At 54.7% G+C, this 57,671-nt stretch carries 52 protein-coding genes (1 of these 52 running past the window's edge); 31 read left to right on the top strand and 21 right to left on the bottom strand.

All coding sequences use genetic code 11. From position 1 onward, the window contains the following. From JJQ72_RS17920 to JJQ72_RS17945, 6 genes are all read right to left on the bottom strand, one after another. Positions 1-2,205 (bottom strand): ATP-dependent helicase (locus tag JJQ72_RS17920; RefSeq protein WP_208204495.1); only part of this gene is annotated, 2,205 nt, incomplete at its 3' end. Between the two features lie 204 nt (positions 2,206-2,409). Continuing rightward, entirely contained in the window at positions 2,410-3,384 is a 975-nt protein-coding gene (locus tag JJQ72_RS17925; protein WP_138224264.1) for an aldo/keto reductase, read from the bottom strand. A gap of 117 nt (positions 3,385-3,501) precedes the next feature. Continuing rightward, positions 3,502-4,647: an ArnT family glycosyltransferase gene (locus JJQ72_RS17930; protein ID WP_208204496.1), complete on the bottom strand. Its 1,146-nt coding sequence runs from the start codon at positions 4,645-4,647 to the stop codon at positions 3,502-3,504. A 223-nt stretch (positions 4,648-4,870) separates the two neighbouring features. Further along, positions 4,871-5,101 carry a hypothetical protein gene (locus JJQ72_RS17935; RefSeq protein ID WP_138224265.1) on the bottom strand — a complete coding sequence of 77 codons (231 nt, stop codon included), beginning with the start codon at positions 5,099-5,101 and terminating at the stop codon, positions 4,871-4,873. An 85-nt stretch (positions 5,102-5,186) separates the two neighbouring features. Beyond that, positions 5,187-7,040, bottom strand: coding sequence for a bifunctional diguanylate cyclase/phosphohydrolase (locus JJQ72_RS17940; protein WP_138224266.1), 1,854 nt, complete (start codon positions 7,038-7,040; stop codon positions 5,187-5,189). 282 nt (positions 7,041-7,322) lie between these two features. Next, the gene (locus JJQ72_RS17945) at positions 7,323-7,922 is read right to left on the bottom strand and encodes a DUF5317 domain-containing protein (RefSeq protein WP_138224267.1); all 600 of its coding nucleotides are present in this window, start codon (positions 7,920-7,922) and stop codon (positions 7,323-7,325) included. 311 nt (positions 7,923-8,233) lie between these two features. Between JJQ72_RS17945 and JJQ72_RS17950 the strand changes: the two genes are divergently transcribed. The 3 genes from JJQ72_RS17950 to JJQ72_RS17960 are packed head-to-tail and all read left to right on the top strand — an operon-like array spanning position 8,234 to position 10,056. After that, positions 8,234-8,443: a cation transporter gene (locus tag JJQ72_RS17950; protein ID WP_208204497.1), complete on the top strand. Its 210-nt coding sequence runs from the start codon at positions 8,234-8,236 to the stop codon at positions 8,441-8,443. A 30-nt stretch (positions 8,444-8,473) separates the two neighbouring features. After that, on the top strand, positions 8,474-9,220 hold the full coding sequence (gene nfsA / locus JJQ72_RS17955) for an oxygen-insensitive NADPH nitroreductase (protein WP_208204498.1): 747 nt from the start codon (positions 8,474-8,476) through the stop codon (positions 9,218-9,220). 59 nt (positions 9,221-9,279) lie between these two features. Beyond that, positions 9,280-10,056: an exodeoxyribonuclease III gene (locus tag JJQ72_RS17960; protein WP_208204499.1), complete on the top strand. Its 777-nt coding sequence runs from the start codon at positions 9,280-9,282 to the stop codon at positions 10,054-10,056. Here the strand turns inward: JJQ72_RS17960 and JJQ72_RS17965 are convergent. The 6 genes from JJQ72_RS17965 to JJQ72_RS17990 all read right to left on the bottom strand — a co-directional run bounded on the left by JJQ72_RS17965 (position 10,045) and on the right by JJQ72_RS17990 (position 14,584). Next, on the bottom strand, positions 10,045-10,863 hold the full coding sequence (locus tag JJQ72_RS17965; protein ID WP_208204500.1) for a TatD family hydrolase: 819 nt from the start codon (positions 10,861-10,863) through the stop codon (positions 10,045-10,047). The two genes, JJQ72_RS17960 and JJQ72_RS17965, sit on opposite strands and share 12 nt — an antisense overlap. Before the next feature lie 52 nt (positions 10,864-10,915). Then, on the bottom strand, positions 10,916-11,731 hold the full coding sequence (locus tag JJQ72_RS17970) for an ABC transporter ATP-binding protein (protein ID WP_138224272.1): 816 nt from the start codon (positions 11,729-11,731) through the stop codon (positions 10,916-10,918). Further along, entirely contained in the window at positions 11,728-12,525 is a 798-nt protein-coding gene (locus JJQ72_RS17975; protein WP_138224273.1) for an ABC transporter permease, read from the bottom strand. The genes JJQ72_RS17970 and JJQ72_RS17975 overlap by 4 nt, the downstream gene beginning before the upstream one ends. After that, positions 12,522-12,815 (bottom strand): thiamine-binding protein, encoded by a 294-nt coding sequence (locus tag JJQ72_RS17980; RefSeq protein ID WP_138224274.1) that lies wholly within the window; start codon positions 12,813-12,815, stop codon positions 12,522-12,524. Before JJQ72_RS17980 ends, JJQ72_RS17975 begins: the two co-directional genes overlap by 4 nt. 41 nt (positions 12,816-12,856) lie before the next feature. Then, complete coding sequence (locus tag JJQ72_RS17985) at positions 12,857-13,879, bottom strand: ABC transporter substrate-binding protein (protein WP_243896202.1); 1,023 nt, start codon at positions 13,877-13,879, stop codon at positions 12,857-12,859. 321 nt (positions 13,880-14,200) lie between these two features. After that, positions 14,201-14,584, bottom strand: a complete 384-nt coding sequence (locus tag JJQ72_RS17990; RefSeq protein ID WP_208204501.1) for a VOC family protein — start codon at positions 14,582-14,584, stop codon at positions 14,201-14,203. 135 nt (positions 14,585-14,719) lie between these two features. On the opposite strand from JJQ72_RS17990, the gene JJQ72_RS17995 reads away from it, so the two are divergent. From JJQ72_RS17995 to JJQ72_RS18005, 3 genes are all read left to right on the top strand, one after another. Then, positions 14,720-15,136 carry a pyridoxamine 5'-phosphate oxidase family protein gene (locus JJQ72_RS17995; protein WP_138227582.1) on the top strand — a complete coding sequence of 139 codons (417 nt, stop codon included), beginning with the start codon at positions 14,720-14,722 and terminating at the stop codon, positions 15,134-15,136. Positions 15,137-15,349: 213 nt separating this feature from the next. Next, positions 15,350-16,396 carry an EAL domain-containing protein gene (locus tag JJQ72_RS18000; RefSeq protein WP_208204502.1) on the top strand — a complete coding sequence of 349 codons (1,047 nt, stop codon included), beginning with the start codon at positions 15,350-15,352 and terminating at the stop codon, positions 16,394-16,396. A 2-nt stretch (positions 16,397-16,398) separates the two neighbouring features. After that, complete coding sequence (locus JJQ72_RS18005) at positions 16,399-16,608, top strand: hypothetical protein (RefSeq protein WP_208204503.1); 210 nt, start codon at positions 16,399-16,401, stop codon at positions 16,606-16,608. Between the two features lie 55 nt (positions 16,609-16,663). Here the strand turns inward: JJQ72_RS18005 and JJQ72_RS18010 are convergent, their stop codons facing one another. The 3 genes from JJQ72_RS18010 to JJQ72_RS18020 all read right to left on the bottom strand — a co-directional run bounded on the left by JJQ72_RS18010 (position 16,664) and on the right by JJQ72_RS18020 (position 21,004). Then, positions 16,664-18,985, bottom strand: a complete 2,322-nt coding sequence (locus tag JJQ72_RS18010; protein WP_208204504.1) for a glycoside hydrolase family 65 protein — start codon at positions 18,983-18,985, stop codon at positions 16,664-16,666. A gap of 109 nt (positions 18,986-19,094) precedes the next feature. After that, a complete protein-coding gene (gene pgmB / locus JJQ72_RS18015) occupies positions 19,095-19,766 on the bottom strand; it encodes a beta-phosphoglucomutase (RefSeq protein ID WP_208204505.1) in 672 nt (223 codons plus the stop codon). Between the two features lie 200 nt (positions 19,767-19,966). Continuing rightward, complete coding sequence (locus JJQ72_RS18020; protein WP_208204506.1) at positions 19,967-21,004, bottom strand: LacI family DNA-binding transcriptional regulator; 1,038 nt, start codon at positions 21,002-21,004, stop codon at positions 19,967-19,969. A gap of 517 nt (positions 21,005-21,521) precedes the next feature. Here JJQ72_RS18020 and JJQ72_RS18025 point away from each other — a divergent pair. From JJQ72_RS18025 to JJQ72_RS18060, 8 genes are all read left to right on the top strand, one after another. Then, on the top strand, positions 21,522-23,255 hold the full coding sequence (locus JJQ72_RS18025) for an alpha-amylase family glycosyl hydrolase (RefSeq protein ID WP_208204507.1): 1,734 nt from the start codon (positions 21,522-21,524) through the stop codon (positions 23,253-23,255). A 143-nt stretch (positions 23,256-23,398) separates the two neighbouring features. Continuing rightward, positions 23,399-24,073 (top strand): response regulator transcription factor, encoded by a 675-nt coding sequence (locus tag JJQ72_RS18030; RefSeq protein WP_208204508.1) that lies wholly within the window; start codon positions 23,399-23,401, stop codon positions 24,071-24,073. Beyond that, positions 24,070-25,494, top strand: coding sequence for a HAMP domain-containing sensor histidine kinase (locus tag JJQ72_RS18035; RefSeq protein ID WP_208204509.1), 1,425 nt, complete (start codon positions 24,070-24,072; stop codon positions 25,492-25,494). Before JJQ72_RS18030 ends, JJQ72_RS18035 begins: the two co-directional genes overlap by 4 nt. Positions 25,495-25,558: 64 nt before the next feature. Further along, positions 25,559-26,479 (top strand): ABC transporter ATP-binding protein, encoded by a 921-nt coding sequence (locus tag JJQ72_RS18040; RefSeq protein ID WP_243896204.1) that lies wholly within the window; start codon positions 25,559-25,561, stop codon positions 26,477-26,479. Further along, positions 26,476-27,192, top strand: a complete 717-nt coding sequence (locus JJQ72_RS18045; RefSeq protein ID WP_138224282.1) for an ABC transporter permease — start codon at positions 26,476-26,478, stop codon at positions 27,190-27,192. The genes JJQ72_RS18040 and JJQ72_RS18045 overlap by 4 nt, the downstream gene beginning before the upstream one ends. Before the next feature lie 2 nt (positions 27,193-27,194). Then, complete coding sequence (locus JJQ72_RS18050) at positions 27,195-27,932, top strand: ABC transporter permease (RefSeq protein WP_175415153.1); 738 nt, start codon at positions 27,195-27,197, stop codon at positions 27,930-27,932. Positions 27,933-28,047: 115 nt separating this feature from the next. Beyond that, on the top strand, positions 28,048-30,240 hold the full coding sequence (locus tag JJQ72_RS18055) for an alpha-galactosidase (protein WP_138224283.1): 2,193 nt from the start codon (positions 28,048-28,050) through the stop codon (positions 30,238-30,240). 93 nt (positions 30,241-30,333) lie between these two features. After that, positions 30,334-31,224 (top strand): hypothetical protein, encoded by an 891-nt coding sequence (locus JJQ72_RS18060; RefSeq protein ID WP_208204510.1) that lies wholly within the window; start codon positions 30,334-30,336, stop codon positions 31,222-31,224. A 55-nt stretch (positions 31,225-31,279) separates the two neighbouring features. Here JJQ72_RS18060 and JJQ72_RS18065 read toward each other — a convergent pair whose 3' ends face one another. Further along, positions 31,280-33,028, bottom strand: coding sequence for an alpha-glycosidase (locus JJQ72_RS18065; RefSeq protein WP_208204527.1), 1,749 nt, complete (start codon positions 33,026-33,028; stop codon positions 31,280-31,282). A 309-nt stretch (positions 33,029-33,337) separates the two neighbouring features. On the opposite strand from JJQ72_RS18065, the gene JJQ72_RS18070 reads away from it, so the two are divergent. The 11 genes from JJQ72_RS18070 to JJQ72_RS18120 all read left to right on the top strand — a co-directional run bounded on the left by JJQ72_RS18070 (position 33,338) and on the right by JJQ72_RS18120 (position 47,756). Beyond that, the gene (locus JJQ72_RS18070) at positions 33,338-36,487 is read left to right on the top strand and encodes a hybrid sensor histidine kinase/response regulator (RefSeq protein WP_347880773.1); all 3,150 of its coding nucleotides are present in this window, start codon (positions 33,338-33,340) and stop codon (positions 36,485-36,487) included. Beyond that, complete coding sequence (locus JJQ72_RS18075; RefSeq protein ID WP_208204512.1) at positions 36,465-37,601, top strand: response regulator; 1,137 nt, start codon at positions 36,465-36,467, stop codon at positions 37,599-37,601. Before JJQ72_RS18070 ends, JJQ72_RS18075 begins: the two co-directional genes overlap by 23 nt. Before the next feature lie 142 nt (positions 37,602-37,743). Continuing rightward, the gene (locus JJQ72_RS18080) at positions 37,744-39,309 is read left to right on the top strand and encodes a methyl-accepting chemotaxis protein (protein ID WP_208204513.1); all 1,566 of its coding nucleotides are present in this window, start codon (positions 37,744-37,746) and stop codon (positions 39,307-39,309) included. A gap of 3 nt (positions 39,310-39,312) precedes the next feature. Beyond that, a complete protein-coding gene (locus tag JJQ72_RS18085) occupies positions 39,313-41,760 on the top strand; it encodes an EAL domain-containing protein (RefSeq protein ID WP_347880771.1) in 2,448 nt (815 codons plus the stop codon). A gap of 218 nt (positions 41,761-41,978) precedes the next feature. After that, a complete protein-coding gene (locus JJQ72_RS18090; RefSeq protein WP_138224288.1) occupies positions 41,979-42,239 on the top strand; it encodes a metal-sensitive transcriptional regulator in 261 nt (86 codons plus the stop codon). A gap of 123 nt (positions 42,240-42,362) precedes the next feature. Next, a complete protein-coding gene (locus JJQ72_RS18095; protein WP_138224289.1) occupies positions 42,363-42,593 on the top strand; it encodes a sulfurtransferase TusA family protein in 231 nt (76 codons plus the stop codon). A 94-nt stretch (positions 42,594-42,687) separates the two neighbouring features. Further along, entirely contained in the window at positions 42,688-43,173 is a 486-nt protein-coding gene (locus JJQ72_RS18100) for a DsrE/DsrF/DrsH-like family protein (protein ID WP_208204514.1), read from the top strand. 82 nt (positions 43,174-43,255) lie between these two features. After that, complete coding sequence (locus JJQ72_RS18105) at positions 43,256-43,825, top strand: sulfurtransferase TusA family protein (protein ID WP_208204515.1); 570 nt, start codon at positions 43,256-43,258, stop codon at positions 43,823-43,825. A 58-nt stretch (positions 43,826-43,883) separates the two neighbouring features. Beyond that, positions 43,884-45,014 carry an MBL fold metallo-hydrolase gene (locus tag JJQ72_RS18110; protein ID WP_208204516.1) on the top strand — a complete coding sequence of 377 codons (1,131 nt, stop codon included), beginning with the start codon at positions 43,884-43,886 and terminating at the stop codon, positions 45,012-45,014. Between the two features lie 128 nt (positions 45,015-45,142). Next, a complete protein-coding gene (locus JJQ72_RS18115) occupies positions 45,143-46,159 on the top strand; it encodes an NADP-dependent oxidoreductase (protein ID WP_208204517.1) in 1,017 nt (338 codons plus the stop codon). A 130-nt stretch (positions 46,160-46,289) separates the two neighbouring features. Next, entirely contained in the window at positions 46,290-47,756 is a 1,467-nt protein-coding gene (locus tag JJQ72_RS18120) for an MASE4 domain-containing protein (protein ID WP_208204518.1), read from the top strand. Positions 47,757-47,896: 140 nt separating this feature from the next. Here the strand turns inward: JJQ72_RS18120 and JJQ72_RS18125 are convergent, their stop codons facing one another. Together JJQ72_RS18125 and JJQ72_RS18130 are read right to left on the bottom strand one after the other, a co-directional pair. Continuing rightward, positions 47,897-48,394: a CcdC family protein gene (locus tag JJQ72_RS18125; protein WP_347880772.1), complete on the bottom strand. Its 498-nt coding sequence runs from the start codon at positions 48,392-48,394 to the stop codon at positions 47,897-47,899. Positions 48,395-48,494: 100 nt separating this feature from the next. Then, the gene (locus JJQ72_RS18130) at positions 48,495-49,208 is read right to left on the bottom strand and encodes an MBL fold metallo-hydrolase (protein WP_481856868.1); all 714 of its coding nucleotides are present in this window, start codon (positions 49,206-49,208) and stop codon (positions 48,495-48,497) included. A gap of 215 nt (positions 49,209-49,423) precedes the next feature. On the opposite strand from JJQ72_RS18130, the gene JJQ72_RS18135 reads away from it, so the two are divergent. The 3 genes from JJQ72_RS18135 (at position 49,424) to JJQ72_RS18145 (ending at position 51,627) form a co-directional block, all read left to right on the top strand. Then, entirely contained in the window at positions 49,424-49,618 is a 195-nt protein-coding gene (locus JJQ72_RS18135; RefSeq protein ID WP_208204519.1) for a hypothetical protein, read from the top strand. Between the two features lie 85 nt (positions 49,619-49,703). After that, positions 49,704-50,237 carry a sigma-70 family RNA polymerase sigma factor gene (locus JJQ72_RS18140; RefSeq protein ID WP_208204520.1) on the top strand — a complete coding sequence of 178 codons (534 nt, stop codon included), beginning with the start codon at positions 49,704-49,706 and terminating at the stop codon, positions 50,235-50,237. Next, positions 50,230-51,627, top strand: a complete 1,398-nt coding sequence (locus tag JJQ72_RS18145; RefSeq protein ID WP_208204521.1) for a hypothetical protein — start codon at positions 50,230-50,232, stop codon at positions 51,625-51,627. The genes JJQ72_RS18140 and JJQ72_RS18145 overlap by 8 nt, the downstream gene beginning before the upstream one ends. Positions 51,628-51,709: 82 nt before the next feature. Here JJQ72_RS18145 and JJQ72_RS18150 read toward each other — a convergent pair whose 3' ends face one another. Both JJQ72_RS18150 and JJQ72_RS18155 read right to left on the bottom strand, forming a co-directional pair. Next, entirely contained in the window at positions 51,710-52,141 is a 432-nt protein-coding gene (locus tag JJQ72_RS18150) for a hypothetical protein (RefSeq protein WP_138224298.1), read from the bottom strand. A gap of 147 nt (positions 52,142-52,288) precedes the next feature. Further along, positions 52,289-53,455 carry a copper amine oxidase N-terminal domain-containing protein gene (locus JJQ72_RS18155; protein WP_208204522.1) on the bottom strand — a complete coding sequence of 389 codons (1,167 nt, stop codon included), beginning with the start codon at positions 53,453-53,455 and terminating at the stop codon, positions 52,289-52,291. A 210-nt stretch (positions 53,456-53,665) separates the two neighbouring features. On the opposite strand from JJQ72_RS18155, the gene JJQ72_RS18160 reads away from it, so the two are divergent. Beyond that, positions 53,666-54,730, top strand: a complete 1,065-nt coding sequence (locus JJQ72_RS18160; RefSeq protein WP_138224300.1) for a lactonase family protein — start codon at positions 53,666-53,668, stop codon at positions 54,728-54,730. 213 nt (positions 54,731-54,943) lie between these two features. Here JJQ72_RS18160 and JJQ72_RS18165 read toward each other — a convergent pair whose 3' ends face one another. Next, the gene (locus JJQ72_RS18165) at positions 54,944-55,885 is read right to left on the bottom strand and encodes a hypothetical protein (RefSeq protein ID WP_175415156.1); all 942 of its coding nucleotides are present in this window, start codon (positions 55,883-55,885) and stop codon (positions 54,944-54,946) included. A 951-nt stretch (positions 55,886-56,836) separates the two neighbouring features. Here JJQ72_RS18165 and JJQ72_RS18170 point away from each other — a divergent pair. Next, positions 56,837-57,469, top strand: coding sequence for an NAD(P)-dependent oxidoreductase (locus JJQ72_RS18170; protein WP_138224301.1), 633 nt, complete (start codon positions 56,837-56,839; stop codon positions 57,467-57,469). Positions 57,470-57,512: 43 nt separating this feature from the next. Further along, positions 57,513-57,671, top strand: the beginning of a protein-coding gene (locus JJQ72_RS18175) for an NAD(P)H-hydrate dehydratase (protein ID WP_208204523.1). The gene runs 1,665 nt beyond the window's last position; 159 of the gene's 1,824 nt are visible here — the first part of the coding sequence; its start codon is at positions 57,513-57,515; the stop codon falls past the right edge of the window.

Consider the following 57,671-nt stretch of genomic DNA (forward strand, 5'->3'; position numbering starts at 1 on the left):
CTGCGCCGCGCCGCGGCCTGCCGGCTTCGCACCGCGCCGCCCGGCAGCGGGGGCCGCGGCGTCCGTGCGCTGCAGCGCCCAGCGCCTGCCCGCACCGTCGCTGGCAGCCGGGCCGCCGCTGCCAGTGCGTCCATCCCCGCTCTCCGGCTGCGCCTTGATGTGGAAGACGCTCTGAAGAAAGCGCGATACCTCCATCTTCCGTCCCCGGTAGTAGCCCGGCGAGCTGATGATCAGCTCATCACGGGCGCGGGTGACGGCAACATAAGCAAGCCGCCGCTCCTCTTCCAGCGCCTCGTCGCCCTTCTGCTCCCGGGCCGTGAGCGGGCGGCTGTCGTCGCGCTGTGCAGCCTGCAGGGCGGAGGTGTGCGGCAGAATGCCGTCAGACGCGCCGATCAGGCAGACCACCGGAAACTCCAGCCCCTTGGACTTGTGAATGGTCATGAGCTTGATGGCGTCGGCATGCTCATCCTTTTTGCGGTGCATCATGTCCCCGTGAACCTCAATCAATGCATCGACGAAGGCAAGGAAGGAGGGAATATCCTTGAACCGCTTGGCGGACGCCTCCAGCTCATCCAGTCCCTCCTGGATGAATTCCTTATGCAGCGTCAGATCCTTGCCCCGGTCGGCTTCCATAAATTTGTCGTAGAACCGCACCCGGATCTCCCGAATCGCTTCTGCCGGCTCCATGAGCTTCAGAGATTTAATCAGCTTCGACCGCTCCCGAACCTGCTCTATCTGAAAATCCTTCAAGCCGGGGAAGGTGAGCAGATGGGAGAGGGGACCTTTTTTGGGGCGGGGGGTGTCCTGCTGCAGGATATGCTCCATCCCTCTCTCCCGGTTGATATACAGCGTTGGCAAAATCCCGCCCAGCGCCTGGAAATTGCGACGATCGAGCGACAGCCTCAGATGCTCCATCACTGGCTTCACCATCCACTGCTCATAGAACAGATCGTTCTGCTCATAGTGGATAAACGGAAGTCCCGCCAGCACCAGCTGCTCGAATATGGCCCGGCTGTTATGCGAGGTCCGGTACAGGATACAGTAATCCCCGTATGGTCTGCGGTTCTCATTTACGGCCTCCTGGATCGAGCTCAGCAGGAGCGAGGCCTCCTCATCCGGATCATTGGGGCGGAGGTAGAGCGGGACCTGATCGCTTTTTCGGGTGGATTGCAGTGTTTTGGGGCGCCGAAGCTGGTTGTGCTGGATGATCTCATTGCCCAGCCCCACAATGCTCGACAGCGAGCGGTAATTGATGTCCAGGGTAATGACCCTGGCACCGGGAAAGGCTTGGTCAAAGTGAAGAATAAACTCATGCCGGGCGCCGTTGAAGCTGTAAATGGTCTGATCGTCATCTCCCACCACCATGAGATTGTTATGAGGCTTCACAAGCATTCGGATAAGCTCATAGGGCAGCAGGCCGGTATCCTGGAATTCATCGACCATGACGTAACGGAAGCGGCGTTGCAGTGAATGCAGCAGGGGCTGATCGTTCTGTAGAAGGCGGTGGGCCCAGACAAGAATATCGTCAAAATCCATCTGGCCATGCTCTTCCTTCCACGTCTCATATCTGGCAAAAACCTGCCGGGTCTCCACCTCTGCCGGGGTGCTGGCCGGAAGCTCGTCCAGTCCTGTCATGTTCAGGCGATAGGCGGACCACAGCGATAACAGCGTCTCGGCCTCATAGCGGTCCGCAAGGCCCATTTCCCGCAAAATCCGCTTCACGATGAATTGCTGATGCCTGGTATTGCTCAGAATTTCCTGCCGGTAGCCGCGCGTGCGCAAAATGTACAGGAAAAACGAATGAAAGGTCCGGGCTGTTACCTGCTCGGCCTCCCGATTGCGAATGCCCGGCAGTGCCCGAATCCGCTCCTTCATTTCGGCTGCAGCCTTGGAGGAGAATGTGACCAGCAAGATGGAGCCGGGGTCTGCTCCGCCGGCAGCAATGAGATGCCCGGCGCGGCTGACCAGCACGGACGTCTTGCCGGAGCCCGCTCCGGCCAGCGTCAGCAGCGGGCCTTCTCCGTGGCGTACCGCTTGAATCTGCGCTGCATTCAGGAACAGCCCCTGCTCCTCCAGGCCGCGGAAGAAGGGAGCATCCCGGTCTGTACTGCGCACCAGCTCGCGGCTGCTGCGGGAGGAGGTCAGCCCTGCAAAGGGAAGGTCACGCCGCTGACTGCCGAAGGGTCGCTTAAAGAAATGAGTCATATGTGAATCACCTGTCATTGTAATTTAAAAACAGCCCTCCCAGTGTACCGGAATTGCAGCGGACTGGCAAAGGAAATTGCTGATGTCTTGCAAGGAAGACCGTGACGGGAAGCCTGCACCTATAGACCAATAGCATAAAGAAAAGAGCTGCCCTCAGGATTTTGTGGTCCTGGAGGTGCAGCTCTTAACGGTACGGGATGCCGCTTATGGCAAAGCTTTGCCGCGCGCACTTACGTACAGGGAATACCATTCCTCCCGCGTCAGCTCAACCAGCTCCGCACCGCCGCAGGCGCGGATCCGGTCCGGATTACGGGTGCCGATCACCGGCTGGATGCCCGCCGGATGCTTCATCAGCCAGGCCAGAAGCACGGCTTCCGGGGATGCCTCCTTCTCTTGAGCCAGGCGCTGGATCAGCGCAGCCGTTTCTTGAATATCCTCGGGCAGCTGCTCCACAGCTCGTCCGGTGTACAAGCCTCTGGCAAGAGAGCCCCAGGCCTGGATCTGGATGTTGTTCTGCTGACAGTATTCCAGCGTGCCCGCCGGGAACGTATGGTTCTGAAAAGCCTCCTGGTTGACATGAACGCCTGCATCCAGCCAGCCCAGATGCTGCAGACTCATCTGCAGCTGATTAACGATGAATGGCTCCTTCGTATAGGCCTGCAGCAGTGAAATCTGGCCGGCATGCATATTGGAGACGCCAAAATGACGAACCTTGCCGGATGCCTTCAAATCCTCCAGCGCTTCCGCGACCTCGGAAGGGTCCATCAGCGGGTCAGGACGGTGCAGCAGCAGCAGGTCCAGGTATTCAATGCCAAGCCGTTTCAACGAGCCGTCCACACTATGAATGATATGCTCCTTGGAGAAGTCATAGCGCCCCGGCACCCCGTTCTGCTCCGCAAAACGGATTCCGCACTTGCTCTGAATAATCATGCTCTCCCGAAGCTCGGGACGTTCCTTCAGGACCTGGCCGAACACTTCCTCGGCCTTGCCGCGCGTATAGATGTCCGCATGGTCATACATGTTGATTCCTACCGCCAAAGCGGCATCCACGGCTTCATGGGCTTCTTTGAGATGCAAAGACGTAATCGGGCTTTCGTCCCAATCTCCGCCAAGCCCCATGCATCCCAGCACGAGACGGCTTGCCGGCACATTCCGGCGGTTTAAAGGCATAATGCTCATATCATTCATAACCTCCCATAAATATCATTGTTAGCTGTGAGGCACATGCATTTCTACGTGATGCTACAGTACCAAGACAGCGGGTCTCCCGGGCACGGCTGCGAGCGAAGCCGTGCCTTACCGGCTGCGCTCCAGACTGCGGAGCAGACTGGTCTTATGTCCATAAATGACGGCTTTATTAGTCAGGAACGCCGTATATAGCAGAATAAATACGCCGTACGGAAAGCCGGTCCCGTCAATGCTGGGAACTGCCGCTTCGGCGGCGATGAAGTAGCCCAGCGTCAGCAGAACCGGAAGCTGGCGCTTGAGCCGGTATTTCCATACAGACCAGATCAGGCCGACCACACCGGCATATAGCAGCACCAGCCGTACGAAGTCGAGCGCGGACTGCACAACCCGCCGGGTATCGGGGTCGGCGAAACGGCCCGCGTACCGTGTAGATAGTCCTCCAAAGACGCTGCGGAACAGGTGAACGAGCGGATTCCCTTCAATAAATCGGGCTTCCAGCCATAGTGGTGCGAGATTCCAGGGACCTGGGAGATACATCAGCTTCTGAAATCGCGGCAGGCTAAGCCACCATGGCGACAGCACAAGGATATAGCCGCCGGCGATCAGGAGCGTACCCCATAGTATGTATCTCATCGGACTTTTGTAAATATACCACAGGATCAGAAATACCCCGGGATACAGCAGTGCTTGCAGATTGAAGCAGGCAACGGCGGCGGTCAGTACGCCGGCGGCTGCATACCAGGCTAGCTGCCTCAGCTCTAATGCAGCAATTACTGAGCATACGAGCAGCAGCATCAGTGTCTGCATGGTCATATCCGGCAGAATGAGCCGGGCGAGACCGTAGGCAGGCCAGTACAAGGCGTAGATAATAGCAGCGAGCAGTGCAGTCGTGGTGTTGAACATGTACCTTGCCAGCACGAATATCAGATAGACAGAAACGGCATGCAGGATACATTGGATGATCCGGTATGCGGTAAAGGCGGTGTCTTCCTCCCCGAACAGCTGGATCAGGGCGAAGATCATTAACGGAACCCCTGGCATGACGCCGGAAACGGCGCTGGAGCCGTCTCCGGCTCCGTCACGGCTGATCAGCAGGGCGCTGGTCATATACTGCTGTTCCATTTCAATCACAGCCGCTCTCGGGTTCTTGGAATCTCCGGCTGCAACAAGCAGGCATGACAATAGAAACACAATGACAATGAGCCCCAGGAGCACTTTGCGGTTCAGGCGGTTCAAGGACCAGATGGAAAACAAATTGTCCACTCCATTTTTATCATATTCGTTCTATCTCTTATCTTAATGAAACGGGAGCGGGAAAGAAAGTCCGGCTTTCCTCTCCTTCTAAATTTCAGGCGCTCCAGCCCCATAGCGCGGCGTAAAAAAAGGCTCCGTACACACGGAGCCGCTGCTAAAATGCTAGTCATATGAGAAGCCAAAGAGTAGGGGCTGATCCTGCCGGACAGCTTCCCGGCTGTTTCTAGAAGCCGCTGTGATATTTGTCCTCACTGGAGGAGCTGTCTTTGGAGGTCCCGTCCTTGCGTTTCTCTTCCTGCTTCTCCAGGTTCAGGTCCTCCATAGGGATCGAGTCCACGGTTTCTTCGCTTTTGAACTTGTCAAACAGGCTCTCCTTCTCTGTCGGATATTGCTCGGCATGGTCGGTATGACCGGGTCCGTGATCCAGAGGAAGGTTTTTATTAGATTGTGGCATGGAAATCACCTCGTTTAGTTTGATACTCCTTTTTACCTGTTTTGGAGGAGAATCAAACATAACGGGTGAAACCCTTCGGGTCCTGTCAAGAGGATTCCATACCGGCTGCCGGCTGCTGCTGCTCCAGCATACGCTGCTCCATATACCCGATAAACAGCTCGGTCAGCTCCGGATCAAACTGGGTGCCTGAGCATCGGCGCAGCTCGGCAATGCCTTCCTCGTAGGTCTTCGTCTTCTGATAAGGCCGTTCGGTCGTCATGGCGTCAAAGGAGTCAATGATCGTCAGCATCCGGCACAGGCGCGGAATTTGCTTGCCGCTGTAGCCGTGAGGATAGCCGCCGCCGTCGTAACGCTCATGATGAAGCTCGATGAATGGCACCAGCTCCTTCAGCTTTTCGTTCGTTTCAGCGATGCGCTTGCCCCATACGACATGATTCTTCACCGTTTCCCATTCCTCGGCGGTCAGCTTGCCCTTCTTGTTCAGAATGCCCCATGGTATTTCCAGCTTGCCGATATCGTGGATTAGCGCGCCCAGGATGAAATGCCGCCGGTCCACACTGTCGAGCTTCAGCACCGTGCTCATATCCATCGCATAGCGGAAGACCCGCTTGGAGTGCTTGAAGGTGTCAACATCCTTGTACAGGAACAGCTTCAGCTGCTGCTCAATATCCCGTACATCCTCGGCAAAATCGATCTCATGCTCCTTAGCGGAGCTGGATCCGTAGATATGTACATTGTTCTTACCCTGCTTCTTGGCATAGTACATGGCCTGGTCGGCAAAATCCACCAGCTGGGCTTTATCATGAATGTCTACCCGGTGGGAGGCGATGCCGGCAGAGAAGGACAGGCAGCCGGAAGGGAAGATTTCCACTCCTTCATAGTACGTGTCATTCAGCTTCTTGCGCAGCCGGTTCACAAACTCTGAGGCGGCGCCTTCATCGTACCCCGGCATCAGAATCGTAAATTCTTCACCCCCGAAGCGGGAGGCTACGACCTCTGCAGGCTCACACTCCTCATGGAGAAAATGGCCCAAAAATCCGAGCAGCATATCTCCCTTCAGATGGCCGAACTGATCGTTATATTTTTTGAAGTCATCAATATCAATCATAACCAGAGACAGCGGTGTGTCGTTCTGGGAAGCCTTTACAATCTCTTCATCCAGCAGACTTTCGAAGTAACTATGATTGAACAGTCCTGTTCGCTGGTCGCGCGTTGCCTTCTCCTGAATGTCATTGTACATGGTGAACAGCTGCTTGAAGGAGTAGGAGAGCATCGTGCTGAGTGCAATGAAGAGGGTCAGGCCGAACACCCCGTTGCTGCTGATTAGAATCGTTAACGCCAGAGATAGAATCAGGGTGCTTAAATAGACGAGAATAATATCTTTGAAAAAAGACTTTAGCGCTTCATAAAGCGTGCTCCTCATGAGGATTACATAGAAGAAGCCGATCACCAGAACATTAATAAAGAAATAGGTTGTCAATGCAGCCAGGTAGGAAAGGATTTTTTCGTTCTCCAGCGTACCAATTGTTCCACCGGTAGCCGTAAATACTATAGAGGCGCCCGAGATCATGAGCACATAAATATTAAAGTTAGCCAAGTCTTTCCAGAAGGGCTTTTTATAATATACCGACGAAATAATTAAAGTAAGTAAACATACACTGAGTGCAAACGCTGGGCCATAGATAAACATACAGGCTAGATAAACCGACGAGTCCATAGATTGTCCGTTGCCTTTAGGGGGAAGCTGAAAGGCAAAATGGTCCAGAATTAAGGTAGCTCCGGTTAACGCATACAGCCAAGTCCACTCCTGCAAGGTATAATTCAGGAATTCTGCCTTGTTGACGAAACCAAACACGATAATTCCGAACAATGAGATAATGATGAAATACCACTGGCTGGCGCTGATCTTCAGGGTCCGTTCCCGCTTTAAAAACGACATGGGCTGTTTCTCCTCGGAATACTTGATGGTGTCTCCACATTTTAAAGTATAAATCAAATCAAAACAATGAGATATACAAAAGAACAGGCTGATATCAGCCTGTTCTTTTGTATATCTTATTCTTACATGAATTTGAAGCCGGAGGTCAGAGCAACCAGTACGGATGCTACGATTACTGCGTTAAATACGATACGGGAATATTTAACATTCTCGAATTTTTTCATATTCGTCCCCTCCTTTCCAAAGTGATCTGATGTATGTGAATTATGTAGTTCTCAAAGGTTAGGCGCTGCTGCCTGTTTCCAGCGGCTTATTCTTCTCCGCCTTCTTCTTGTCTCCACTCATGAGCTGGACAATGTAGACGAAGATCCCGACGTTCATTACGATATCGCCAATACTGATGGCTTGGCTTCTCGGGTACGGGGGAGATAAGGGAATAATGTCGCCTAGGAAAGGAAGGCGTGTAGATTCATCAAGCAGGTAATGCTTGGTAATCACTGTGCCCTGACTCAGCATGTCCACATAGTAGGGATCCAGCACGGAAGCTGCCTGCAGCGATACGGGCATCCGGCCTCCGTTCACGGCCATAACCAGAAAGTTCAGGAACACGCCGGTCAGAATCAAGCCGAATCCGTGCTGATCCCGGTTGAGCCATAAAAAAATCATACCTACGATATAAATGCCCATAAACATGTAGTTGCTGATTGAGGCTACGAAGGAGGATTGGTCCTGCACCGCAAAGATAACTAGCTGAATCAGAAGCAGCACCGGAAATATCCATCCGCCCTTCAGCTTGAGCTGTCCAAAAGCATGGAGTCCCTGCTTCAAACCGCCCCGGATCATACCGACAATCAGACCTAGGATAATGCCATCAAAAACCATAACAATCTCACTTTCCTCTATCGTCGATTTTCTTCATGAAGCTTGTGATTAATGAAATTCGACCTGAAAAAGGAAAATCCTTCTTGTTGCCGAGAAAAAAAGAAAAAATATTGTCAGAGATGCTCAGATGCCAAAGAGAAATATATTCCAGTTCATTATATCAGCAATTTTTGGGAATTTAAATCCTCATTTCAGCGATTTTCGCCAGGTTTTTTTGACAGAGCCTGGTGTTGTACAATTCTTTACATAAAGTAGGGGGGTATAGTACTATGAGGTTCTAAACCATTTTATAATCCGGGAGGAATCTTATAATGAAGCAAACGGTATTAAAGGTACAAGGAATGTCCTGCGGACACTGCGTGAACGCGATTCAGGCCGCTTTGAAGGAGGCTGGTGTATCCGGTACGGTGGATCTGGAAGCGGGACTGGTCACGGTAGAATACAATGAAGGCTCGGTGAATCCGGCAGAAGTTATTGCTGCCATTGAAGAGCAGGGCTACGAAGCAGCAATTCTGGAATAGCTGATCCCGTATGGAGGGGAGTGATTTCACATGAATGAAACTATCGAGGTGCTGATGAATCATCGCTCGATTCGTAAGTATAGCTCTAGCGAGGTCAGTGACGACCAGCTGGAGCAGATCATTGCGGCAGGTCAGATGGCGTCCAGCTCCAGTAACGTGCAGGCCTACAGCGTCATTGCCATACGGGATGCCGGCATGAAATGTGAGCTAGCGGCTTTGGCAGGGCATCAGGCTTATATCGAGCAGTGTCCGGTATTTCTCGTGTGGTGTGCAGATCTATACCGATTGCAGCAGGCGGGGAAGCCTTATATGGAAGAACAGGAATCTTACATTGATTCGGTGGAGAATTTCATTGTTGCGACGGTAGATACCGCGCTGGCTGCGCAGAATGCGGCTGTAGCGGCAGAATCGCTGGGACTGGGCATTGTGTATATCGGCGGCATTCGTAATGAGATCGAGCGCATTTCAGCGCTGCTGGAGCTTCCGGAGCGGGTATACCCTGTATTCGGGATGTGTGTCGGCTATCCGGACCAGCAGCCTGACGTGCGTCCGCGGCTGCCGCTAAAGGGCGTGCTGCATCACGGCAAGTATGATGCTTCCGGGATCGCAGGCCAGGTGCAGCAATATGATGAAGCTTACCGCACCTACATGAGTGAACGTACTGGAGGAGGCCAGCCGCCTGCGGGATGGTCAGCCTTCATGGCCAAGCGACTGGCAGAGCCGGTGCGGCTGCATATGAAGGATTATCTGGAGCGGCGGGGATTGCTGAAGCGCTAGAAGGCGGTAGCCGGTGAGGGATAAGACCTCAAAGCTGCCAGATCAGGGGGACATCACAGTTGAAGCTTGTATCTTGGAATGTGAATGGCCTGCGGGCCTGTGTGAAGAAAGGGTTTATGGACGTGTTCAGAGAGTTGGATGCCGACCTGTTCTGCCTGCAGGAAAGCAAGCTGCAGGCAGGGCAGATTGAGCTGGACTTGGGGCCGGAGTATCGACAGTACTGGAACTACGCAGAACAGAAGGGCTATTCCGGGACGGCTGTATTCAGCCGTCTTGCGCCGCTGTCGGTACGCTATGGGATGGAGGAGGATCATGAGCCGGAAGGGCGAATGCTGACTCTTGAGTTTGAAAGCTTTTTCCTTGTTAATGTGTATACGCCAAATGCCAGGAGAGATTTGAGCCGCCTGCCATACCGGCTGGAGTGGGAGGATCGGTTCCGCCGCTATCTGCTGCAGCTGAACGCTAGCAAGCCGGTCATTGTATGCGGAGATCTCAATGTTGCCCATCAGGAGCTCGACCTGAAGAACGCCAGAGCCAACCTGGGCAACTCCGGCTTCACCCTGGAGGAACGGGGGAAAATGACCGAGCTGCTAGGCGCCGGCTTCCTGGATACATTCCGGCACCTGTATCCGGACAGAGGCGACGTCTACAGCTGGTGGTCTTATATGCCGAAGGTAAGGGAGCGGAATATTGGCTGGAGAATTGATTATTTTCTCGTCTCGGCCTCTCTTGCAGATCAGCTGATAGACGCCGACATCCATTGCAGTGTCCACGGCAGTGATCACTGTCCGGTGTCCTTATGCATCGACTTGCCTGAGAGGGTATCAAAACTCTGATCCTGCAGCGGCTTCCTCCAATCGGTAGAACCTGAGGGCGTTGCGGTAAAGCAGCTCCACTGCGGACTGAGCCTCTATGCCGGTAATTTCCGCCCAGGCCGCTGCAACCTCAGCAGTCATGCAGGGATGGGTCAGACGGCCGGCGAAGGGGCCCTCGAATGGCCAAGGCCCGTCCGTCTCGGTCATGACCTGCTCTGCGGGGTAGCGCCTGGCGAGCTCCTGAATGTCCTCCTCATAGAGAAGGTCCGGAGTGAAGGAGATATAGGAGCCGCCCCGCGCAAGCCGCTCAATGGTATCGGCGCTGCCTTTAAACCAGTGAAAGTGCGCAGCAGCCAGCATGCCGTGTTTTTTTAGGAGAGCATAGGCTACATCCGCATCCTCATACACGGCATGAAGCACAATCGGCTTGCCGTGCTTGGCAGCAAATGCGATAAATCGCTCCAGGAGCTCCTCATAGGGCCGGTTGTCCCAGGTCTCGCCCCGGGCTTCAGCCTCAATTCGGGTATAGTAAGGCAAGCCCACCTCGCCTACCGCGGCCATATCCTTCAGATGATGCTCCATAAATAAGAACAGCTCATCAGCCTCTTCCGCCGTTGGAAGAGGCTGTTCGGGATGGAAGCCGAAGGCCGGCTTTACCGAGGCATGCTGACGTGAGAGCAGAAGATTGCTTCGGGCAGATTCCAGCCCCATGGAAACACTGATCAACGAGGTCACGCCGCAGCCGGCCAGCTCCGCCAGAATAGTACCCTGCGCCTCTGCTGAGTAAGCGTCCAGATGAATATGAGTATCGATGTAAGATGATTGCATGGGAGATTTGCCTCCTTCTATTCCTTCTATGAATGCGCCGATCGCAGGCTGGCTACCTGTGTATCTCATGCCGCATCGTTTCGGCGAGCTCTTGCTTTAATGAAAGAAAGTCCGGATCCAGGAGCAGCTCCTCGCTTCGAGGCCGCGGAAACGGGACATGAATGGTCTTCAGAATCTGCGCCGGCCGCCGGGAGAGGACATAGATGACGTCCGATAGCAGCAGCGCTTCCTCGATGTGATGCGTGATCATCAATACGGAGCGGCGATGCTCCTCCCACAGATCCAGCAGCCAGCGCTGCATGTCGCTGCGTGTCAGTGCATCCAGCGCACTGAAGGGCTCATCGAGGCACATGAGCTCCTGCGGGCTCATCAGTGCCCGCAGGAATGCGGCACGCTGCTGCATTCCGCCCGACAGCGTCTCGGGAAATGCCTGCTCGAACCCGTGCAGGCCGGCGTGCTCCATCAGGCGGGCGGCTTCCGCTCGGGCCTGCTCGCGGGACATTCCGGCAAGCTCACGAGGCAGAATGATGTTGTCCAGCGTAGTCCGCCAAGGAAACAAGGCTGGCTGCTGCGGCATATAGGCCACTCTGCCCTTGGAGCCGGTCACCTCCTCGCCATGCATCATAATGCTGCCTTGGTCGGGGTGGATCAGCCCGCCGATCACATGGAACAGGGTGCTTTTGCCACTGCCCGAAGGTCCGATCATGGACACGAACTGCCCCGGCTGAACAGTGAGGCTAATCCCTTCTAGCACCTGAACACGGTGGCGGCGGCTGTGGAACGTCTTGTGAATGCCCTTTACTTCTAGAGCGGGGGCCTGCGTGTCAGGCTGCTCCCGGTTTGAATGCTCCTGCCGCTTGCTGGTCATACGCTCACCTCCTGGCGTGATCCGCGATCATGGTCATCTCGGTTATTGTGGCCCCATCGGACCAGGCGCTTCTCTAGCATAGCGATCAGCCCTACCATGATAAGGCTGAGCAGTACAATGATGGCAATGGCAACGAAGACCCGGTCTGTCCGGTAAGCCGATCTTTGGAGCAGCATGTAGTAGCCGATGCCCTTGTTCGAGCCGATCCACTCTCCGATCACAGCTCCCATGACAGAATAGGTAGCGGCAATCCGCAGACCGGAGAACAGGGCCGGCAGTGCATGGGGCAGCTCCAGCTTGGTAAAGGTCTGCCATCTTCCGGCGCCGGCCATTTTCATATAATTCATCATCATCACATCACTTCGGGAAAGTCCGTCCAGGGCAGCAACAGCAACCGGAAAAAAGCAGACGAGTGTAATGACGATGATCTTCGGGAGCAGGCCGAAGCCGAACCAGATCATCAGCAGCGGAGCCAGCGCAATCGTCGGTACATTCTGACTGATCACAAGCAGGGGATATAGGGCCGTGCGAAGCCAGGGTACCAGATGCAGCAGCAGTGCAAGGGCAAGTCCCACCGCCGTGCCGATGGCAAACCCGGAGAGCGTCAGGCGCAGCGTGGCCATTGTATGTCCAACCAGTCCGGGTGCTCCACTCACGGCCTCCTGGGCAATGCCGGCAGGAGAAGGCAGAATCCAGGACTCGATCCCGAGCCATACAACAGCCAGCTGCCATGCCCCCAAAAAGAGAAGGACCGCCACAACGGGCGGCCACACGCTTCTCCACCACATGTTCATGGGCGGTATTTCTCCGTTAGCTGATCCATACTGATGCCTGAGGGATATTGGGCAATTTTGACCTGGGAGATGACGCCGGGACAGCCAGCCTGAAGCAAAGCCTCGTGCATCTCGTTCACAATCTGGAGCAGCTGGGGCAGCTCGCCCTCCAGAGTTGTCTCCAGGGCGTGTACCTCATATTTCACGCCGGAGCGCTGAATAACCTTGATCGCTTCATCGACGAACGGGATGCTGTCGCGTCCGTCCGGCGTCTTGGGAATGACCTGAATGCTCAGCAGGGTAGTAGCCATTAGATCTCATCCTTCCTATATTGTCATTATCCTAAAGGCAGTTAAGGCAGAAAATCATTCGTGAACGCCTGGTCTGCTTCAATCTGCTTGTCCAGCAGCTCGCGCTCAAACATCCAGTCTGCATAGCCCTTCCAAACCTCGGCCTTTTGCTCGCCCCAGCGGGCGGCATCATCCTGATATTTCGGGCTGAGCCACTTCTGGCTCGCTAAGACGAGCTCCTGATCCAGCTCCGGTACCGCTTTGGACAGCAGAGCTGCCGCAGCCTCCGGCTGGTCGATCGCGTATTGATAGCCCTTCGCGGTTGCACGCATAAAGGCCTTTACCAGCTCCGGCTGCTGTGCAATCAGGTCCTCGCTGGTGACGAGCACAGGGGTGTAGTAATCGAGAGCTTCAGAGTAATCCTTCACGTAGATCATATCCAGCGGCTCTCCGCGAAGCTCGGCTTCAATGCCTGTCCACGCGTAGAAGATCCAGGCAAAATCAATATCCCGCTTCACCGCCGTAAAATAATCCGCATCTCCCAGATTAATCATCTGGACCTTGCTGACGTCAGCGCCCTCTTGATCCATCATGGATTTCATGACCGCTTCTTCGACCGGGGAGCCCCAGCCGCCGTACTTCTTGCCTTCAAAATCAGCCGCAGTCTTCATATTACGGTCCACCGGAGCAGCAAAGCCGGAGGTATTATGCTGTATTACAGCGGCAATAGATACCAGAGGCACGTCCTGTGTCCGGGCCAGAGTGACACTCTCCTGATAGCTGACGCCAAACTCGGCCTGACCTGCAGCTACCATGGCGTCAGTCCCGCCGGCCCCAGGCTGGACAATGCTGACGTTGAGACCTTCTTCCTCGTAATAGCCTAAATCCCGGGCCGCATACAGACCGGTATGATTCGTGTTGGCGGTCCAGTCGAGCATCAGCGTAACGTCACTTTGCTGCGCCGGACTGCCGGCAGAGCTCGGCTCTCCTTCATTCGATGCTTCCTTCTGTACATTTCCGCAGCCGGCTGTAAACAGAAGCAGGCTGCAGATGAGCAGTGCGAGCCATCTCGGATGCTTGATCATGAAGCTTCTCTCCTTTTGGGCAGTCCCACTCTTCAACCTATGAATCTGAATCCTAACAAAAACGCCCCGCGTCAGCGGGGCGGTTCACAGCAGAACAGGTTCCAAGCCAAGCTTCAATAGCTGGCCGCTGCAAGTTACCTACGCTGGCATTACCCAGATCAGGTTCAAGGGTCAGTGTCAGTAAGGGACACAATCTCAGCCGGCCGATTCCCAGCTCCCCGTGGGATGATGAAGTTGGACTGCATGTTTTTGATGATTACGAGTAATTATAGACCTGCAGGTTTCCGCTTGTCCAGCAAGCTCACCTTTTATAAGGAAGCGTTACCTCTGGAAGAATTCGATGCGCTCGCCTTCCGGCCCCTGAAAAAAGAAATAACGGCTTCCGTTCGGCAACGTAACGATGTCCTCATCCAGCTGGGGAACGTTCAATCCCTTTACGCGTGCGTACTCCTCTTTAATGTCGTCGGTGCTGACTGCAAAGTGATGCACTTTGCCTTCCTCCGGAAGATTGTCGTTATAGCCTTGAATGAGCTCGACCTCTGTCTCATCGTCGCCTTGAAAGCCAAGGAATGCAAGCTCGATGACGCCGTTGCTATGCATCATTCTTCCTTTCAGCTCCAGTCCGATGACCGAGGTATAAAAAGAAATGCTCTGATCCATGTCACGCACCATAATACCGACATGATCCAGTCGTTTTTTTGCCATGAGTGCCGCCTCCTTAAAATCTGAATGAACCAACAAGCCCAAGCATAGCATGTCAAATCGCACTGTCAAGGTTCATATCCGGGCAAACGGGTACACTATAGATACGATGTCTATTTTGGAAAGGAGCCATGCATGATGGACCATACTACATTAGAGAAGAAGATTGCTGAAGCGCTGAACCACAACAAATTTTGCTCATTCGCGACCGTGGAGGGCAACAAGCCCAAGGTTCGATATATGGCACTGTTTCATGATGGAGTGAACCTGCACCTGGCGACAGACCGTAAGACTCACAAGGTAGAAGAGCTGGAAGAGAATCCGAACGTTTACGTCCTGGCCGGCTATGAAGAGGGCGGCTCCAAGGACGTGATCGAGCTGCAGGGCATCGCCCGCGTTACCAAGCAGGAGCAGCTGCGCAATGAGCTGTGGAACGAGGATTTCAAGCGCTGGTTCAGCGGCCCGGATGATCCGGATTATGTCATTCTTGAAATCGAGGCGCAGCGCATTGAGTATACCCCTCACGGCGGGGAGCTGCAGGTATGGGAGAAGTAAGCAACGATTGATCAATAGCGAAGATTCGACAAAGGAAAGGCCTGCATATGCAGGTCTTTTTTCAAGTTATAGTTAAAACTTTACATCCTGCTGGGCAATAAGTATGATTAGGTTATACATAATTAATCCTTAAGACCTAACCGGTTGTTAAATATTTATGAGGGATTGTGTCGATAAAAAAGATATATAAACGATCTGCCTAGGAGGAATACGATGCAATGTGATAGCTGCTCCATACCAGAACCGATTGAGGATGAAGGATACGTTTACATACGGCCGGTGCTTTCGGAGGTGACCCTGCTGCTGGAGAGCGGCGGGCTAGCTGTGCGTGAGCATGAAGGCCGGTGCGTAGCAGCCTACCATAGCCGGGAGGACATTTTGTTTCTGATGCAGTCCATGAAGAAGCTGTCTGTTGGCCAGAGAGAAGAACTGGATCTGATGATTACCGGCAAAAAAGTTCGGCCCATTCGGGAGAAGTGGATTCCTTTGCGTCAGTTTGAGGAACGCCTGAAGCATTTTGACGTTGTGCAGATTATTACCGAGCAGCAGTTTACCAGCTTCATGCAGCCCATTGTCGACCGCAGCGGCGGGATTGTCGCCTATGAGTTCCTGCTCCGTCCAAGGGAGGGCGGGACGTCCTTCCAGCCTTATCAGCTCTTCGAAACGGCGAGGGAGACGGGCCTGCACTCGTTCCTCGACCGTTCCGCCCGGATTTCGGCGATCGAGACGAGCGCGATGTGGCTGCCGAACGGCATCAAGCGCTTCGTGAACTTTCTGCCCTCCTCCATTTATAATCCCGATTATTGTCTGACTCATACGTTCCAAGCGATTAACCGCTTGAATCTTGATCCGGCGGACTTTGTATTTGAGGTGGTCGAGACTGAAAAGGTGGACAATGCCCAGCATCTTCAATCCATCTTTGAGGTTTACCGGCGCAATGGCATTTCCGTTGCGATGGACGATGTCGGCTCCGGCTACTCGACACTGGAGCAAATGGTGCTTCTGAAGCCTGATTATGTCAAGATTGATCGCAGCCTGATTGACCGCTGTGATGAAAGCGGGGAGAAGCAGCAGAAGCTGCGGATCATTACAGAGACGGCCAAGGGCTTCGGAGCCTATGTGCTGGCCGAAGGGATTGAACGACCGGAGGAGTTTCAATTCGCGCGCGAGATCGGCATGGATCTGGCACAGGGCTATCTGTTCGGCAAGCCTTCTCCGCAGCCGCCGCTGGATTACAACCGTACACGCAAGGCAACCTGAGCATGAGGGTCAAGCTGGAAGTCATCGCATCCACCGTAGAGGATGCGCTGCTCGCACAGCAGCGCGGCGCAGACCGGCTGGAGCTGATCATTCGGCAGCGCTGCAGCGGCTTGTTCAGCTGCTTCGGTAACGGAACAATAATTACAGCACCAAAAGGCGTATTGACAGGCTCCTCCAGGGAGCTTGTCAATACGCCTTTTGGTTTTGGTTAGGGGCTGAAGGCCCGGATGTCTGCCGAAATCGGGAGCAGAGGAGAAAAGAACAATCCTAGCTGCCTGCTTTCACTGTACGGGAAGCCTTGGCTTCACCGCGCCCCTCCAGATGGAAGTCCTGGCCGGCCGCCTTCAGTGTCACTGCCGTATCGGTTTCGTTCAGGATGACGATGTCCTGCTCGCTCACCTTGACATTCAGGCGGGCGCCGCGGAACATCACCTTGAAGGAGAAGGAGGTCCAGTGGCCGGGAACGAACGGATCCAGGTGCAGGACGCCGTCCCTTACCTTCAAGCCGCCGAAGCCGTGAACGACCGACATCCAGGTGCCTGCCATGCTGGTGGTATGGCAGCCGTCTTCGGTATCGTTGTTGTAGTTATCCAGATCCAGGCGCGCCGTACGCAGGTACATCTCATACGCCTTCTCCTGATATCCCAGCTCGCAGGCCAGAATGGAGTGGACACATGGGGAGAGCGAGGATTCATGGACAGTGAACGGCTCATAGAAATCGAAGTTCCGTTTTTTCGTTTCCAGATCATATCGGTCTCCCAGGAAGAACAGTCCCTGCAGCACATCGGCCTGTTTGATATACACAGAGCGCAGAATGCGGTCCCATGACCATTTCTGATTCAGGGGCAGGTGGGCAGGATCGAGGCTCTTCACCGGCAGCAGCTCTTTGTCCAGGAAGCCGTCCTGCTGCAGGAAAATGCCGCGCTCTGCATCCTCCGGATAGTACATCTTGTCGATGATATGACGCCATTGAGTCGTTTCCTCGTCCTTCAGCTCCAGCTTGGAGATCAGCTCCCCATAACGCTCCGGCTCCTCGCGCTGCAGCTGCTCCAGCACCTCCAGCGTATACTCCATCGTCCAGGATGCAATGCGGTTTGTGTACCAGTTGTTATTGACGTTATTCTCATATTCGTTCGGTCCGGTAACACCGAGCATTACATACTGCTGCTTCGTCTCAGAATACTGGACACGCTGCTCCCAGAAGCGTGAAATTTCCGCCAGCACCTCCAGGCCGTATTGGCCCAGGTACGCCGTATCCCCGGTGTAATTCACATAATTATAAATGGCATAAGCAATCGCGCCGTTACGGTGGATTTCCTCAAACGTAATTTCCCACTCATTGTGGCACTCCTCGCCGTTCATCGTCACCATCGGGTACAGCGCGCCTTTGGTGAAGCCCAGCTTCTTCGCGTTTTCTTTGGCTTTTTCCAGGTGCTTGTAGCGGTAAATTAACAGATTGCGCGAGATGCCGGCATCCGCCGTGCTGAGATAGAACGGCAGACAGTAGGCCTCGGTATCCCAGTAGGTGCTGCCGCCGTATTTCTCGCCGGTGAAGCCCTTGGGTCCGATGTTCAGGCGGTCGTCCTCGCCGCTATAGGTCTGGTTCAGCTGAAAAATATTAAACCGGATCGCCTGCTGCGCCGCAACATCGCCCTCGATGACAATGTCGCTTTCCTTCCATTTGTCGAGCCAGGCTGCCTTATGCTCGCGCTCCAGCTCACTGTAGCCGGCCTGAACTGCCTGCTCCAGCAGATGGCGGGCCTGATCACTCAGTTGGCCCAGACCGTGATCACGCGAGGTGACATTGGCCACATATTTGAAGAGTGTAACTTCCTGGCCCTGACCAGCCTGAATGCTGAAGCGGCTGCCGACATATTTCTCTTTCTCTACGGCTTGAGGTGTGAGCGTGAGCTTCTCGCCGCTTCTTGCCGCCTCGAAGGTCATGGCAGAGGTCACATGGAAATCCAGCTTTTTCGTCTTCACCGTCAGCACGGAGGTGGACTCCCCGGCTTCGCGGAACACCTCCAGCCAGAACTTCTCGTCATAGTTGGAATCCTTGTTTTTCACGTCACCGTCGAGGTAAGGCGTGAAGGTCAGGGTGCCTTCAAAATTCAGCGGGGTCACACTATAACGGATGCTGCCAATCTCATGGCGCACGATGCTGACAAAGCGGGAGGAGGAAACTCTCAGCTCCTTGCCATCCTCCAGCACCGCCGTAAAGCTGCGGGACAGAACGCCTTCCTTCATGTTCAAGGTCCGCACAAAATCCTTTACGGTGCACTGGAATATATCCAGCGGCGTCCCGTCGATCTCAACGTCAATGCCGATCCAGTTCGTGCTGTTCAGCACCTTGGCAAAATATTCAGGGTACCCGTTCTTCCACCAGCCGACGCGCGTCTTGTCGGGGTAGTAGACACCAGCCATATAGCTGCCTTGCAGCGATGGACCGCTGTACTGCTCCTCGAAATTGGCGCGCTGTCCCATATATCCGTTACCAATACTAAAAATACTTTCGGAAATTTCATGGTTATGCGGGTCAAAGCCTTCCTCGATAATCGACCATTCGTTCAGTTTCAAATATTGTTTCATGATCAACGGCTCCTTTATGAATGATAAGATTGTATATGTTATGCCATATCGGCAAATTGCATATCTGCGAAATCCAGGCTGCAAAAAAGGTCGGCAGCACAAGCTGCGCTTATCTTGGAGCAGGGAGGTGCTCCAATTCCTTAAGCTGCTTCACAGAAAAGCCTGACAGTGAGGACAGCACAAGGTCCGCCTGGCCCAGCTGGTCCGCCGAGCCGATTCCCACGCTGCGCATCCCGGCGCGGCGTGCAGCCTCAATCCCGGCCTCGGCATCCTCGAAGACGACCGCCTCCTCAGGCAGCACGCCCACCTCTTTGGCTCCCAAGAGAAATACCTCGGGGTCCGGCTTCGCGCTCACGGTCTTATTGCCGTCCACGATGGCGTCAAAATACGGGGTGAGGCCCGTGTTGTCCAGAATGGACATCGCATTCTTGCTGGCGGAGCCGAGAGCGACCTTGATGCCCTGTGATCTCAGAGCTTGAAGCAGCTCCAGCGCACCCGGTAAAATCTCCGAGGCATCCATACCCGAAATGTACTCCACATAGCGTTCATTCTTTGACTCCGCCAGTCGCAGCTTCTCCTCCTCCGTCAGCTCCAGTCCGCCGATGCTGAGCAGAATGTCCAGCGAGGCCATGCGGCTAACGCCCTTCAGCCGCTCGTTATCTTCTTCCGTAAAGGTGAAGCCCAGCTCTTGTGCGAGCTGCCTCCAGGCAATGTAGTGGTATTTGGCGGTGTCTACAAGAACACCGTCCAGATCGAACAGACAGGCTTTAATCGGTGTCATAGGTTTCTCCTCCTTTAATGTCCATCCCGGCTACCCTGTAGGGATAGTATGCTCGCCGGGCGCATAAATCAGATTTATTTTATGTGCAAACGTTTGAACGAGCCCTAAAAATAATAGAAGCATTAATATGCTTCTATTATTTTGCTGCTTGCCCGGCTGGCAGTCTCTTGATCAGCCGGGCTGTGTCAGCCTGAATCCGGCTAGAGCGATCTCGGCATGGAGTACATGGACGATTCGCGAATCATAAGCCGGTGCGGAATGACATAGCGGTTCGGCAGCACCGAGCTTCCATCATGACGAATGTTCTGAATCAGCGCCTGAGATGCGGTATAGCCCAGATTGTAAATGCCGATATCCACACTGCTTAGCGGCGGGGTGGACAGCTCCGTAAGCGAAATGTTGTTAAAGCTTATAATAGATACGTCCTCCGGCACCTTATAGCCCAGCTCATGCAGGCCGCGCAGAACACCGAAGGAGACAATGTCATCCACGATGACGAGCGCTGTCGGGCGTTCCGGCAGATTCATAAAGAAGGACATGGCGCGGTAACCGCTGTCCTGCAGAAATTCTCCCTCGACGATCCAGTCCTTGCGCATTGTAATTCCGCAATCAGACAGTGCCCGGTTGTACCCTTCCAGCCGGTCCTTGGACACAACCAGATTCGGAGGACCGCTGACAAAGCCGATCCGCTCATGCCCTTGAGCAATGAGATGCCGGGTCGCATCATAGGCAGCCTGCACGTTGTCGGTATCGACGGACAAAATATCGGGGTAGCTGTCGCTTCGACCGACCAGTACGAACGGGTAATCATGAGCTTTCAGAAAATTGACGACCGGGTCGTCCTGGCGGGAGTACAGCAGGATTGCGCCGTCTACCCGGCGTCCGTGCAGCAGGCGCGATACCGCTTCAACCTCTTCCTTCTCATTGCCGCCCGAGCTGATCAGAACATCATACCCGGCGCGGTTGGCCTGGGCTACAATCCCCCGGATTAGCTCCATGAAGAACAGGTTGAGGAACAGCTCCTCAGCGGGCTTGGGCAGGATCACGCAAATGCTTTCGGTCGTTTTGGAAACGAGGCTTTTGGCCATAATATTCGGGTGGTAGCCGAGCTCTTCCATAATATCCTTGACGCGGCGAGAGGTTTCTCTGCTGATTCTGGGATGATTGGAAAGCACCCGGGAAACCGTGGAAGGAGATACGCCCGCCTTTTTAGCAACATCTTTAATTGTTACAGACATGATAACCTCCTCCGGTGGAACCGTTTGCCTAAGTTATAGTCACTCATTGAAATAGATTAAAAGTGAAGCTGAAATCAAGCGATTGAATGTACGGCGGCTGTAATAGGATGTCACTGCCTAGCCTTTGTTGATGCCCATTTACAAATTAAACGGTTACATACTGTTATCTTATCGCGTATTCCGGTACTTGTAAATACATGCAACACCGGTCCGGTTCAGGAAGATAACGTTTGAAAAACAAAGAATTCTGCTGATTTCAAGTGATTGAATGAGATCGAGAGGGGTTGTGCATCTACACTTCAACAGAAATTTTGTGCAAACGGTTTAACATTAGCGTGAATTAAGGTAAGATAGAAATGGAATTGAAAGCGAATTAACAAGGAATAGAAAGCGGATACAAAGGGTGGTTTGAGATCTCATTCAAGCTCTATCAGCGAAAGAAAGACTTGATGAGTGACTGAAGCTATGTGTTTAAGCAATCGTTTGCACCATTTTATAGCGAAAGGAAGAACAAGGGATGACGGTGAAGAGCAAACAGAGACAGGCAACGCGAAAATGGGCGGCAGCGGCGCTCTCGGCCCTTCTGGCAGGCGGGATTGTGACGGGGTGCGGCAGCGTGAAGGAAGCAGGAGAGCCCGAGGGTGAGATGGGAACGGCAGTGGAGCAGCCGGCGGCAGAGAAGGCCGCTCCCCCTGAAGGCGGTGCCGGAGCAGGAGAAGGACAGGAAAGCGGTGCGGCGGCAGCTGTGGATGAACAGCCGTCCGAGGTGTATTATGAGATTTTTGTGAGGTCCTTCGCGGATTCGAACGGAGACGGCATTGGGGATCTGAACGGCATCATCAGCAAGCTGGACTACCTGAACGACGGCAAGCCCGAAACGACGGATGATCTTGGCGTCACCGGAATCTGGCTGATGCCGGTTAATCCGTCCCCGTCCTATCATGGATATGATGTCACAGACTACCGGGATATTCATCCGGAGTATGGCACGCTGGAGGATTTCCGGCGCCTGATGGACGAAGCACACAAGCGGGGAATCAAGATCATTATGGATCTGGTCGTGAACCACTCCAGTGTGGAGCATCCCTGGTTTCTGGAAGCTTCATCAGACGTGAGCTCGGATCAACGAGACTGGTATGTATGGGCAGAGGATCAGGGGAAAGAGCCGACCGGCGTCAGCGCAGCCGGTGGAGGCAACCCATGGCATGAGAAGAACGGAGCGCATTACCTCGGTATTTTTTGGGGCGGCATGCCGGATTTGAACCTGGACAATCCAGATGTTCAGAAGGAAATGAAGGACATCGGGCAGTTCTGGCTGAAGCAGGGTGTGGATGGATTTCGCCTCGATGCAGCGAAGCATATTTACGAGGACCTGGCGGCAGATAAGTCTGAAAGCACCACAGCCAAGAATACCGCTTGGTGGCAGGATTTCCGCAAGAGCATGGATGAGGTGAATCCGGTTGCCTATATTGTGGGCGAGGTGTGGGAGAATTCAGCGGCCTCCATTGCTCCGTATCTCCATCAGGCGTTTGACTCCGGATTTAACTTTGGCCTGGCGGAGAAAATTTTGAGTGCCGTTCAGAGCGGCAAAGACAATAATCTGGCCTTTACGCTGGAGCGGACCTATGGCCTGTTCAGCAAAGTGTCCGGGGGGCAGTTTACGGATGCCGTATTCCTCGCGAACCATGATCAGAACCGGGTGATGACGCAGCTGCGGAATCAGGAGGAGCAAGCGAAGATGGCGGCCGGCATTCTGCTGACGCTGCCAGGAAATCCATTCATCTATTACGGCGAAGAGATCGGCATGCAGGGAGCGAAGCCGGATGAGCGCATTCGTGAGCCCATGGTCTGGTCAAGCGGGGAGAAGGATGCTGCCCAGACGAATTGGGAGCCGATGACCTTCAATGGCAGCGGCCGCACGGAGGGGGTCAGTGAGCAGCTGCAGCGTGAAGACTCTTTGCTGGTACGCTACCGGAATCTTATTCGCTGGCGCAACGACCTTCCTGCGCTGCGGGACGGAAACATCGGACAGTACGCCTCTGGTCACGGCAGCGTCATGGCATATACCCGAAGCACGGAGAAGCTGCAGGCGCTCGTGATGCATAACCTGTCAGGAGACGAGGTTCGGATTACGCTCGATGAAGCTGCAGCCGGCGGCTTCACAACGCTGTCCCGCTCCACCTCGGAGCAAGCGGTGCTGCAGGGCCGTGAGCTGACCCTGCCGGGGTACACCACGGTAGTGCTGGAATAATGGAAGGAGCCTGACTCTGTGCACAAGGAGAGTCAGGCTCTTTTTGATGTTGTGCTGAGCCAGTGATCAGCTCACAAGGTAGTCATCTTTACGTGCATGCTATAATGCATAGCAGATGGTGAGATGAAGGAGGATCAACTCAAGTGAACAGAAGCTTGTTGTACATAGAAGATGATCGCGATATTGCCCAGTGGGTCAGCAGCTTTTTGCAAGAAAGAGGGTACAGCGTTGTGTGGCTGAGAAGCGGTGAGCGGGCTATAGAGAGCGCAAAAGACTGCAGTCTGGCCATCCTGGACGTGATGCTGCCAGGACTTGACGGCTTTACAGTGGGTCAGCGCTTGAAAAAAGCCTGTCCCGGTCTTCCGATCCTGCTGCTCACGGCACGAACCTCCATTGATGACAAGCTTGAAGGTCTCCAGTTCGCGGACGACTATCTCACGAAACCGTTTCATCCGGATGAGCTGGCGGCCAGAATCGAAGTGCTGCGGCGGCGTTTCTCGGTATCCTCCCCTGAGCCAGCCATACTGCAGCACCTAAAGGTATATGAGGAAGAGAACCGGGTGGTGAATATCGAGAGCGGCGAAGAAGTCATGCTTACCGGCAAGCAGTTTCAGATATTCAAGTACTTGTTACGCCATCAGGGCCGGGTGATGACCAAAGAGCAAATCTATGAGGCCGTGTGGGGGGAGTCCTATATGGAAGGAGACAAGACCCTGATGGTGCATATTCGATATTTGCGTGAAAAGCTGGAACACGATCCTGCCGCTCCTACCGTTATCGAAACTGTACGTGGATTAGGCTACAGGGTGCGGTCATGACACGGCTGCCTTGGCAGCGGAAGAGAAGAGGCTACCGGAACTCGCTCACATCCCGCTATCTGCTGATTGTATGCATTGCGATGCTCTTTTTACCGATTGTATTTCCGTTGAGCGGCGTGATGTATGGGTATGTGAACGATTTAATCCAGAACGAAGCGGTATCCAAGGACGAGCGCTACACCAATGGAGTGGAGCTGGAAACTTTATGGCACGCGGAAGCAGAAGCATTGAATACTGCTTCTCCCACCGAGATTGAAGAGCGGCTCGTCCAGCTGAAGGATATGTATCCGGAGGCATCGATGTTCTGGGTAGATGGGGAGAACCGGACCCGGCTGACGCTTTCGAACGGGGAGTCTGTGCCAGCGCTGTGGTCAGCGGTTGAGGCGGTAGCTTTTATGAAGCGGGCGGTGAACGGAGATCCCTTTACCTCTGTCGCTTTTATAGGGGGCGAATGGAGCAGCGGCCAGGGTTTTATGGTTATTCAGCTTCCGCGTAAACATCTCTATCAGAGCGCCAATAGCAGCGGAGAGTCCATCCTGTACTTCATTCTGCTCATGCTGATAGCCCTGATGTTTATCGTAATCTCCTGGCTGTTTTTTGTCCGGATTCGTAAAAGGCTGCTTCGCCTTCGGGATGCGATGACCTCCTCCAATGACCATGCGCTGCCAGAGCCGGTTGTGATGCACAGATCCGATGAGATTGGTCAGCTGGAGGCTGGCTATAACGCTATGGTAGAGCAGCTTGCGAAAAGCAGGCACCGGGAGCAGGAGGAGGCGGAGCTGCGGAAGTCACTGATTGCCAACTTGTCGCATGATCTCCGCACTCCGCTGACCGTGATCCGCAGCCATATTTTTTCAATGGAGCAGGAAGCCTTGTCAATCAACGGCCGGAAATCACTGCATCTGATGGAATCCAAAATCCAAGACCTGGGAGCATTGATCGACAATCTTCTCTCTTATAGCTTGCTGACGAGCGGCAAAGTGCTTCTGCAGCGGGAACCTCTTGACCTTTTGCGGCTCGTTCGGGAATGCGCGGCGGCCTGGTATCCTCTCTGGGAGAAGGAGGGGATTGAGCTGGACATCGAGCTGCAGGACGGAGCCTGGGTGTGGAGGATCGACGAGCTCTGGTTCAAGCGTCTGCTGGATAATCTGTTCCAAAATGTAGTCCGTCATGCTAAAGGCGGCGGTTATATTGGCATTCATAGGACCGTGCTTGATAACGGGGTACAGGCGCTGTTGATCAGCGACAAGGGTCCGGGAATGGATGCAAAAACGCCGGGAACGGGGTCTGGAATAGGCCTGGCCATCGTTCATTTTTTGGCGAAAGAAATGGAAGTTGACTGTCAGATCCAATCCGGGACGCAAGGGACGGTGTTTACGTTGTCGCAGCCAGCAGGACGTGAGGGAGGACGTGAATTTTAATCTAATTTTAAACAGGGAGGCAACCGGTATTTAACCTTGGAGCCTTAAAGTGAATTCCGAGGTGATGAATGTGGCTGAATGGGTTATTGAAACCAAAGGGCTGACCAAAATGTACAAAAAGCGTGCCGTCGTGGATCAGGTGAATCTGCAAATTGCGAAGGGAGATATTTACGGTTTTCTGGGACCGAACGGGGCGGGGAAGACGACCACCATCCGCATGCTGCTGGGCTTGATCCAGCCGACACACGGTGTCATTGAGATATTCGGCCGGGATTTGAAGAAGGAAAAGCTGACTATTTTAAGGCGGACAGGTTCGCTCGTAGAGTCCCCTTCTTATTACGGACATCTGAGCGCTGTTGAAAATCTGGAAGCACTTCGCCGCATTCTGGCGGTGCCTAAACAACGGATTGACGAGGTGCTGGACATGGTCTCACTGACCCGGGAAGCCAAGCGGCCGGTTAAAGGATATTCGCTTGGAATGAAGCAGCGGCTCGGTATTGCCGCTTCGCTGCTGGGCAGTCCTGAGCTGCTTATTCTGGACGAGCCGACGAACGGGCTGGATCCCGCCGGCATTCAGGAGATTCGGGAGCTGATCGTAAGCATGCCCATGCAATACGGGGTCACGGTTCTCGTATCCAGCCACCTGTTAAGCGAAATTGAATTAATGGCTGGCCGGGTCGGGATTATTCGAGAAGGCAAACTGGTCTATCAGGACACCGTACGTAAGCTGGTATCCCAAGCCTCCGAGGGCTTTACGTTCAGCGTATCTGATCCTGAAGATGCGCTGGGACTCGCTTTGAAGCTGGGATGCCGTGGCAGGCTGCGGGCCGGTATGCTGGACCTTGCACCGATGCCGGATGTCCAAGTAGCCGATGTCGTTCGGCAGCTGGTAGAACAGCACCATATGGTATACCGGGTGGAGGAGAAGCGCAGGTCGCTGGAGGACATCTTTATGGAGATCGTCGGAAAGGGAAACAGCCTATGATGAGCCGGGCGTTATTTGCGGAAGAGCTGAAGATCCGGGGGAAGGGCATCTGGCTGCTGGCCGTGATTGGTCCCATCGGACTCATTGGCATGCAGGCGCTGAATTACGGACTGCGTTTCGATTACTTGATGAAGGCTTATGCTGCGGATATGTGGGGCGGTCTGCTGGAGAACATCTTTAGCTTTGTGCCCATTGCCCTCATTCTGGGGGCGGCATTACTCAGCTCGCTACTAGCCAATGTGGAGCACCAGCACAGCTCCTGGAAGCAGCTGCTGGCTTTGCCGATCAGCCGGACCGCGGTGTTTAGTTCCAAATTTGTGGTCCTTTGTATATTGCTATGCTTCTCATGTGCGCTGCTGTTCGTCGGTATCATTGGTCTGGGCCTCATGCTCGGAATGCCAGTGAATGAGATGCCGGTCTATGACATTCTGCGGATTAGCTTCGCGCCGCTAGCGGGGACGCTGCCGCTGCTTGCCATCCAGCTGTGGATGTCCATTCATCTCAAGAATCAAGGCATCCCTGTCAGCATCGGTGTAACGGCAGCGATTGTGTCCTTGTTTGCCATCCAGTTGCCGGACTATGCTCCGCTGAAGTGGCCGCTGCTGGCTTATCAGGGTCCCGGACAGGGCAAAGTGATTGGAGCCGGCCTGGTCCTGAGTGCGTTAATCGGCCTGGCAGGAGCGATTCATTTCCACCGAAAGGATGTAGACTAGGCATGATGACGTATTACTTCAGAGCTCTGTCATCCGAATGGCTGAAGCTGTCCTCTTCTCGAATTTGGCTGCATCTGCTGCTCAGTCCCTTGCTGGCTCTGCTGATCAGCATCGGAAATGGAGCTCCCGAAAGCGACATGCCTTGGCATGTTCTGGCAGGAACGATGACAAGCGTGCACGCCTTGCTCTTCCTGCCGATCTTGACCGGGATATTTGGAGCGATGATATGCCGCTACGAGCATGCCAGCGGCGGATGGAAGCAGCTGCTGGTGACTCCGGTTTCCCGCACGGCGCTATATTGCGCCAAGCTGACCGTCGTGGCTATTCTTATTGGCGGAGTGCAGCTTTTGTTTCTGGCAGCGGTGTTCAGTGCAGGCTGGTATTATGGCGTGCATGCCCCCTTACCTTGGGATATGCTGTCAACAAGCTTGCTTGGGGGCTGGGCAGCCTGTCTGCCGCTGGCGGCCTTACAGCTGTTATTATCTACAATCTGGAGCAGCTTTGCTGCTCCGCTAGCTCTGAATGTGGTGTTTACTATTCCGAATATGCTTGTGGCGAACTCGGTGCAGTACGCTCCCTACTATCCATGGGCCCAGCCACTGCTGGCGATGGTGCCGTCAGGGGAAACCGGCTTCGGAGCGTTTGTAGTACCGCTGCAAACATGGATGCTTATGGTGATGGGCGGATTCATATTGTTTTTTGCTGCCGGCCTGGTCTATATCCAGCGAAAAGAAGTATAGGGAAAGGCAATATGACACAAAAGTCCATACAGAGAATCACTTCAATGAAGTTACTTCTCCTGGATAAGCTAGTAGAATGAAGTCATGCTCATCCTATTATTCAGGAGGTATATTGATGCCTATTTATGTTGACAAGAACCATGAATTGTTTCATCTTCAATCCAAAAACTCCAGCTATATCATTCAAATTGTTCGGGGCTACGCAGCCCATGTCTATTATGGTCCGAAGCTTCGCCAGGGCAGCAATCTGGGAGGGATGCTGAAATATGAGCTTCGTTCCTCATTCACTCCGAACACGGTTCCGGATGACAAAACGATCTCATTAGATACGCTTCCACAGGAATATCCGCAGTATGGATCCAGTGATTTCCGAAGTCCAGGATACCAGGTGAAGCTAGAGAACGGCTCCCGGATTACCGAGCTGGTTTATGAATCGCATGCCATTTATGCTGGGAAGCCCGAGCTTGAAGGACTGCCAGCCGTTTATGTCGAGCAGGAACGCGAGGCGGAGACGCTGGAGCTGACGCTTGCCGATCACGTTACAGGACTGAAGGTAGTGCTGTGCTATTCGGTGTTTGCAGATTTCAGCGCGATCACACGCTCGGTCCGGTTCGAGAACGGGGGAGAAGAGACGCTTGCCCTGGAGCGCGCGCTTAGCGCTTCCCTGGATTTTGCGGACAGCCGATATGAGGTATTGTATTTGTCCGGGGCATGGGCCCGCGAGCGCCATATTCAGCGCCGCAGACTGGCACCGGGAAGCACTTCAATCGGCAGCCGGCGGGGCTCCAGCTCGCATCAGCTGAACCCGTTCATGGCGCTGGTTCGCCCGGAGACCACAGAGCATACAGGCGATGCATATGGCTTCAGCCTTGTATACAGCGGCAGCTTTATGGCGGAGGCTGAGGTGGAGCAGTTCGGGATGGCACGGCTGCAGATCGGGATGAATCCGTTTGATTTCTCCTGGCAGCTGAATCCGGGAGAAGGGTTTCAGACCCCGGAAGCGGTGCTAGTCTATTCGGACGAGGGGCTGGGCGGGATGTCCCGCGAGTATCACCGTTTGTACCGCACCCGTCTGTGTCGGGGCGTTCACCGCGACCGGGAGCGGCCGATTCTGATCAACAACTGGGAAGCGACTTATTTTGATTTCAATGCAGATAAGATTGAGGAGATCGCCAAAGCGGGCAGTGAGCTGGGGATTGAGCTGTTCGTACTGGATGACGGCTGGTTTGGACGCCGGGACAAGGACAACAGCTCGCTTGGAGACTGGTATGAGGATCGGCGGAAGCTGCCGGGCGGCCTGGCGGATCTGGCGGAGCGGGTACGGGCGACGGGGCTGCAGTTTGGCCTCTGGTTTGAGCCGGAGATGGTATCTCCGGACAGTGACCTGTACCGGAGTCATCCGGACTGGTGCCTCCATGTGCCGAACCGCCGGCGGACGGAAGCCCGCGAGCAGCTGATTTTGGATATGTCGCGGGAGGATGTCCGGGCGTATGTGTATGAGCGGCTGAGTGATATTTTTAGAAACGTACCGATCTCTTATGTGAAATGGGATATGAACCGCAACATGACGGAGATTGGCTCGGCGGCGCTGCCTGCACATTTGCAGCGGGAAACGGCGCATCGTTATATGCTGGGGCTTTACGGGCTGCTGGAGCGGATTACAACAGAGTTTCCGGATATTTTGTTCGAGAGCTGCTCCGGCGGCGGCGGACGCTTTGATCCCGGCATTCTGTACTACATGCCTCAGACCTGGACGAGCGACAATACGGACGCCGTTGAGCGCCTGAAAATCCAATACGGAACGAGTCTGGTATATCCGGTATCCACGATGGGAGCGCATGTGTCGGCTGTGCCGAACCATCAGGTGGAGCGGACGACCTCGCTTTCGTTCCGCGGCGATGTGGCCATGTCTGGCAACTTCGGCTATGAGCTGGATCTGACCCGCTGGACGGAGGAAGAGAAGGAGATTGCAGCACAGCAGGTCAAGGATTACAAAGAAATCCGCGGCCTGGTTCAGCAGGGCGATCTGTATCGGCTGCTGAGCCCGTTCGAGGGTAATGAGACGGCGTGGATGTTCGTGAGCCCGGACAAAAGCGAAGCACTGGTGTTTTATTTCAAGGTGCTGGCTGAGCCAAACGGTCCACTGCAGCGCGTCCAGCTGGCAGGGCTGGATGCCGGCAAGGACTACCAGATAGGAGCCGATGGAGAAGTGATGGGCGGCGACCGGCTTATGGCTGCCGGACTGCCCGTGTCCTCCCTGCATGGCGATTTCTCCAGCATGTGGGTGCGGCTGAAGGCTGTGAATTAGCGGACGCTTACCCTAACTGGCGGGGCCGCCCCTGAAGATGTCATATCTTTGGGGGCGGCCCCGCTTTGTGTCCTCGGGTAGAGGAAGCGCTCCATGCATCCGTATGCCGCCCCCGCGCCAAACGAACGCGAAAAACCGAACACATTGAGTTCGTATGCCGCCCCCGCGCCAAATGAACGCGAAAAACTAAACTCGATGCGCCCGCATGTCGCCCCCGCGCCAAACGAACGCGAAAAACTGAACTCATTGCGTCCGTATGTCGCCCCCGCGCCAAACGAACGCGAAAAACTAAACTCGATGCGTTCGCCTGCCGCCCCCGCGCCAAACGAATGCGAAAAACCGAACACGATGCGTCCGGCTGCCGCCCCCGCGCCAAACGAACGCGAAAAACCAAACTCAATGCGCCCGCCTGCCGCCCCCGCGCCAAACGAATGCGAAAAACCGAACTCGATGTGTCCGCATGTCGCCCCCGCGCCAAACGAACGCGAAAAACCGAACTCGATGCGCCCGCCTGCCGCCCCCGCGCCAAACGAACGCGAAAAACTGAACTCGATGCGTCGCTGTGGCGGATATGGAGTAAACGAACGCGAAAAACCGAACTCAATGCGTCGCTGTGGCGGATATGGAGTAAACGAACGCGAAAAACTGAACTCGATGCGTCGCTGTGGCGGATATGGAGTAAACGAATGCGAAAAACCGAACCCGATGCGTCGCTGTGGCGGATATGGAGTAAACGAACGCGAAAAACCGAACTCGATGCGTCGCTGTGGCGGATATGGAGTAAATGAACGCGAAAAACCGAACCCGATGTGCCACTGGCGTGGATCTGGAGTAGATGAACGCGAAAAACCGAACACATTGCGTTCGTATGCCGCCCCCGCGCCAAACGAACGTGAAAAACCGAACACGATGCGCCCGCCTGCCGTCCCCGCGCTAAACGAACGCGAAAAACCGATCGCAAGCGAGCGACGTCGCCGCCGATAAAGACAAAAAAGCCCCAGCAATCAAACTCATTGCTGGGGCAGATGGGGCGGCCTAACTATGCGTCGGCCTTCAAGATGGCAAAGCCGTACGCCGGCAGCTTCACGCTGAGACGGCCTTTTGCAGCCTGTACTTCTTCCTGGGTCCACAGATTGGTCCACTTGGCGTCATCGACAGGGACGCTGAGCGTCTGGCCCATTTTGTCATTGTTGACCAGGATGATGATGGACTCCTGATCGTCCTCACGGCGGTATGCCAGCTTCCCGCTCTGATTCTCAGCCGTCAGGAAATGGAACGAGCCTGTACGCAGAGCCGAGTGCTCCTTGCGCAGGGAAATGAGCTTCTGGTAGAAGTGGAACAGCTCCCGATCCTGCTTGGCGGTATCCCACTCCATGCATGCGCGGCAGCCTGGATCATGTCCGCCTTCCATACCAATCTCATCGCCGTAGTAGATGCAAGGCGTGCCGGAGTAAGTGAACTGGAACATCGCCGCCAGCTTCATGAGGCGCTTGTCGCCGCCCGCGAGCGTCAGCAGACGTGCCGTATCATGGCTGTCCAGCAGGTTGAACGCCACCTCACTGGCCTGACGCGGATAACCGGCCAGCTGTCTGCCGAGCATGAAGGAGAACTTCTCAGCGTCAATTGACTGCTGGATGAAGAAATCCAGCACAGCGTTCGTGAACGGATAGTTCATGACGGCATCGAACTGGTCGCCCTCCAGCCAGATGGAGGATTCATGCCATACCTCGCCGAGGATGTAGGCGTCAGGGTTCGCTTTTTTGACGACCTGACGGAATTCGCGCCAGAACTGATGACCGACCTCATTCGCCACATCCAGGCGCCAGCCGTCGATCCCCGTCTCGGTGATCCAATACTCCGCAGCCTTCAGCAAATACTCCTTCACTTCCGGATTCTCGGTGTTCAGCTTCGGCATCAGCGGCTCAAAAGCAAAAGTATCATAGGTCGGGATGCCGTCCACCACTTCCAGCGGAAGAGAACGAACATAGAACCAGTCCTTGTACCGGGAATTCTCGCCGTTCTTCTGAACATCCACAAAAGGAGCGAACGTGCGCCCGGAGTGGTTAAACACCGCATCCAGCAGCACCCGGATACCCCGCTCATGGCAGAGATCTACAAGCTGCTTCAAGGTGTCCTTGTCCCCGAACTGCGGGTCAATCATCATATAATCTTCGGTATCGTATTTATGATTCGTCGTCGCTGTGAACAGCGGTGTGAAATAGATGGCATTGACGCCCAGCTCGCTAAGGTAATCCAGGTGGTCCATAACCCCTTGCAGGTCCCCGCCAAAAAAATTGTCCCGGCTCGGCTCCGCACTGCCCCAAGGCAGGGCACCCTCTGGATCGTTCGAGGTGTCGCCGTTAGCAAAGCGCTCCGGAAAAATCTGATAAAATACCGCGTCCTTCACCCAATCCGGCGTTTGGAACACATCCACGGGATTGATAAACGGATACTCAAACAGCCGGTCCGGATTCGCAGGCGGCTCTTCGTGGAAGCCGTACTCGGACATCCAGCGCTTTTCCCGTCCCTGCTGCAGCAGGAAGCCGTATTTCAGGCGGCGGTAAGGAGGCTGGGTCTCACACTCCCAATAATCAAAAAGCTCATCAGACGAAAGCTTCTCCATCGGGATGTACTCCATCGTCTGATCCCATAAATATTTGTCGCCTGTAAGGGCATACACTTCTGTCATGTCGTTTTTCTTCGTGCGAATTCTCAGGTGGACCGTGCGTCCATCATAGGCATAAGACCAGTTTTTCCGCGGACGGTGATATACAGCTTCCAATAACATCATCATTGTCCTCCTCCAATGGAATCATAAAAAAGGTACAGCCAGGACTAAGTATAGCCGAGGTTGTACCTGTAAGATAACATTGCCTTCAAATTTATGCTGTTACCGTTTGTGCAAACGATTTACTAAGAATATAACACGGCTGTTTCTATTGAGCAAGATGGCGGCAGACAGCTTTTTATAAAATTACCCGTTTCCTTAAATATACAACATGAAGATTTGCTGAAAGGTACCAACAATTTAAGGTTACTGACCGATACAAAAGAGATAGACTTCCCGTACATACTGGAGGAAACCGCCTTGAACAATGTGAAATGGACGGGATTCACGGCAGCACTGCTGGTGCTGCTGACCATCGTAAATATAATCAGCTTTATAGATACAGATCCCCCTCCGGCGGCGGAGCAGGGTACGCTCGATCTGAGGTCATGGGAGGGTCTTGGGCAGGAGATCATCCCGCTGAAAGGGGAGTGGGAGTTCTATCCGGGCGAGCTGCTGGACAATCCCGCCCATGCCGTGCTGGAGCCTGAGATTCAGAAGGTGCCAGGGAACTGGAAACAACCCGGCGGCAGCGCGCTGACCTCAGGCACGTTTCGCCTGAGCGTTCTGCTGGAGCCAGAGCGGGCAGGGCCGCAATCATTGCTCGTACCGCTAATCCGCAGTGCGCACCGAGTGTACGTCAACGGCACACTGGCAGGTGACGATGGTGAGGTGGCCTTTAGCGAGAAGGGCCACGTCGGACAGGTGCGGCCCTACGCCACAGATGTCAAGGACCGCGAAGGCGTTATGGAGCTGCTGATCCAGGTGTCTAACTATGACCATGCGGTTAGCGGCGGCATCATTCAGGCGATTGAAATGGGACCATCCGCCGGAATTGACCGGAAGCTGCAGCAGCAGGCCGCGTTTGAATTCGGCATTCTGGTCGCCTTTGCGCTGTTTGCGCTGCTGTTCGGCGTCATTCATGCCCATGCCCGCGGCGGCGGCTATTTTTATCTGGCCTGTTTTTTTGTCTGTAATATGCTCGTGACGATGATGCAGGGATACCGCTGGATTTACGTTCTGTGGCCCTCGGTGGAGAGCGGACACGTGATTCCTATTCACTGGGCGGGCTCCATCGGCATTGTCATTTTTTTGTTTCTATATGTTAGCAGCCGGTATGAATATCTGGCGGTTCACATGTGGCGGACCCGTATTCTGGGGGTATCTTTGGCATTCGTTGTCGGTGTGCTGATTCTTCCGACCTCTGTGACGACGACGCTGTTATGGCTTTGGCTGTTGATATCAACGCTGATTCACGGGCTTGTGCTGGCGCTGCTGGTTGCAGCTATGAAGCAAGGGGAACAGCAGGCAAGGTTTGAGTTTTTGGCATTCTGCATGTTCGCCGCCCTCTCTCTGCTGAACATGCTCCGCATACTTGGATACGACATTTCAGAGCCGCTCTATTTCGGACAGGTTCTGGGCTTCAGCATGATGATAACCATGCTTCTGGTGCTGCAGTTCTTCCGGGTTTATCGGCAAGCCCGTCATTCCATCCGGGAGTGGAGAGAAGCAGACATGCGGAAGGATCAGCTTCTGTTGGGCATTTCCCAGCAGCTTCACACTCCGATTCAGACGATCCTTAGTGTGGCGAACGCCAGACTACATGGCCCTGAACCGCTGACGCCGGAGCTGCAAAGTGATCTCCGGCTGATAACGGCGATCGGCTGGTCAGCGACAGAGCTGATGAATGAAGCCGTCGATGTAAGCCGGCTTCGCGGGGGAGACTTAGCGCTTCAGCTGCGCCCGGTACGCCTGTCCCGGGTGCTGGAGGAGGTTATGGAGCAGCGGCTGCATGAGCTGTCCCAGCCGCTGCACGGCCACGGTGAAGTGGTCTGTCAGGAGGTGCCGCGCTCCCTGTACGTTCAGGCTGACGAGAAGCGGCTGGTACAGCTGCTCGGAATTCTGCTGAGACTGCTTAACCGGAAGATGGACGGCGGTGCAATGACGCTGCAGACTGAAGCAGCGGGGGATCAGGCGGTGCTGCGGATCTCGTTGTCCGGTAGCGGCGCGGCGGCTGCTCACGCCCAGTTTCGCAAGGCATGGGAAGAGGAGCAGCCATGGAATGAAGCCAGCCAGAGTCAGCAGCTTGGACTCCTGCTGTTGAAGCAGCTGACCGGCCTGCACGAGGCAAGCCTCGATTTCCGCGAGAACGGCTTGGACATGGACTTGACGCTTCTCCGGGCACCGGAGGATGCAGAGCCTTTGCCGCAAGCTCCTCAGCCGCCAGTATGGAAACCAATGGAACAAATTGAGGCCTCTGAGGCCGGAAGACCGTCGCCTGAAATCCTCCGGGATCCGATGATGCAGTCTCTTCCGGCAAGCGAGAGCATACAGAAAGACGGATGGCTTTCTTGGAGCCGTGAGCCTCAGCGCGGGGGCAGCATTCTCCTGGTGGATGAGGATGAGCTGAATGTTGAGATTGTGAAAAGGCTGCTGGAGCTGGATGGACATCACGTCATGACCGCGAGGGATGGGTCAGCCGTGCTGAAGCAGCCAGAACTGATCTCTCGCAGCGACCTGCTCATTCTGAACAAGGCGCTGCCGGGCTTATCAGGGCTGGAGCTATGCCGGAAGCTGCGGCGGCAGTATTCTCTGGCGGAGCTGCCCATTCTTCTCCTGACCTCCAAAGGCTACCCGAACCATGCGATCGCGGCGAGGGAGGCGGGAGCCAATGATTTTCTGGCCAAGCCCATCGAGCCGTCCGAGCTGCGGGTTCGGGTGCAGACGCTGCTGGAGCTCAAGCGTGCTGTGGGCGAGCAGATCCAGATGGAGCTGGCTTTTTTGCAAGCACAGATCAAGCCTCATTTCCTCTTCAATACGCTGAACTCCATTGCCGCGCTCAGCAAGAGCCGGCCGGGGGAAATGATGGAGCTGATGATGGAGCTCGGCAATTATCTGCGGGGCAGCTTCCGCTTTGACCCTGCCGAGCAGCTCAGTCCGTTTGCAAGAGAGCTGTCGCTGGTCAAATCGTATCTGCACATCGAGCAGGTTCGGTTCAGGGAGCGGCTGCGTTATGAGCTGGACATTGAGTGTGACAGCTTCCGGCTGCCGCCGCTTACCATCCAGCCGCTGGTCGAGAACGCGGTTCGTCACGGGATCATGAAGCAGTCCAGTGGTGGCTTGGTTCAGGTAAAGGTATATAAAGAAGCCGGAGAGATTGTAATCAAGGTGATCGACAATGGTGTCGGTATGGATGCAGGCAAGGCTCTGCAAGGGCGCGGAGCTTCTGTATCTCCAGGCTCTTCAAGCACATCAAGCATATCAAGCTCGGGCGTAGGCATCCGCAACATTGATTCCCGGCTGAGACGAATTTACGGCAAGGGACTGAGTATCATCAGTGTGCCCGGAGAGGGGACAGAGGTGTCGGTCCATCTGCCGCTGGAGAGGAGTGGACGCTGTGAGAGCGATTCTCGTGGATGATGAGCCGCTGGCTCTGGAGCACCTCTCAGAGGAGCTTGGAAGCATTAGCGGCTGGGATATCATTGGGACCTTTCAGGACCCGGTGCAGGCGCTGGGGCATATCCTGAAGCTGCAGCCGCAGGTGCTGCTGCTGGATATTGAAATGCCGGAAATGAGCGGGATCCAGCTGGCCGAAGTGGTAAGAGAGCAGCTCCCGGAGCTATTCATCGTATTCGTGACGGTATATGAAGAATACGCCGTCAAGGCGTTTGAGCTGTATGCTCAGGACTATGTGCTGAAGCCGATTTATCGAGACCGGCTCATCAAGCTGACGGAGCGGCTGCAGCACTGTATGCGGTATACAGCGCCTGCACTTCCGGCTGAAGCCCCTGTGCTCCAGTTATTTCGCTCCTTCCAGCTGGAGCGCCGGGATGCCGGTCCACAGGCACTGAAATGGAAGACCTTCAAGGCTCAGGAGCTGTTTCTTTATTTATTGCATCACCGGGGCAGGCTCATGCCCAAGCAGGTCATCATTGAGCAGCTGTGGCCGGAGACGGAGTGGAAAAAAGGAACCACCCAGCTCTACACCGCAGTATACCAAATCCGCAAGCTGATGCAGGACGAGCAGCTGCCTGTTCAGATCCTGAACAGCGAGGAGGGGTACCGCCTGGACCCTGGCGGGATGGAGCTGGACGTGGACATCTGGGAGAAAAGGCTGCGAGAGGCGCCTCCCCTTACAAGTCATACGCTGCCCCAGCATCTGTCGATCTGTGAGATGTACACCGGCGATTATTTATCCCGGTACGGTTATGCCTGGGCAGAACCGGAGCGTCACAGGCTGAGGCATAAGTGGCTGCAGCACGTTCAGGGCATCGCAGGCTGGTATCAGCAGCAGGAGGCTTTGGAGGCGGCAGCCGAGCTATACCGGTGGGCACAGGGCATTCTCCCGGAGGAGGAGCTGTTCTATCATGAGCTCATGCTCATCTATGCCCGGCTTAAGGATCGCTTTTCGGTAGAACACCAGTACCGACAGCTGGAGGATATGCTGGAGGAGCAGTTCGACGCCGCGCCGCGGGAAGAAATACAGACCTGGTTCCGCAGCTGGAGCCGTTCGCAGGACCGCTCGCTGGACTGAGCGGGCAGGGGACAAACAGGCAGCAGTGGATACAGCAGAATGAATCAGCACCTTGGTTTCAGAAATGTTTCAAACCCTTTTATTACAATAAAGGTATATAAACAGACCGCGAAGGTGCGGATGAAAGGAAGAATATACGTTCATGTTAGAGCGGAAAAACAAGCTGATGCTATGGATTGTCACTGCTGCTGTTATTTTAAATGTGTTAATTTTTGCAATGACCCGGTTAGTAAACCCGTTCCGGCATGATGCCGGCGTCCACGGCGGTCATGCCGGACCCATGGTTCTCTCACCCTCAGTGCTTGCGGGGCAAAATGTCCTGCTGCTAATTTCCCTGGCGCTCTGGCTGGTGTGTATCTATTTATTCTGGCGCAGCAGGGGCTCTTCGACATGGCTTCCGGGCGTGATCGCAACCGCCCTGACCTTTGCCAGTATTTCTATCATCAGCGGCAGCGGGGGCTCGGTTGAGTTTCACTTTTCGATCTTTATGGTGCTGGCCACGATCGCCTATTACGAAAGTGTCCGGCTTGTGCTGATCATGACCGTCCTGTTTGCGATCCAGCATCTGGGTGGCTATTTCGCAGTACCGATGCTAGTGTTCGGCGTTAGCGATTATCCGTTCCTGATGCTGGTGATCCACGCCCTGTTTCTGATTCTTACCTCCAGCGCAACGGTGCTCCAGATCCGTTCCAAGCAGAGCATTCACCGGCAGCTGGAAGCGGAGAAGGAGGAGAAATCCCGTCAGCTGCTGACCTTGATTCAAGAAACGAAAGAGCTGTCCCGGAGCATGGACGAGGCGCTGTCTCTCGTCAGCAGCAAGGCAGAGGGTAACCGAAAGCTGACCGGCGAGATTTCCATCGCATCTGGCGAGATGTCCCAAGGGCTGGGAGAGCAGGTTCAGTCGATGGATCAGATGGATGAACGGCTCTCGTCCATCAACGCCTCGGTACTGGAGGCGTATGGAGCGTCGCAGGTCATGAACGCCACCGCAGAGCGGAAGCGCCGCGAAATGAAGGAGAGCCAGAGCAAGGTGCAGCAGTTGGCGGAGCATAACCGCCAGGTGAGGTCCTCCGCTGATCACGTCAAGAATACGCTGAGCCTGCTGCTGCAATCGACGGAGGCCGCACAGTCCATGTCCCGCAATATCCAGGAGGTGGCTGAGCAGACGCATCTGCTGTCACTGAACGCCGCGGTAGAGGCGGCCCGGGCAGGAGAGCATGGGGCTGGGTTTACGGTGGTCGCCCAAGAGGTGAGAAAGCTTTCCATGCACAGCCGCAAGGCGGCAGGAGAGATCCAGTCTATGATGGAAGCTATCTACCGGGAAGCCGTAGAGACCGTGGCCGAGGTGGAAAAAAGCGAGGCGGCGATCCTGCAGACAGAGCAGGAGTTCGCGACCTTCCATCAGGATTTTGAGCAGGTTCAGGCCGCGATGGAAGAGGTGCTCTCCTTCATGCAATCGATCGACGGCAAGCTCAGCACAATCCAGGGAGAAACGTCCGGCGCAGCCGGTGATATGAATCAAATGAGTGCATTTATTGAAGAAGGGTTGGTTTCTATGGAAGAGCTCGCCGCACGGTGCGATCAGCAGGTACAATTCTCAAATCAGGTGGAGGAAGAGATCCTGAAGCTGAAGCAGCTTAGCGCCGCGCTGCAGCAGCGGTTTCTGGTCATGCCGGGTCGGAAGACAGCATCTGGGGAAGGGGTTTAAGCTGTGAATCATTCTATGGATCACTCATGGCAGGGCAGCTATGATACGGCACTCGTCGTTTTTTCCTACATTGTAGCCGTGGTGGCTTCTTATACCGTTCTCGGGTTCGTCGTCCGAATCAGCAAGTCCAGCGGCTGGCAGCGATGGGGCTGGCTGCTGTTCGGCTCGATTGCGATGGGCATGGGCGTGTGGTCCATGCATTTCGTGGGCATGCTGGCCTTCTCGCTGCCCGTCCCGATTGCCTATGATCTGCTGACCGTCCTGTTATCGGTCGTAGTGGTCATCCTGGCTTCCTTCCTGGCATTGTTCATCGTCGGCCGGGGCACCATAGGCCGTAAAAAGCTGGTCGCCGGCGGACTTCTGCTCGCCAGCGGCATTGTAGCCATGCACTACATCGGGATGGCGGCCATGCAGATCCACATTACCTACAAGCCCCTCCTGTTCGCGGCCTCTATTCTGATTGCTGTGGTGGCCTCGATTACTGCGCTGTGGCTGTCACTGTATTTCGGGAGTGAGCATAAGGGGCAGGAGTCGATCAAGAAGCTGGCAAGCGGCCTGATTATGGGCGCTGCGGTCGTGGGGATGCACTATACCGGCATGTATGCGGCAGAGTTTCATCCCGGTGTCGCTGTCAACGAGGGCGGCGTCATTCTGGATCAGAAGCTGCTCGCCTATCTGATCGCCGGAGCCACGCTGATGACGCTGGGACTGTCCCTGTTCGGGATTTACATATCCAACCGCTTCTCCAGCAAAGAATCGGAGCTTGAGGTCAGCGAGAAATGGTACAAGTCCTTGTTCGACAACAATCAGGACGGCATCATTTCCGTGGATCTCGATTACCGGATTATTGAGTATAACAATGCCGTCTGCAGGCTGACCGGACTGGACGGAGACTGGCTGCGCCGGCAGACGATTGATCAGATTTTTTCCTTTATTGCCGAAGAGGAGCAGGAGAAGACCCGGATGAAGTTTCTGGCCTCTTTGCAAGGCGTCATCCAGCGGTACGAGACGGCGATTTATCATCAGGATGGCCGACGAGTGGAGCTGAGTGTGATCAACATCCCCGTCAAGCTCAATGAAGAGGTAGTCGGCAATTATATCATCGCCCGCGATGTTACCGAGGACAAGCGCTCGAAGGAAAAAATCCAGCATCAGGCGCATCATGACGAGCTGACCGGACTGCCCAACCGGCGGAGGTTTCATCAGATTCTGAATGAGGAGATTCAGGAAAAGAATACTCCGTTTGCGGTCATGGTCCTGGATATCGACCGGTTCAAAATGATCAACGATTCCATGGGGCACACGTACGGAGATATGTTTCTGCAGGAGGTGAGCCGCCGGATTCAGGTGGCGCTGAAAGATAACCACGTTACATTGTCCCGGATGGGCGGCGATGAATTCACACTCCTCAGCCATGCAGAATTCGATCAGGAGCATGTGGCCGTCATGGCTCAGGATATCATCCGTATGATCAGCCAGCCCTACCGCCTGAAGGATACCGATTTCTATGTCACGGCAAGCATCGGGATCGCCGTGTATCCTATGGACGGGGACAATGCTGTGCAGCTGCTCAAGAACGCCGATACGGCGATGTATGAGGTCAAGAAGAACGGGAAGAACGGTTACCGGCTGTATTCCCGGGAGCTTAATGAGCAGCTTCATGAAAAAATGGAGCTGGAGGCTGATTTACGCCGGGCGTTTGAGCGGGAGGAGTTCATGCTGTGCTATCAGCCTCAGATCCGCTCCAGCGACAGCAAGATGATTGGCATTGAAGCGCTTGTGAGATGGAAGCACGCTACCCGGGGAATCGTCTCCCCTGGGGTGTTCATTCCGATTGCCGAGGAGACGGGGCTCATCCATGAGCTGGGCTCCTGGGTGCTGCGCGAGGCGTGCCGCCAGATGAAGGAGTGGCATACTGCCGGAGGTCCGCTCATTCCGGTATCCGTCAACTTGTCCTCCCAGCAGTTTCACCAGGAGAATCTGGCAGAGTTTATCATCTCCATCCTGGACGAGACCGGGCTTCCGCCGCAGTATTTGGAGCTGGAAATTACCGAGAGCATGATGATGGACCCTACCGTGTCCACGGGCATCCTGCATTCCCTCACGGAGCATGGCATCCGAATCAGTCTGGACGATTTCGGGACCGGCTACAGCTCCCTGAGCTATCTGAAGCATCTGCCCATCCAGAAGCTGAAGATTGACCGTTCCTTTATCCGCGACATTGCGAGTAATGCCAACGACAAAGCGATTGTCGCCACGATCATCGCCATGGCCCAGCACTTAAATATGGATGTCGTGGCAGAGGGGATTGAGACCCAGGAACAGCTGGACATTCTGACCGAAAGCGATTGCCGGAAAATTCAGGGCTATTTCTACAGCAGACCGCTGCCGGCTTGGGATGTCGAGCAAGGCTTTTTCGTACCGCAGCGCGAGATGCCCTCCAAGGCATAAGCAAGCGGGTGCCTTCACGAGTATTCTGTATCACAGCTCGTTCCTCATCGAGGGGCGGGCTTTTTGGTGCGCCGTAGCCTCTTTTTACAGGAAGTACACAGTTGACAGTATACCCTTAGCGGTATATATTGGGGTCATTCAAGGAACCCGCAGCGGCTGCGTACAGCGGTCGTGGAGATATAGCAAGGCATGAAGCATAGCGAGGAGGCGCCCGAACGATGGAATATAATGATCAGATGAAGAACCGGGTCAAGCGTATTGAAGGCCAGCTCCGCGGCATTTTGAAGATGATGGAGGAGCATAAGGACTGCAAAGAAGTCATTACCCAGCTATCCGCCGCGAGGACAGCCATTGACCGCACCATTGGTGTTGTTGTGAGCTCCAATCTGGTGGAATGCGTCAAGGAAGCAGAGGAGCGCGGAGAAAGCACGGAGGAGCTCGTTCAGCAAGCCGTGAACCTGCTGGTCAAGAGTAGATGAGTGCAGGCGCGCAGAGGGTGTGTACACGTAAAGGTTGACAGCCTTTGCGTTGTCCTTTAATATACCCCTATGGGTATTATAAATAATAAAAAAATAACACAATTCTGAGGAGGTCATTCATCTATGAATCCAATTCATCACCATCTCGACGTAAAGGGCATGGCCTGCCCGATGCCGATCGTCAAAACGAAAAAAGCTATGAAGGAGCTGCAATCCGGGCAGGTACTGGAGGTACAGGCCACGGATCAGGGAGCGCTTAGCGATATGATGGCATGGACGAAATCCGGCGGACATGAGCTGCTGCAGCATACTGAAGACAAGGGTGTTTTGACGTTTTTGATCCGTAAGGGTTAATTTTTTTAGCATTTTATATACCCTATGGGGTACTAAATATGATGAAGTGTCGTGCAGCTGATTGCAGCTTCATGACAGAGAGGAGCCGTTTCTATTGAATCCAACGAAAAAAACGACGATTGTTCTGTTCAGCGGCGATTACGATAAAGCCATGGCGGCGTACATTATTGCGAACGGGGCAGCGGCTTACGATCATGAGGTGACCATTTTTCATACCTTCTGGGGTCTCAACACACTCCGCAAGGACGAAATGGTGAAGCCGGGAAGGAAGAAGGGATGGCTGGACCGGATGTTTGGGCGCATGATGCCGCGGGGGGCAGATCGTATGGGCCTTTCGAAGATGAATTTTGCAGGCATGGGTCCCAAAATGATCAAGGAGGTCATTCGCAAGCACAATGCGGTTCCGCTGCCGCAGCTGATTGAGATGGCCAAGGAGCAGGATGTGAAGCTGGTCGCCTGCACGATGACGATGGACCTGCTGGGTCTGCAAAAGGAAGAGCTGCTGGAGGACATCGAATACGCCGGTGTTGCAGCTTATCTGGGAGAAGCGCAGGACGGGAACGTGAATCTGTTTATATGATCGCATTTACGTGAAGATCCCGGTGTGAAGGTGTTTTTTTAGACTATAATATACCCATGGGGGTACAAAAGGAGAGAACGGTATGAATATGAGCATTGATATGACGCTGGATGCCAAGGGCCTGGCTTGTCCCCTGCCGATTGTCCGCACCAAAAAGGCGATGAAGGAGCTGGAGGAAGGACGGGTGCTGGAGGTACAGGCTACAGATCCGGGCTCGACAGCCGATATGAAGGCCTGGGCAGAAGGGATGGAGCATCAGTATCTCGGGACGGTGGAAGCAGAGGGCGTGCTGAAGCATTACCTCCGCAAAGCGTCGGGGGAGGAGGGGCAGGAACGACAGTTTGCAGAGGTTTGCAGTCTCTCGGAGCTGGAGCAGAAGCTGGACTCTGCCGACCCATTCATCCTGCTGGATGTGAGGGAGCCGGCGGAATACGTATTCGGCCATATCCCCGGAGCCGTATCCATCCCTCTTGGGGAGCTGGAGAGCCGCTCAGGCGAGCTGGATCAGGGCAAACCGGTGTATGTGATCTGCCGCAGCGGAACACGAAGTGATCTCGCGGCGGTCCTGCTGAAGGGGGCAGGATTCCAGCAGGTGATCAACGTCGTGCCGGGTATGAAGGAATGGAGCGGTGATATAAGAAGCCAGCTTTAACCTGCAGCCAAGGACGGCTGAAGGGGATGTCATTCATAGAGAAGAGGAGGAAGAAACCGTGACACCAAGAGCGATGGAGCTGCAAGAAGCTGCACAACGGATCATGGAACAAAAGCCGTTGTTTATTCTGGATGTGCGTAATCCGTCCGATTTTAAGGAATGGAAGCTGGAAGGGAAAGGCTTCACCTATCTCAATGTTCCTTACTTTGAGCTTCTGGACGGGGTAGAGGATATTGTGGATCGGCTGCCCGCGGATCAGGAAGTGCTGGTCGTCTGCGCTAAAGAGGGCTCATCGGTGATGGTGGCAGACATGCTGGTGGAGCAGGGAAGAAAGGCTGCTTATTTAAAGGGCGGCATGAAGGCGTGGAGTGAGCATCTGGTGCCTGTGAAGATCGGAGCTCTGAAGGGCGGCGGGGAGCTGTATCAGTTTCTTCGCTACGGTAAGGGCTGTCTCTCCTATATGGCCATGTCCGGCAATGAGGGGATTGTCGTGGATGCGTCGCGCATGACGTCTTTGTATATCGATTTTGCAGCAGAGCGGGGGATTCAGATTACGCATGTCATCGACACGCATTTGCATGCAGACCATATTTCCGGCGGCCGCAGGCTGGCACAAGAGACCGGGGCTTCATACTGGCTTCCTGAAGAGGACGCACAGGAGGTCACCTTTGCTTATCACGCACTGACTGACGGTACGGTGCTGCCGCTTGGAATGCAGGGGACTCAGGTGGAGGCTGTATACTCCCCCGGGCATACCATTGGCTCCACATCCTTGATTGTAGATGAGCGGTACTTGTTGACCGGGGATATCCTGTTTATCGACTCCATCGGTCGTCCGGATCTTGCAGGTCAGGCCCGGGAATGGGCACAGCACCTCAGAAGCACCCTATACGAGCGCTACCAAGAGCTGGCGGAAGCGCTGATTGTGCTGCCGGCTCACTATATGAACGTGGATGAGCTGAATGAGGACGGCACGGTCGCAAGAAGTCTGGGCCAGCTGTACCGCGAGAATCACGGGCTGAACCTGAAGGATTCCGATGAATTTATGTCCTTGGTCAGTCAGAACCTGCCTCCCCAGCCGAACAGCTATGAAGAGATTCGCCAGAGAAATATGGGAAGACTTGACGCAGCGCCGGACCGCGAGCGGGAGATGGAGATTGGACCTAATCGCTGTGCAGTGAGATCATAGGCAGATGAAATAGCGCAGTATTATTATGATCCGGCAAAATGGGGTATAAATACAGCGTGCAGCACTGGGCTGAGAACGCTGCCGATGCAGCAGCTGGATCGGCAGCGTAATAAAGGAGGCGGACAAACATGTCTGTAAACGAAAAAATCATTCTTACAAATCGTCCCGAAGGTATGCCGACAGCAGAGGACTTCTCGATTCAGGAGGAGCAGCTTCCGGTACCCCAGGCCGGGGAGGTGCTGGTCAGGACGCTGTATGTATCGGTTGATCCTTATATGCGGGGACGTATGAGCTCTGCCAAAAGCTACGCGGCTCCGTATGAGCTGGGAGACGTTATAAAGGGCGGCAGCATCGGGCAGATTATGGAGTCTACAGATCCCGAGTGGAAGCAGGGAGATATTGTAGCCGGCCTGTGGGGCTGGCAGCGCTACGCCGCGGCAGCTACCGACACGCTGCGCCGTGTTGACCCTGAACTCGCTCCGGTCTCGACGGCGCTGGGTGTGCTGGGCATGACAGGGCTCACCGCTTATTTCGGACTGCTGGATATCGGGCAGCCGAAGGAAGGCGAGACGGTGGTTGTCTCCGGTGCCGCCGGTGCGGTGGGGATGATTGTAGGGCAGATTGCCAAGATTAAAGGCGCCCGCGTGGTCGGCATTGCCGGCTCGGACGAGAAGAATAACTATCTGGTTCAGGAGCTGGGCTTTGATGCCGCCTTGAATTACCGGACAGAGTCGAATCTGCAAAGCGCCCTGGAGCAAGCCTGCCCCAATGGCGTTGACGTCTACTTCGACAATGTAGGCGGAGATATCTCTGACGCGGTGCTGTCCCTGCTGAACAAGAATGCAAGAATTCCGATCTGCGGCCAGATTGCTCTCTATAATCTTCAACAGCCGGATAACGGTCCGCGGATGCAGACCCAGCTTCTCAAAAATACGGCGCTCATGAAAGGCTTTCTCGTCGGCGATTATGCCGCGGAATTTGGCAAAGCCTTGCCGGAGCTTGCGGGCTGGCTCCAAAGCGGACAGCTTCAGCACGCTGAGCACATTGTGGACGGCTTTGAGCATACCGTGGAAGCATTTCTTGGGCTGTTTACGGGTGATAATCTCGGCAAGCAGCTGGTAAAGGTTAGCGAAATCACAGAATAATCCAAAGGTCCCAAGCCCTTTTTTACCAATTGCAAGATGGTGTAGAAAAGGGCTTGTTTTTTGACGAAAAATCGTATAAATTGATACTTTAAATTCCAATCTATTGAGATAGAAAGTGCGGTCGTTGCCCATGCTTGAGATCACAAGAGAATCCCATCAGCTGCTCCACATCCCATCGGGCAGCACGCAGAAGCGTGTTGCGATTTGGGTAGCCCTGTCTATTTTTGTGGTGTCCCTTCTCGTCCTGCCCTTCGGCTCCCGGATGCTGATCGAAATCAAGCCATTCCTGCCGGGATTCATTTCCTGGTTTGTGCTGGGTGACTTTCTGACGTCTTATTTGCTATTCAGTCAATTTCGGGCCACACGGTCGCTGCCGCTGCTGGTCCTTTCTTGTACCTATTTATATACCGCATTAATTACCATTCCCCATATTCTTACCTTTCCGGGCGTGTTCTCGGAAACAGGACTTATCGGAGCGGGGGATCAGAGCGCAGTATGGCTGTGGGTGCTGTGGCATGGCGGTTTTCCCATTGGCATTCTGCTGTACCTGTGGAGCGGACGGAAGTCTGCCCCCCCGGTAGCCGTCAAGCGGATCAAGACAGCGGGGCTGATCGCGGTGCTGCTGGTGCTTGGTATCGTCTTTCTGCTTTATCTGCTCGTCACGTTGGGGAACGATATGCTGCCCCGGATTATCCAGAAGGGGAACTTCCGCGTCCTGCTGGAGTCGGGGATCGGGCCCGTGGTCTGGGGCTTGAATCTGGCGGCACTCCTGCTGCTATTGTGGGTACACCGAGGAAGAAGCGTATTGCATTTGTGGCTGAGCGTAGCGGTATTTGCTTTTCTAATGGATGTGACGTTGACCTTGTACTCGGGAGCCCGCTACAGCCTGGGCTGGTATGCTGCCCGCACGAACTCTCTGATCTCGGCCACGGTGGTCATCTGCTCGCTCATGTATGAGGTCAACAAGCTGTATGTACGGCTTATCCGGAACCGGGAGCAGCTATTGCGTTCACGGATGAGGCTGGAGGAAGCCAATGAGAGGCTGACACGCCTGTCTGAGGTAGATGGACTGACAGGCATTCCGAACCGCCGGGCCTTTGACGAGAAGCTGGACAAGGCAGTGCAGGCTTCCAAAGCTGAGGGAACGCCGCTTTCAGTGCTGCTGATCGACGTTGATCATTTCAAAGCCTACAATGACCATTACGGTCATCTGGGCGGTGATCATGCTCTGAAGAGGGTAGCCTGGGCGCTGATGGAGACGTCAATCACCTTCCCGCATACGACAGCCTACCGGTATGGCGGTGAGGAATTTGCCGTCATTATGGAGAAGGGTGACAGCGAACAGGCGGCGATGTTCGGAGAGCATGCACGGAAGGCCGTCGTCAGTCTTGGGCTCCCGCATGAGCAGTCCAGGACCAGCAGCCTGCTCAGTATCAGCGTCGGCCTGCATGGCCGGGTTCTGGAGGAGCAGGACACGGGAGATGGGCTGCTGGAGCAGGCAGATCAGGCACTGTATCGAGCCAAAGAATCCGGCCGCAACCGGGTGGCGAAGGCGGAGGACGGGCTGATGCACGTCTACGACCAGAAGACCTCCTGATGCTCATTAAGTGAGCATTGTGCATATCATATTCAAATCTAAAAATCGTCCACGTCTTTCAGCGGCCTTGCAGGGCCGATGAGAAACGTGGACGATTTCGTTCTGTCTGTTATGAAGCTATGAAGCTCTCTGCGCCTAAGTCAGGCTGCCGGGTTCGGTCCGGTAATCCGGACGTACTGCCGGTACATGGACACACGCCAGTGCGTGATCATGCCGTAGGCCAGCAGGAAGAACAGCGCCCCGGTCTGCGGAATGGAAATATGCTGCTCAATATACGTATGAAGCAGCAGCCTCACCGTAAGCAGTCCCAGCAGGATGAATACAAAGCTGCGTGAGCGCTGGATAAATACCTGTCCCTCTACCAGCTCAAACCGCGTGCCGCGAATCAGCGGATAGGAGAAGATAAACCAGCCCACGAGAAAGGACACGATGGCCCACAGCAGGGGAATACGAACCTCAGGTACTACGAACATAAGGAAGCCGGTCGTCATTCCGAGCGGGGGAATAATAATCTTCCGGACCGTTACCGGGCGATGGCTGGCTTTTACGCGGATGAGGATAACTGCAAGAGCCATAACCAGCATGCCAACCGTGGAGCCTATTTGGAGAATTGGGGAGTTAAAATCCAGTTGCACCACAATTCAGGACCTCTTTCTATGAATAATGTCACAGTCTCTATGCTTAAACCATTATATCATAGAAGTATCGCCGGCAACATGAGAGAAGTGATCTGAGAACTTACCGATGGCCTTCAAAACGGGATGCTGCTCTCGCGACCACCTGCTGCATAGCATCGTATGGCTGCAGCACCATGCTGCCATGACCGCAGGCCAGGACCTGTGGACGCAGATCGCTCAGCCGGCGGGCACTGTGAAGCGCGGTTGCCTTGTGCCAGGTTCCCCAGGCGGGGAAAGGAAAATTCCAGCGGACATCCCCGGAAACGGCCATGCCGCCGCGCGTCTGAAAGGCATCTCCGGCGATGAGTACACCGCTGCGGCGATCTAAGAATGCCATGTGACCGGGTGTATGTCCCGGCGAAGCTACCGCTTGCAGGGAGGCAATCAGGTCTCCGTCCTTCAATAACCGGTCCGGGACCGCCTGTATACCCTTGAGGCTGTTCTTCACCGGAGCATCCGGTTCGCCGGGCGCCAGCGAGGTGTCCCCCCGCAGCAGAAGCGCATCCCGGGCAGAGATGGCAAGCTCCGCCTCGGGAAACCTCTGCTTCAGTCCGTCCAGAGCGCCGACATGGTCCGGGTGAGCATGGGTCAGCAGGATTGTGGTGATCGGCTTCCCTATACGGAAGGCTGCTTCTGTAATTCCTTGCTGCATGAACGACATGCCGCAGTCAATCAAGGTTAATCCATTCTCTTCTTCCACCAAGTACACATTAACCGGAAAAAAGAGAGGCATAAATGTCAGCTGAGTGACCTGATGCAGAACTGTGGTTTTCAACAAACATCACCTCACTACTTCAATTCTTATCATCTGATTCTAGCAAATTCCTACTCTTGGAAACAAGCAGAAACAGGGCGGTGATGAACATGAGCATTACATAAAGTTTTATTTTTTTCCAAATATGGAGTGAAATTTTCTTCCATATGAGTTAACATATTGTTAACAAATGCCATGGTATGTTAAATTTGACGCGGTTATTAGGGGGAATAGGGATGAAGCTTTATTATCGTGCAGCAGGACTTGTGATCCTGTATGGAAATACGGTTTTTTTACTCTATCTGGCTGGCAAATATTCTCCCTACCTCCTGCCCGTCATCTGGTTTACAGCACTCGTGCTGCTGCTTTCCAGCATCGGATACGCTGTTGTGCATTACCGGACGAGCCTGCACAAGCAGAAGAGCCGCTGAAAGAAATCATCATCTTTAGCAGATTACAGGCTGTCCTTTAAGGGGTGGCCTTATTTATATGAGGTGAACGGGAAGGAGCTTCAGGATGGAAGAGAGAACCTATAGCGACCTGGCGGGAAGTGCCTGCTTGGGCAGCGAGACTGCATTTGCCGAATTAATGAGTCTGCTGAGAAGAAGGCTGTACAGCATTGCATACAGCTATTTACGTAACGAGGAGGACGCTTTGAAGGTGCTGCAGGAAACGGTGGAACGCGCCTGGACCGGGTGCGGAAGGCTGCGGAAGCCGGAGCTGTTCACACCATGGATGATCGCGATTCTGATTCGCTGCTGTGCGGATGAACAGAAGGTAAGAAGACGAGGGATTCCCTCGGAACGGATCTATTCAGACAATCACGGGAAAATGACGAGTGACCGTGATTCGGACCTGGAGCAGAGGCTGGAGCGTATGAAGCCCAAGTACAGACATGTGCTGATGCTGCGGTATACTGCGGATCTGACGGCTGCCAATATTGCTGCTGTATTGAAATGCCCCGAAGACACAGTGAACAGCCGGCTGCACCAGGGCTTAAAGCTGCTGCAGCTTGAGGTACAGCCGGGAGGCGTCTTTAGACATGCATAACCCGGAGGAGACCCGTCTGCGGGAATACATGGATCACGTCAGAAGTGAAGCAGAGCAGGTGACAGACGAGAAGCTGGAGGAAGCTGTCCGGCACGGAATGGTTCGAGGGAAACGGACTAAACAGCGTAAGAGAGGGCTGGTGGCAGCTATAGCACTGGCTGCAGCCATCTGGATGCTGTGGGCAGGACTGGGGCCGTCTCCGAAATTGGCGGAGCAGCATAGGCTGCCAGGGCCTTATCCTGCACTGGCAATGGATTTCACCAGGTATCCCCATCTGCAGCAATATAGCGAGCTGGGGCTCATTCAGCATGCTGGACAATCAGCGGAAGCCGGCGGCTACAGCCTGACCGTTGTGGGCGTCATTACCGGCACTCATATGATTAAGGTCATCTACACGGTGGAGCACGACTTCAGCAAACAGGCCGTGGTCATGAATACCGCGATGAAGAATGCGCTGAGCGACGAGCCGGTTTTAAACAGCTCCTTTATAGGAGGCGGGGAGCTTGTACCCCGAGGATCTCATATGTTTGAAGTGAGTTTTGTGCTTCCACTAAGCCAAAACTTCCCGGAAAGCCTGGTCTTTGAAGCGGTTCTGGCTCCCGATTCTCCCGAAGCCCGTTACGGCGGGGAAGTCTCCAATGCGTTTACGCTTCAGATTCCGCTGAAGCTGGACCTGGAAGCGGTTCTGAAGCTCACGCACATCATTCCTTTGGAGCACAGCGTGGAAGCAGGAGGGCAGCAGGTAACGATCCGTGAAGCGGTTCTATCCGCAACGGGAGCAGTGATCCATACGACGGAGGGATCTCAGAACACCAGCAATGGGGTCGAATTGGAGAGGATGTCTCTGGAGATTGTCGAAGGAAGCGGGGCTGTGTCGTCTTTAACGAGTATGTTTGCCGCTGGACCGGATGATGAGGGCAGCAAGAGCTATTATTTTGAAGATCCCCGTCTGCTGCAGGCGCGGTCCATTACGCTTACAGCTCAAGGCCTGAGCGTCCCTGCGGCATTACGTCCAAAGCTGATTGTGGATCTGGAAAAAGGGCAGATGGAGCCCGTCAGAACTGAATATGGCAGAATGACATACAGTGGATACCGGAGTAATGAGCATGTGAACGGTGAGAAGGTATATACGCTCACTTTTGAATATGAGAGTCAGCAGGAGCCGAGAGGATTGTATGTTGACTACATATTCAAGGATGGAACCGGCAAAGCCTACGACGTAGTCGGTACGGCAATCAGCCGCTCCTATAGCGGCTCGAATGGAAATGAGTATCCGGTAACGACGTTTGAGGTACACATTGAGCCACAGGCATACAAGGGACCATTAGTGTTGGAGCTGGGGGGGCAGACTCAGGTCATGAAGCAGCCGATGGAGCTTCCCATCCGTTAAGATCATAAGGCGCAGCAATAGCCAATAGCCGTACCGCAAAGATGCTGCATCCTGCGGTACGGCTTCTATGTTATGGCAGAGCTTATACCTGGCTCTGCGGCTTGCTCATCTCCCGCTGGATCATCTCGTAGGGGATGGGAGCCTTGGCGTCTAGCAGCTCAATTAACGGCTTGGGTACGCCGTTCAGCAGCAGCCACTGCCGCAGTGTCTCCAGGGCGCGGATATGACCGCTGCCTTCATCGCGCCAGGTGAGCAGCTCGATCACCTTGATCACCAGAGACATCAGGGCGAGCTTGTCCTGCTCGGTTTTTTCGGCGCGAAGCCTCTGATAGGCCGCCTCCTGTTCCCAGTCGAGCAAAATCTCTTCACCAATGGCTGGCTTCATCAATGTATAATCATAGCCGCATTGTGTACATTGGACATGGGCAAGCTGTTCTTGGGTGAAGCTGACCTGAATGCTGTCCTGACATTGGCGGCAAGGAAAACGAACCTGGATCTCGGATTCTATATTCATCGCAATTTAGCCTCCTTGGGTAGCGTGCACCTCTCTCAATGCTAACCTTTTACCCAAACCTTGGCCCAAAGACCCACGGTGCATGGCATTCCCGGTTCAGACCGACCTGAACTCCCTGTCCAAAAAAACGATTGGCATCCGCCGCAGCTATTCCTCTTCAACGAACAGCACTTCAGCAATTCGCCAGGTGCCGCTATCCTGCTTGAACCAGTACAGCAGCTCGGCTGCACTCTTCTCGCCGTCTTCGTCAAAGATTTCTTTCACGAGCAGTACCGCATCCTGCTCATCGTAATGCACGACAGCCACCGGCACGGATTCCAGGGTGAAGTCAAGCTGGAAGAAGCCTTCCTCGGCAGCTGTAACAACCTCATAGTCGTAAGGGGAGTCCGGAACTACAAAGGAACGGACGGCCTTGAAATCCTTCTGGTTGAAGGCTTGTGTATATTGCTTCAGCACGTTCTCCAGCGCCAGCTTGTCGGCTGCATCTACCGCAGGCCGGGCTTCGATCAGACCATCCGGCACGTGCAGAAATACTTCGTCATTCAAGCTGTCGTATTCTTTCCAGGCACCGGCGGCGTCCGGCTTCAGGATCATTTGCTTCGCAATGGTGTAATCCCAGTCAAAAGGCCCGCCAGTACGCACCTGGGTCTTCACGACCGTGGCAACGGCAACACTGCCAATCACCTGTACGTCCGACACATAAGCGCTCTGCTTGCCGCTTCGGGTGGCCATATTGTCATAGCTCATGATGTAGCTATTGATATGCGGAGAATTGGGATGAATTGCAGTGAGGGCAGCCTTGTAGTCCCCGCGGGTGACAGCCGCTGCCATGTCAGCATAGAGCTTCTTGATCTCGACACTGGCTTTGGCAAAAGCCGATTGGCGGTCAATGAGGATGTTACGGCTCTTGGCATCCCATTTTACCGGATATCCGGTAGATTCAGCCACGAAGCGCAGCGGCACCAGCGTACTGCCACCGGCAATATACGGCGCAGCTTGCAGGGCTGTCGTCTTTCCGTTGACGGAGACTTGAGTAGAGCCTGCCTTCATTTCCAGCTGCTGGTCCAGGAAGGAGCCTGTCACCTTTTTGGAGGCGGAGCTCCAGCTGACCTTGTAGCCGAGCGCCTCGAACAGCGGGCGGAACGGAACGAAGGTGACTCCGTTCTTGATCACGGGAGCGGACTGAAAGGAGACCGCTTTGCCGTCCAACAGAACGGTGACAGAGCTTTGGGCGTGGGCCGGAGCCGGTTGTACCGTACTGCCCAGGAGCAGCAGGAGCACAGCAACGAGCAGCCCTATTCTCTTTTTGAACATGGATTGCATTCCCCTTTTCGATAATATTCAGCGCAGGTCACGCTTGAATTATCGTACAAGACAACAAGCGACTAGGCAATAACTATCTGTAAAAGAAATACTTGGGATGATTAAATATACAGTATGTCATAAAAATAAGCTGCAGGAAGGTAAGCACGACATGCGTGTGGGTAATACATAATGAATCATAACGTGAAGGAGTGTGCAGGGATGACAGTCGATAATGAAAACCTGATTTATGTTTACATAGGGTCATACCGGGCGAAGGAGGAGGAGAGCATCCACTTGGCTTCTCTTAATCTGGAGACTGGAGAGCTAAAGGCGCTTCATGGTATGGCCGGCGTTACGAATCCGACGTTTCTGGACTGGGACGCCCTAAACAATGTATTGTATGCTGCCAGTGAGCAGGAGCACAGCGAGGTGATTGCATATGCGGCCGATCCGCAGACGCAGAAGCTGGAGGAGCTGAACCGCAAGAGCACCGACTCTTCCGGTGCATGCCATGTGTCACGCTCGGGAGACGGGAAATATCTGTTCACTACAGGATATGGGGACGGACATATTTCGGTACTGGAGCTGCAACAAGACGGCGCCCTGGGGGAGCTGTCCTCCCTCATTCGCCACAGCGGCCGCGGGGAGCGGGATGACCGCCAGTCGGAGGCCCATCCGCATTCGGTGTTCCAGGATCCGAACCAGGAGTATGTCATTGTCTGTGACCTTGGGATGGACAGCATCAATATGTACCGGCTGGAGGAGGGCAAGCTGGTCACCCACCGTGAAGTCAAAATGCCTCCCGGCTCAGGCCCGCGCCATGTCGCTTTTCATCCGAACGGGAGATGGATGTATGCCATTAACGAGCTGAATAATACCGTTACGTTCTTCGCCTACGACTCCACCTTCGGGGATTTAAAGACGATGCAGCATACGTCCACATTGCCCACTGATGTTGTGATGGAGGAAAATACAGCAGCGCAGCTTGCGATATCGCCTTGCGGCCGTTTTCTGTACGCATCCAATCGGGGACATGACAGCCTGGTGCAGATGAACATCGACGAGGACAGCGGCATGCTGTCAGCCGTAAACTGGGTGTCCTCCGGCGGAAAAACGCCGCGTCACTTTACTCTCGTGCCGGGCGGGTATTTGCTGTCAGCCAACCAGGACAGCAACTGCATCGTCTCCTACCGCATTCATTCCGACAGCGGACGATTGGAAGAGACCGGCTTCAGCCTGGAGCTGCCGCATCCCGTATGCGTCTTGCCGGCGGTGAAGGCATAAGCTCTCGTGATGTTTAACGGCAAGCGTGGAGGTGCCAGGGCAAGTTGAAAAGACAGGCAGATGAGCGTTGCTCATCTGCCTGTCTGCGTTGTACGGACGTGAGATCGTGCCGGTGTTATGTGCGGACGTGAGATCCTGCCTGCGTTGTGTGAGGGCGCGAGATCCTGCCTGCGGTATCGAGGTGCGCTGCGAGCAGCGCGACCTGTGCCGTCGCTAGCTCTTCGGGCTTCGGCGCGCTTTGCCGCGGCGCGGAGTTCGTGGCTCCGGTGCACGGCGAACCGGCTCCCCGGCGGCGTTGCCTTCAGCTTCCGGAGAAGCAGAGGTGCGCTCGCGGAACTGCTCCAGCAGCTCGGGGTGACCGGCGTAAGGCCTTTCCTTGCGCGATGGAGCCGATTGAAACCAGAAGCCGGCGGCATAGAGCATTAGCTGCGATGCCAGCGTATAGTATGCCGCCTCGGGCCAAAAGAACAAAGGCAGAGCCGCCGCTGCAATGAGCAGATGAAGTCCGTAAAAGAGTGATCCGGGAAGCCCGCGCCGGGCATCCATCAGGAGCCGGTACACGGACAGCGCAGCCAGCATGGAGGACAGCCACAGCAGCCAGAGCTCCGGCTGTGTCCAGCTGGACGGCTCCCGCAGCCGGGTGATCAGGGCGGAGCTCAGGAGCACTACCGCCAGAAACAGCAGGCCGGGAACCGCCGGCTTCAGGAGCAGCCAGAGTCCAAGTCCGAAGCCTGGAGTCTCCAGGCGGCGCAGGGTTTCCCCGCGTTCCGCTACGAGAGCGTTCATCTCGGATTCAAGGGACCGGCTAAGCCGGGGCAGACGGGCGTGATCCCGGTCCTTCAGGTACGCGTTGATCTGCTCCAGCAGCTGCGGAGTCAGGCGGTCAGCCGCCTTGCATTCCAGCAGGAGAGCGGCCAGCTGCCCGTCTGCTTCCGGGTCGTGATCCAGCCGGTTAACAGCTGCAGAGAGCGGTCCGGCCAGCTGCGTATACAAGGTCAGGGATTGCCGGATCCGCTCCAGCGCTTCGGTTCGTTCGGCCTGCAGCCGGGAGGAGGTATATATGTATAAGCCAAGAAACACTGCAGCGGCAAGCAGGACTGCAAGCAGCCCTTCTATAGAGCCAAAAAAACCGTCAATCCATTCCGCAAGGGACAAGCCAATCCCTCCTTACATATTCTACATTTCACTATTGCATAAGAAGAACATGATTTCAAGACAGGCACAGTGTAATGAAATACCCATAAAGGTCATACCGTGACGCGCCGGGCGTGGCAGAGGGGATGTTCTCCCTCGATGCTGGTCATATAAATGGCGAAGGGCTCCGGGCTTTATAGGCTTGCCGCGATGGAGGCGGGCACAGTGCGGAGGCTCGGCAGTACACCGGCTCGCGGCCGTCGATTGGCGGGGGTTATCCCGTCCTTCATGCTGCTTAGAAAATGCGCGACCTGTTACTATGCGAACCATTCGGGACAACATCAACATCCCCTGGATGCGGAATTGTCGCTGATGGAAGCAAGAAATAGGCTTGTTTTTGGCGAAAAAAGACTTGCGAGGACGTTTTCCATCCCTTATAATTTGCATTAAGGAAACATTATTGGTTATAAGAAAAAATAAGCGCAAGTATACAAATACAGCTGCTCATAAAGGGGGAACGAGAATGAATCAGGTTACGGTTTCTAAAGCGCCTGTACAGCGGGCAAAGCTGACCGTCGGCTATGTGCTGCTTCTCCTTCTTGCCGCTTAGCCAGCAGGAATGCTGGGCAAATGCAGGAAGAGCGTATACGATAGAAGCATTCGTTCTTAACCATTCCCACAGCATACTGCAGCGTCATCCGCCGATCAGGCATGGTGTCTGCAGGGGGTAGGGGATGGAGAGGACGGGTGCTTTTTTTGTCGCTTTGGGATTACAGAAGGGGTGCTGTGAAATCAGCTCAAAGCGTTTGAAAGGAAAAGAAGAGGGCTAAGTATTTAAGAAAGCTGCTATCACAAGGCCGAAGCTGGAAAAGGATTCATGAAGAAGCGAATGGGATCGCTATGAATCATAACATACTATATCTGGCGCATGGCACGGTAGATCTGAGACAACAGCAAAGGAGCGAATACGTAATGAGAACAGTAATTATCGGAGCGGCAGGAAGTATTGGCAAAAGTATTTTGGAGGAGGCGCTGCGCCGGGGCCATCAGGTGACGGCCGTGGTGCGCAATCCGGACAAGCTGGAAGCTTATCGGGACAAAATCCATGTGGCTGAAGCCAGCACGCTGGACCCGGATGCCTTGACGGAGGCCGTTCGCGGCGCAGAGGCAGTGATCAGTGCCTACGGCCCGCAGTTTGGGCAGGAAGAGGAGCTGCTGGAGGCAGCCCGCAATCAGCTGGAAGCCTGCAGGCGGAGCGGGGTAAGCCGTCTTTTGGTTGTAGGCGGGGCGGGAAGCCTGGTGGCCGAGAACGGAGAAATGCTGATGAACACAGCGGAATTTCCGGCTGAGCTTCGGCCCGTCGCTCAAGCGCATAGCGATGCGCTGGAGATTTATAAAGCGTCAGATCTTGACTGGACCTATCTGAGTCCCGCAGCCATGATCGAACCGGGCAAGCGGAGCGGCCAGTTCCGCATTGGCATGGATCATCTGGTGGTGGACGAGAGCGGGTCCAGCCGTATTTCAATTGAAGATTATGCCGTGGCCATGCTGGACGAGCTGGAGGACCCGCAGTTTATCCGGGCGCGGTTTACTGTAGGCTACTGATCAGCCGGTCGTAAAATAAGCAACGCGCAAAGGAGGGGCTTGCATGTATATCGTGAACAGAGAGCAGATGCGGGAGCTGGACCGCCATGCCATCGAGGTTCTCGGCATTCCTGCCGTAGCGCTGATGGAAAATGCGGGCAAGGCCATTGCCGAGGAGGTGCTGCGCCTGTGCCGGGAGCGGCGGGGCCATGAAGGCCGGAGG

It is taken from the genome of Paenibacillus sp. F411 (genome assembly GCF_017582705.1).
GTDB lineage: Bacteria > Bacillota > Bacilli > Paenibacillales > Paenibacillaceae > Paenibacillus_AQ > Paenibacillus_AQ algicola.

Bases quoted from the DNA above. Each gene is read 5' to 3' on its own strand.
- JJQ72_RS18045 (WP_138224282.1), top strand. From the start codon at position 26,476: ATGATGAGCCGGGCGTTATTTGCGGAAGAGCTGAAGATCCGGGGGAAG.
- JJQ72_RS17945 (WP_138224267.1), bottom strand. From the start codon at position 7,922: ATGGTTTTTGATGGCATTATCCTAGGTCTGATTGTCGGTATGATCCGG.
- JJQ72_RS18035 (WP_208204509.1), top strand. From the start codon at position 24,070: ATGACACGGCTGCCTTGGCAGCGGAAGAGAAGAGGCTACCGGAACTCG.
- JJQ72_RS18090 (WP_138224288.1), top strand. From the start codon at position 41,979: ATGGAATATAATGATCAGATGAAGAACCGGGTCAAGCGTATTGAAGGC.
- JJQ72_RS18160 (WP_138224300.1), top strand. From the start codon at position 53,666: ATGACAGTCGATAATGAAAACCTGATTTATGTTTACATAGGGTCATAC.
- JJQ72_RS17985 (WP_243896202.1), bottom strand. From the start codon at position 13,879: ATGATCAAGCATCCGAGATGGCTCGCACTGCTCATCTGCAGCCTGCTT.
- pgmB (WP_208204505.1), bottom strand. From the start codon at position 19,766: ATGACACCGATTAAAGCCTGTCTGTTCGATCTGGACGGTGTTCTTGTA.
- JJQ72_RS18105 (WP_208204515.1), top strand. From the start codon at position 43,256: ATGAATATGAGCATTGATATGACGCTGGATGCCAAGGGCCTGGCTTGT.
- JJQ72_RS17980 (WP_138224274.1), bottom strand. From the start codon at position 12,815: ATGGCTACTACCCTGCTGAGCATTCAGGTCATTCCCAAGACGCCGGAC.
- JJQ72_RS18050 (WP_175415153.1), top strand. From the start codon at position 27,195: ATGATGACGTATTACTTCAGAGCTCTGTCATCCGAATGGCTGAAGCTG.
- JJQ72_RS17925 (WP_138224264.1), bottom strand. From the start codon at position 3,384: ATGAGCATTATGCCTTTAAACCGCCGGAATGTGCCGGCAAGCCGTCTC.
- JJQ72_RS17950 (WP_208204497.1), top strand. From the start codon at position 8,234: ATGAAGCAAACGGTATTAAAGGTACAAGGAATGTCCTGCGGACACTGC.
- JJQ72_RS18170 (WP_138224301.1), top strand. From the start codon at position 56,837: ATGAGAACAGTAATTATCGGAGCGGCAGGAAGTATTGGCAAAAGTATT.
- JJQ72_RS17965 (WP_208204500.1), bottom strand. From the start codon at position 10,863: ATGCAATCATCTTACATCGATACTCATATTCATCTGGACGCTTACTCA.
- JJQ72_RS17935 (WP_138224265.1), bottom strand. From the start codon at position 5,101: ATGCCACAATCTAATAAAAACCTTCCTCTGGATCACGGACCCGGTCAT.
- JJQ72_RS18140 (WP_208204520.1), top strand. From the start codon at position 49,704: ATGGAAGAGAGAACCTATAGCGACCTGGCGGGAAGTGCCTGCTTGGGC.
- JJQ72_RS17995 (WP_138227582.1), top strand. From the start codon at position 14,720: ATGGACCATACTACATTAGAGAAGAAGATTGCTGAAGCGCTGAACCAC.
- JJQ72_RS18065 (WP_208204527.1), bottom strand. From the start codon at position 33,028: ATGTTATTGGAAGCTGTATATCACCGTCCGCGGAAAAACTGGTCTTAT.
- JJQ72_RS18040 (WP_243896204.1), top strand. From the start codon at position 25,559: ATGAATGTGGCTGAATGGGTTATTGAAACCAAAGGGCTGACCAAAATG.
- JJQ72_RS17940 (WP_138224266.1), bottom strand. From the start codon at position 7,040: ATGTCGTTTTTAAAGCGGGAACGGACCCTGAAGATCAGCGCCAGCCAG.
- JJQ72_RS18120 (WP_208204518.1), top strand. From the start codon at position 46,290: ATGCTTGAGATCACAAGAGAATCCCATCAGCTGCTCCACATCCCATCG.
- JJQ72_RS18000 (WP_208204502.1), top strand. From the start codon at position 15,350: ATGCAATGTGATAGCTGCTCCATACCAGAACCGATTGAGGATGAAGGA.
- JJQ72_RS18025 (WP_208204507.1), top strand. From the start codon at position 21,522: ATGACGGTGAAGAGCAAACAGAGACAGGCAACGCGAAAATGGGCGGCA.
- JJQ72_RS18020 (WP_208204506.1), bottom strand. From the start codon at position 21,004: ATGTCTGTAACAATTAAAGATGTTGCTAAAAAGGCGGGCGTATCTCCT.
- JJQ72_RS18010 (WP_208204504.1), bottom strand. From the start codon at position 18,985: ATGAAACAATATTTGAAACTGAACGAATGGTCGATTATCGAGGAAGGC.
- nfsA (WP_208204498.1), top strand. From the start codon at position 8,474: ATGAATGAAACTATCGAGGTGCTGATGAATCATCGCTCGATTCGTAAG.
- JJQ72_RS17970 (WP_138224272.1), bottom strand. From the start codon at position 11,731: ATGACCAGCAAGCGGCAGGAGCATTCAAACCGGGAGCAGCCTGACACG.
- JJQ72_RS18060 (WP_208204510.1), top strand. From the start codon at position 30,334: ATGCATCCGTATGCCGCCCCCGCGCCAAACGAACGCGAAAAACCGAAC.
- JJQ72_RS18150 (WP_138224298.1), bottom strand. From the start codon at position 52,141: ATGAATATAGAATCCGAGATCCAGGTTCGTTTTCCTTGCCGCCAATGT.
- JJQ72_RS18055 (WP_138224283.1), top strand. From the start codon at position 28,048: ATGCCTATTTATGTTGACAAGAACCATGAATTGTTTCATCTTCAATCC.
- JJQ72_RS18095 (WP_138224289.1), top strand. From the start codon at position 42,363: ATGAATCCAATTCATCACCATCTCGACGTAAAGGGCATGGCCTGCCCG.
- JJQ72_RS17975 (WP_138224273.1), bottom strand. From the start codon at position 12,525: ATGAACATGTGGTGGAGAAGCGTGTGGCCGCCCGTTGTGGCGGTCCTT.
- JJQ72_RS18145 (WP_208204521.1), top strand. From the start codon at position 50,230: ATGCATAACCCGGAGGAGACCCGTCTGCGGGAATACATGGATCACGTC.
- JJQ72_RS18115 (WP_208204517.1), top strand. From the start codon at position 45,143: ATGTCTGTAAACGAAAAAATCATTCTTACAAATCGTCCCGAAGGTATG.
- JJQ72_RS18080 (WP_208204513.1), top strand. From the start codon at position 37,744: ATGTTAGAGCGGAAAAACAAGCTGATGCTATGGATTGTCACTGCTGCT.
- JJQ72_RS17990 (WP_208204501.1), bottom strand. From the start codon at position 14,584: ATGGCAAAAAAACGACTGGATCATGTCGGTATTATGGTGCGTGACATG.
- JJQ72_RS18155 (WP_208204522.1), bottom strand. From the start codon at position 53,455: ATGTTCAAAAAGAGAATAGGGCTGCTCGTTGCTGTGCTCCTGCTGCTC.
- JJQ72_RS18135 (WP_208204519.1), top strand. From the start codon at position 49,424: ATGAAGCTTTATTATCGTGCAGCAGGACTTGTGATCCTGTATGGAAAT.
- JJQ72_RS18005 (WP_208204503.1), top strand. From the start codon at position 16,399: ATGAGGGTCAAGCTGGAAGTCATCGCATCCACCGTAGAGGATGCGCTG.